This window comes from Streptomyces sp. 63XJN7_1_ISO-PGPR-S23-121, assembly GCF_056173025.1.
On record NZ_CM149653.1, the window covers coordinates 6,806,192 to 6,861,565 of the forward strand.

Sequence of the window (55,374 nt, forward strand, 5' to 3'; positions counted from 1 at the left end):
GTCGTTCCGGGTGGAGCCGGTGCCCTCGGCGGGCAGGGAGACCACGGTCGGCGAGTAGTAGTTGACACCGAGCAGGTCGATCGGGCGGGAGATCTCCGCCAGGTCGCCGTCCTTCACCAGCGCGTTCCAGTCGACGAGGTGCGCGGTGTCGGCGATCAGGTCCTCGGGGTAGGCGCCGTCGAGGAGGGGACCGGTGAAGATCCGGTTGCCGACGGCGTCGATGCGGCGGGCCGCCTCGGCGTCCCCGGGGGCGTCGGTGAGGGGGCGCACCTGGTGCAGGTTGAGGGTGATGGACGTCTGCGCGGTCGGCGGCAGGGCCTCGCGCAGGACGCCGACCGCCTTGCCGTGGGCCAGGTTGAGGTGGTGGGCGGCGCGCAGGGTGGCGGCCGGGTCGGTGCGGCCCGGGGCGTGCACGCCGGAGCCGTAGCCGAGGAAGGCGCTGCACCACGGCTCGTTGAGGGTGGTCCACACGCCGACGCGGTCGCCGAGGGCGCGGGCCATGATGGCGGCGTACTCGGCGAAGCGGTCGGCGGTGTCGCGCTGCGGCCAGCCGCCGGCGTCCTCCAGCTCCTGGGGCAGGTCCCAGTGGTAGAGGGTGGCGACGGGGGTGATGCCCGCCTCGAGGAGCTCGTCGGTGAGGCGGCGGTAGAAGTCCAGGCCGCGTTCGACGGCGGGACCGCGGCCGGTGGGCTGGACCCGGGACCAGGAGACGGAGAAGCGGTACGCCTTCAGGCCGAGGTCCTTCATCAGGGCCACGTCGTCGCGGTACCGGTGGTAGTGGTCGGCGGCGATGTCGCCGGTGTCGCCGTTGCGGACCTTGCCGGGGGTGTGGCTGAAGGTGTCCCAGATGGAGGGCGTGCGGCCGTCCTCGGCGGCGGCGCCCTCCACCTGGTAGGCGGCGGTGGCGGCGCCCCACACGAAGCCCGTCGGGAAGGAGGTGCCGGTGGCCGGCTGGGCGGGGGTCTCGGGTCGTACGGCGGTCATGGTGAGAACGCTCCCAAATGGCGTGAGGAGGTGCCGGGCGGTGGGGCCCGGCGGTGCGGGAAGGCGGGGTGGGGCGCGGGGTGGGCGCCCGGGGTCCGGCAGGGCCCGGGTGCGGGCCGGGACCTGCCGGGCGGCGCGGGGTCGGACGAGGGTCAGCCCTTGACGGCGCCCGCCATGATGCCTCCGACGATCTGCTTGCCGAAGACGACGAAGACCACGAGCAGCGGCAGGGTGCTGATCAGCGCTCCGGCCATGACGATGCTCTGGTCGGGGGTGTAGGAGGCGCTGAGCTGTCCGAGCGCGACCTGGATGGTGGGGTTCTCCTGGTTCAGCGCGAGGAAGGGCCAGAAGAAGTCGTTCCACGCCTGGACGAAGGTGAGCATGCCGAGCACCATCATCGCGGGCCGGGCCGCGGGCAGGACGACGTTCCACACGATGCGGAGGTTGTTCGCCCCGTCCACCTTGGCCGCCTCGATGAGTTCGTACGGCAGGGCCTCGATGAGGTACTGGCGCATGAAGAAGACACCGAAGGCGCCGACCAGCGTCGGGAAGATCACCGACTCCAGCTCTCCGCTCCAGCCGATGTCCGACATCATCATGAACAGCGGCACGACGCTGAGCTGCGGCGGGATGGTGAGGGTGGCGATGACCGCGGTCATCAGCACGTTCCGGCCGCGGAAGCGCATCTTGGCGAAGGCGTAGCCGGCCAGCGTGCAGAAGAACAGCGTGGCCGCGGTGATGGAGCCGGCCACGATGGCGCTGTTGACGATGGCCTTGCCGAGGTTGGCCTGTTCCCAGGCCGCTTCGAGGTTGCTGAACAGCCGGCCGCCGGGCAGGAACGGCGGCGGGGTGTCGAGGACCCGCTGCTGGTCGTGCGAGGCGGCCACCAGCGTCCAGTACAGGGGGAAGAGGGACCCCAGGCCGACGACGGCCAGCGCGAGGTAGGTGAAGGGGCCGCCCTTGAGCTGCTGGCCGGCACCGATCCGCAGGCGGCGGCCCTTGCCGCCGCCCGAGCCGGGGGCCTCGGCCACCGGGGCCGGGCCGGGGGCGGTCTTGTAGGGAGTACTTGTCGTGGTCATCGTTGTCGCTCCCGTCAGGCCGCGCTCTTGCGCACGAACCGGCTGACGATCCAGTTGATCAGGGCGATGAGCAGCAGCAGGACGAGCATGGCCCAGGCCACGGCGGCGGCCGGGCCGAGGTGCTGGAGCTTCCAGCCGTAGTTGAAGAGGTAGATGCTGAGCGTCTCGTACTGGTGCTCGCTGCCGCCGACGGCGCCGAGCGTGCCGCCCTGCAGCAGCAGCGGCTCACCGAAGAGCTGCATGGAGCCGATGGTCGAGATGACGATGGTGAACAGGATCGTCGGCCGCAGCGCGGGGATGGTCACCTTGCGGAACTGCTGCCAGCGCGAGGCGCCGTCGATCGACGCCGCCTCGTACAGGTCGGTCGGCACGGCCTGCATGGCCGCCAGGTAGATCAGGGCGTTGTAGCCGGTCCAGCGCCAGATCACGATGATCGAGATGGCGATCTTGGACGTCCAGTGTCCGTTGCCCCAGTCGATGTCCCCCGCGCCGAAGAAGCCCAGCACCCAGTTGAGGAGCCCGCCGTCGGCCCGGAACACCAGGGCGAAGACGAGGGCGGCGGTCGCGACCGAGGTGGCGTACGGGGTGAGGATGATCGTCCGCCAGAAGGTGCTGGCGCGCAGCTTGTAGTTGAGCAGGTGCGCCAGGCCCAGCGCGACCAGCAGCTGCGGGACGGTCGAGATGACGCCGATGATGAAGGTGTTGGAGACGGCCGTCCAGAACTCGGAGTCCTGGAGGATCCTGGAGAAGTTCTCGAAGCCGACCCACTCGGACTGGTCGAGGCTCGTCATCTCCACCCGGTGCAGGGCGATCCACCCGGTGTAGAGGAGCGGGTAGAGCCCGAAGGCACCGAAGATGAGGAAGAAGGGGGCGATGTACGCGTACGGCGACATCTTGTCGTCGAGGCGCCACAGTCGCGAACGCCACGGGCTGCGTTCTCGGGACGCGGCGCCGGAGCCGCCGGTGAGCGGAGTCTTGGCACCCCGTGCGGGGGTTGTCGTTGCCACGGAGGGAGTCCTTCCCTGGGAGGTCGGGCCGGGTAGGGGCGGGAGGTGGGGCGGTGGGCCGGTCGCCCGTCCCGCCGGTCCCTGCCCGCGCGGTGCGGCACGGTGCCGGGCGGCTCGCGCGGCTGCCCGCGGTGCGTGCGGCGGCCGGCGGCGCGGGCCCCGGTGCGGGGCGCCGTACGGCCGGTGGCGGGTGCCCGCTCCGGCGGCGGTCGCGGTGCCGGTCGCGGGGATCGGGATGGGGCCGGGTCGGTCGAGGTGGGGCCGGGGTCGGCGGGCTTGGGCGGCGCCGCGGGGTGCGAACCGTGTCCGCCCGTACCGCGCCGACGGTACGGGCGGACACGGGCGGCACCCCGCGACCGGGTGCGGACCGACGCCGCGCAGCAGACCCGCCGCGGACGGCCGGGTCTGCTGCGGACGTCACCCGCGCCCGCGGGCGGGGGCCGTCGTACCTCTACGGCCCCCGCCGTGCGCACGGTGCGGGCGGTGCGGGGCGGCTGGTTGGACCGCCCGCACCGGCGCGGGTCAGCCGATGGCCTTGTCGATCGTCTCGACCGCCGCGTCCCAGGCCTTGTCGGGCTTGGTGCCCCGCTGCTCCATGTTGTTGATCTGCGTGGAGATCGTGTCCTTGATGACGCCGTCCTTCGGGCCGAGCACCGCCACCGGGATGGACTTGGCCTCCTCGGCGTACAGCTGGCCGACGGGGGCGTTGTTGAAGTACGAGAGCTTCGCGTTCTTCACGTCGGCGAGCGCGTAGGCGCCCTGGTTGGACGGGAAGACACCGACGGCCTTGAACACGGCGGCCTGCTGCTCGGGCGCGGTCAGCCACTTGACCAGCTCGGTGGCCTCCTTGACGTGCTTGCCGCTCTTGGGCACGGTCAGGAAGGAGCCGCCCCAGTTGGCCGCGGTCGCGCCGGGCGCACGCGAGATGTCCCACTTGCCGGCGAAGTCGTTGCCGGAGTAGTTCTCGATCTGCAGGGACATCCAGGCCGGGCACACGACGGTGGCCACGGTGCCCTTGCGCAGCGCCGCCTTCCAGGGGTCCTGGAACTGCGGCAGGCCCTGGCTCAGCTTCTTCTCCGCGGCCTCGGCGGCGAGGTCCCAGCCCTTCTGCACCGACGGGCTGTCCTTGTATATCGCCTTGCCGTCGGCGTCGTAGTACTGGCTCTCGGCGGAGCTGACGACACCGTTGAACATGGCGCTGGCGGAGTCCATGAAGTAAGTGCCCTCGGGCGCCTTCTTCTTGTACTGCTCGCCGAGCTTGATGTAGTCCTCCCAGCCGCCCTGGACCGCCTTGGCGACCTCCTCGCGGTCGGTCGGCAGGCCCGCCTTCTCGAAGAGGTCCCTGCGGTAGCAGAGCGACATCGGGCCGATGTCGGTACCGGCGCCGATGACCTGGCCGTCCTTGCTGGTGGCCTGCTTGGCCTTCCAGTCGACCCACTGGCTGGTGTCGATGCTGCCCTTGAGGTCGGTGAACTTGTCCGCCTGGGTGTCCACGACCTCCTTGATGCGGGCCACCTCGACGCCGACGACGTCTCCCAGACCGGCGCCCGAGTTCAGCTGCTGAAGGAGCTTCGGGTAGTAGTCCTGCTCGTTGGCCGTGGTCTCCTCCTTCACCTCGATGTTCGGGTGAAGCTGCTGGTACTTCTCGAAGAGACCGGCCTCCTTGTAGCCGAACTGCCCGTAGTCGGCCACCTTGAGGACGATCTTCCCGTCGGATTCCGAGGAGTCCGAGTCGCTGTCGCTGCTGCAGGCGGTCAGCAGCAGCGCCGAGGCCGTCAGGACCGACGTGGTCAGGGCCGCTGCTCTGCGGCCACGGACGCCGCCGGTTCGGGTGATGCGCATTCCACTACTCCTTGTTCCAGTGGGAACGGGGACCTCAGGAATCAGACCGCCGGGTTCGACGGTCCGGACCTGCCCTCTCGGTTCGAGCAGCGGCCAGCCCAGAGCAACGCGGCAAGCGGTGCGAAGATGCTGGTCAACGGTGTGCCATGCGAGGTGGAGGGAAGGGCCGATGGTGCTTCGTTCCGTACGGAAGCCGGCCCCGGAACTCCGTGGGACCGCTCCCACGCGGCTTGCCCCGAAGACTCGTCGGTGGCGGGCCCAAGTGTCAAGACTTGAAAACGGCGTTGTTGCGCAAGCGTGTTCCGCGCGTCACGGGAATGTGTCGCACCGCCGGGGCGCCGTCACCCGCGACCCGTAGCTGAAAATCCGAGATCCCGCAGGTCACGGGCGAGTTGACGTTCGCCCGGGGGTGCGGAGGGGGCCGTGCGGGCGAAGGTCGCGCTTTCTGGGCGAGAATGAATCCGGTCCCGCACCGAACGCCGGAAGGTGAACGATGAGCCCTGCCGAACAGCCGCCCACCGCCGCGGACGTCCGGCGCCCGACCCTGAACGCGGTGGCCGCACGCGCCGGCGTCGGCCGCGGCACGGTCTCCCGGGTCATCAACGGCTCCCCGAAGGTCAGCGACCGCTCCCGCGCCGCTGTGGAGCGGGCGATCGCCGAACTCGGCTACGTCCCCAACCCGGCCGCCCGTTCCCTCGTCACCCGGCGCACCGACTCCGTGGCCCTGGTGGTCCCCGACGCGCAGACCCGGCTGTTCTCCGAGCCCTACTTCTCGGACATCATCCGGGGCGTGTCCGCCGGGCTCGCGGACGCGGGGATGCGCATGCTGCTGGTGATGGTGCACGACGAGAAGGAGTACGCGCGGCTCGCCCCGTACCTGTCCGGGCAGCGCGTGGACGGGGTGCTGATGGTGGCGGTGCACAGCGACGACACGCTGCCCGACCAGCTGGAGGCACTGGCCATTCCGACCGTGCTGGCCGGCCGGCGGGGCGACCGGGAGCCGTTGGGGCACGTCCGCGCGGACAACCGCGGCGGCGCCCGGGGCGCGGTCCGGCATCTGCTGACGAACGGCCGCCGGGCCGTCGGCACCATCACCGGGCCGCTCGACATGGAGGCGGCGCGCGAACGGCTCGACGGCTACCGCGAGGCGCTGCTGGACGCCGGTGCCGCCGTCGCCGAGGAGCTGGTCGCGAACGGCGACTTCACCGAGGAGGGCGGGCGCGCGGCCATGCGGGAGCTGCTGCGCCGCCGTCCCGACCTGGACGCGGTCTTCGCCGCCTCGGACGTGATGGCCTCCGGCGCCGTGCTGGAGCTGCGGGCCGCGGGCCGGCGGGTGCCGGGCGACGTGGCCGTCATCGGGTTCGACGACTCCATCGTGGCCCGGCACGTCGATCCGCCGCTGACCAGCGTCCGGCAGCCGCTGGAGGAGATGGGCCGCACCATGGCGCGGCTGCTGCTGGACGAGATCGCCGACCGGGGGTCCGGGCACCGCGGGGTGGTCCTGCCGACGCGGCTGGTGGTGCGGGAGTCGGCCTGAGCGGCCACCCGCGAACTCGGGTCCGGACGGCCGGCGGGACCGGCCGGACGGGCGCGGCCCGGCGGGGGCGGCCGAAGTCGGCCGGGTGGCGGGGGTTTCGCTGTGGGAGCGCTCCCATGCATAATGGGGCCCCCGACCCCGTGGGAGCGATTCCATGTCAGTACCGACGCCCGTCTCCTTTCCTCCCGCCTTCCTCTGGGGCGCCGCGACCTCGGCGTACCAGATCGAGGGCGCGGTGCGGGAGGACGGCCGCACCCCCTCGATCTGGGACACCTTCAGTCACACGCCGGGGAAGACGGCCGGTGGCGACACCGGTGACATCGCTGTCGACCACTACCACCGCTACCGCGACGACGTGGCGCTGATGGCGGAACTGGGTCTGGGCGCCTACCGCTTCTCCGTCTCCTGGCCCCGCGTGCAGCCGACCGGCCGCGGTCCGGCCGTCCAGCGCGGTCTGGACTTCTACCGCCGTCTGGTCGACGAGCTGCTGGCCGCCGGCATCAAGCCCGCCGTCACCCTCTACCACTGGGACCTGCCGCAGGAGCTGGAGGACGCGGGCGGCTGGCCGGCGCGGGACACGGCGTACCGGTTCGCCGAGTACGCGCAGATCGTCGGCGACGCGCTCGGCGATCGCGTGGAACAGTGGATCACCCTCAACGAGCCGTGGTGCGCGGCCTTCCTGGGCTACGCCTCCGGGGTGCACGCGCCCGGCCGGACCGACCCGGCGGCCGCGCTGCGCGCCGCCCACCACCTGAACCTGGCGCACGGCCTGGGCACGGTGGCCCTGCGTTCGGTGATGCCGGCCCGCAACTCGGTGGCGGTCAGCCTCAACACCTCGGTCGTCCGGCCGCTGTCCAAGCAGCCCGCGGACCTGGCGGCGGCGCGGAGGATCGACGACCTGTCCGGCGGGATCTTCCACGGCCCGATGCTGCACGGCGCCTACCCCGAGACCCTGCTCGAGGCGACGGCGCCGGTCACCGACTGGTCGCACGTCGAGGACGGCGACCTGGGGCTGATCCGCCAGCCGCTGGACGCGATCTGCCTCAACTACTACACGCCCACCGTGGTGTCGGCGGCCGACGCGGACTCGCGCGTCCCGCGGGCCGACGGGCACGGGGCGAGCGACCACTCGCCGTGGCCGGCCGCGGAGGACGTGGCGTTCCACCAGCCGCCGGGCGAGCAGACGGCGATGGGCTGGACCGTCGACCCCACGGGCCTGCACGAGCTGATCATGCGATACCACCAGGAGGCCCCCGGCCTGCCGCTGTACATCAGCGAGAACGGCGCCGCCTACGACGACAAGCCCGCCGCGGACGGCACCGTCCACGACCCCGAGCGGGTCGCCTACCTGGACGGCCACCTCAAGGCGGTCCGCCGGGCCATCGCGGACGGCGCGGACGTGCGCGGCTACTACCTGTGGTCCCTGCTGGACAACTTCGAGTGGGCCTACGGCTACGAGAAGCGGTTCGGCGCGGTCTACGTCGACTACGCCTCCCAGGAGCGCGTCCCCAAGGCGAGCGCCCTGTGGTACGGGCGGGCGGCCCGCACGGGGACGCTCCCGCCGCCGGACCCGTCCGAGTAGACCTGCCGGGGAGGGGGCGAGCGGGTCCGGGGCGCGGCGTCCACGGGGGGAGCCGCGCCCCGGGCCACCGGGGAGCCGGGCGGGGTCAGTTGTAGGCGGCGAAGGCCTTGGAGAAGGCCGACGGCTCCTGGAGGACGGAGCTGCACGTGGCGTCGGCCTGCGGCTTGGTGCCGCCCGCGCACTGCTTGTCGCGGGTCGCCGACCACATGGACAGCCCGGCCAGGTCCTTGGACCGGGCGAACCGGACCAGCTGGGCGGCGTCGTCGACCGTGAAGATCTCGGTGACGACGTCGTTGACGCCGATCATCGGAGTGACGGCGACCGTGCGCCAGGCCGCGCTGTCGGAGAGGCCGAGGACGCTCTTGATCTGCGCCTGGGTGGCGGTGGCGGCCTGCTCGGCGTAGGTGCCCATGTCGCCGCTGTACGCCGGGCCGTAGTCCATCGCCATGATGTTGACGGTGTCGATCCGCACGCCGTTCTGCCGGGCGTTCGCGAGGAGGTCGACGCCGGCCTGGGTCAGGCCCTCGGGCATGACGGGCAGGGTGAAGGAGACGTCCAGGTCCGGGTGCCGCTTCCGCAGGGCGGTGACGGCCTGGGCGCGGCGGGTGTTGGCGGCCGTGTCGGGCAGGGCGCCGCCCTCGACGTCGAAGTCGACCTTGGTGAGCCCGTAGGTGTCCACGACCTTGCCGTACGCCGCCGCCAGGGCGTCGGCCGAGGCGCACGTCGTCGCCAGCTCGGCTCCGGACGCGCCGCCGAAGGAGACGCGCACGTCGCCGCCCTTGGCGCGCAGGGCGCCTATCTGCCGTGCCACGGCGTCGCTCGCTAGGTCGGTGACGCCGCCCCACTTGGGGGTGCAGCCGCCGCCGTCGGTGACGAAGGCCAGGTGGTAGTTCTTCACACCGGTCGCCTCGGCGTTCGCGACGAGGTCGAAGGCCGGGTGGAGGGAGGTGTCGACGTAGGGCGCGAAGCCGGCGCCGCCCGTGGTGCCTTCGCCGGGGGCCCCGGAGGGGGCCGGGGTGGTGGCCGTGGCGGTCGGCGCCGGTGCCGGCTCGGCGGGGGCGGAGGCCGTGGGTGTCGGTGCCGGGGTAGGGGGCTGGGACGGGCGCCCGCTGGGTTCGGGGGTGGCGCCGTCGTCCGCCGAGCAGGCCGCGCCGTCGACGCGGCATCCGGTCGGGTCCTGGGTGCCGTCGACGACGAAGCCGACGGTGGCGGACTCGCCGGCCTTCAGGCCGTCCGTGTCCCACTTCGGCCCGGTCACGGTGACGTGCCGGCCGCTGACGCTGTGCTCGGCGTTCCACAGCGAGCCGAGTCCGGCGCCCGGGGGCAGGTCGAACTCCAGCGTCCAGTCCTTCTTCGCGGCCGGGCTGTTGTTGGTGACGACGTACTGCGCGGTGTAGCCCGTCGACCACTCGCTCGTCCTGGTGTAGGCGGCCCCGACTCCGGCGGCCTGGGCGGTGCCGGTGAGCAGCAGCGCGCCGCCGCCGGCCACGGTCGCGGCCACGAGCGCGCCGATCACCTTGTTCCTGCCGGAGACCCTGCGCCGGTGCGTGCTGCTCATCTCGTGCCTGCCTTCACTGTTCAGGGAGCCCTGCGGGGGAGGTGCGGGGCGGGGGTGCGGCAGCACGCTAGCGATACGGAACCGGTCAAACCGGTTGTTCCGGGCGGGGGTTGGTGATCTTAGGGTGCGCTTAAGGAAGGGATCGGGACCGGTTAAAGGGTGAGCCCCGGCGGGGCTGCCGGCGGCGCCGCACCGCTCCCCGGTGGCCGCGCCGCACGGGTGCCGTGCGCCCGTCGAGCTGGATCCAGACGCGCACCTCGGTCCCGCCGAGCACGGACGAGCCGATGCGGACGTCCCCGCCCGTCGACTCGGCGAGCCGGCGCACGATGTCCAGGCCGAGCCCGGTCGACCCGTCGGTGCCCGATCCCCGGCCGCGGGCCATCGCCGTCTCGGGGTCGGATATGCCGGGGCCCGCGTCCGACACGAGCACGATCACCGCGTCCTCGCCGTTGTGCAGGTCGACCGCGAAGGCGGTGCCCTCGGCGGTGTGCCGGAAGACGTTGCCGAGGAGGGCGTCGAGGGCCGCGGCCAGGTCCGCGCGGGCCACGGGTATGCGCACCGGCCGGTCGGCGCCGGCCACCCGCCACTTGCGTCCCTCGTCCTCGGCGAGCGCGGACCAGAAGCCCATCCGCTCGCGGACCACCTCGGCCGCGTCGCACCCGGCGCCGGGACCGGCCGCGGCGGTCTGCGGCTTGGCGTCCCGGGCGGTGCGGATGATGGTGTCGACCTCGCGCTCCAGCTGCTCGACCGCGGCCCGGGTCTGCTCGGCGGCCGGGCCGTCGCCGAGCGAGGCCGCGTTGAGCCGCAGCACGGTCAGCGGGGTGCGCAGGCGGTGGGACAGGTCGGCGGCCAGCTCCCGCTCGTTGGCGAGGAGCTGGACGACCTGGTCGGCCATGGAGTTGAACGCGACCGCCGCGAGCCGCAGTTCGGTCGGTCCTTCCTCGGGCACGCGGGCGCCCAGCTTGCCCTCCCCCAGCTCGTGCGCGCCCTCCAGCAGCTTCCGCGCCGGCCGCACCATGCGCACGCCCAGCCGGTCGGCGACCGCGACGGAGCCGACGATCAGCGCGGCGCCGACCGCGGCGAGCACCGTCCAGGCCGTGCCGACCCCGTTGGTGACCTCGGACTCGGGGACGTACACCTCGACGACGGCGATCTCGCCGGAGCTGAGCGCGACGGGCTGGAGCAGCGTCGAGCCGCCGGGCACCTCCGCGGTGGAGGCGCGCCCCATCTCGCGTACGGCGGCGATGTCCTCGTCGGCGGCGCGCCGCCGGCCGAGGTCGGTGCCGGCGCCCCTGCCTCCGGACGCCGGGAGGTGCACCGACATCCCGGCGTCCGAGCCCGCGGAGGCGACGACGCGCTCCAGCTGGTCCCGGTCGGTGGTGATGGACAGCGCGGGGGCGACGGCGGCGGCCTCCCGCTCGGCGTTCGAGAAGGCGCGGTCCCGGGCCATTTCCCGGACGACGAGTCCGAGCGGGACGGCGAAGGCGATCACGACCATGGCGGTGACCGCCAGCGACACCTTGACCAGGGCCCACCTCATCGTGGCGGCTCCGCCCCCGGAGGCCCGGTGACCGGGGGCTCCAGCTTCACGCCGACGCCGCGCAGGGTGTGCAGATAGCGGGGCTTGGCGGCGGTCTCGCCCAGCTTCCGGCGCAGCCAGGACAGATGGACGTCGATGGTCTGGTCGTCGCCGTAGGACTGCTGCCAGACCTCGGCGAGCAGCTCCTTGCGGGGGACGACCACTCCGGGGCGGCCGGCGAGGAAGGCGAGCAGGTCGAACTCGCGCCGGGTCAGGTCGAGGTGTGCGCCGTCCAGTTCGGCCTGGCGGCGCAGGGGGTCGACGGTCAGGCCGCCGACGCGCAGGACGGTGGGCGGCGGGGCCTCTCCGGCGCCGGTGCGGGCACGGCGCAGGACGGCCGCCATGCGGGCCGACAGGTGCTCGACCGAGAACGGCTTGGTGAGGTAGTCGTCCGCGCCCGCGTTCAGCAGCCGGACGACCTCCGCCTCGTCGTCCCGGGCGGTGGCGACGATGACGGGCACGTCGGTGATGCCGCGCAGCATCTTCAGCGCCTCGGAGCCGTCGAGGTCGGGCAGTCCGAGGTCGAGGATCACCACGTCGAACCGGTTGTGGGCGACCTCGCGCAGCGCCTCCAGCGCCGTGCCGACGCTGCGCACGAGGTGCGAGGCATCGGTCAGGTGCCGGATGAGCGCCGAGCGTACGAACTGGTCGTCCTCGACCACGAGCACACTTGCCATGGGCGGCACCGTACGCCATCCGGAGGAGCCCGGCGCGGGCCTGTGGACAACTCCGGGCGGGCTCCGGACCCGCCTGTGGACAACCCCGTCCGGGCGACACGTGTGTGACGCGTGAGGCAGTATGGCCGCGATGCGCAGAGGACTCGTACACGTACTGGCCTGGCTGCTCGCCACCGGCGCCGCGGTCACGCTGTCGTGGTGGGGCGTGCACACGGTGATGGCGGGCACGGCCTACGACGCGCCCCGCGCCCTGCCCGTCACGGCGGCCGACGCGGCCGTGCGGGACACGGCGGGTCCACGGGCGTCGGGGCCGTCGGTGTCGTCCACCAGGCGCCCCTCGCCGTCGGGCAGTCCGTCCGCCGGTCCGTCCGACGGCCCCTCGGTGACGCCGGGTCGGACACCCGGCGAGACCGGTCCGGCGCCGTCGCGGACCGCGCCGGCCACCACCCCCGCCGGCCCGGGCCCCTCCCCCACCGCCTCCGGACGGGTCCGGAGCTACGAGACCGACGGGGGGCGCGCGGTGTTCGACCTCGGGACGTCGTCGGCGTCGCTGGTGTCTGCGACGCCGGGTGCGGGCTGGTCGATGCAGGTGTGGAAGACGGAGTCGTGGATCCGGGTGGAGTTCACCTCGGGCGCGGACCGGGTGTCGGTGTTCTGCACCTGGCACGACGGCCCGCCGCGGGTGGAGATCGGCAGCTACTGAGCCGGCCGCCGGGTCACCGGAAGGCCGAGGCCGGCGGCGCGGGCGAAGCGACCGCGTCCGCGTCCGTCACGGGCCGGGCCCCTCCGGTGAAGTCGGCCAGCGCCTTGCCGTGTTCCACGCGCGCGGAGTGCGGGTCGGAGGCGGCGCGGCGGGTGAGTTCGACGAGGGGCAGCGGGTGGTCGCAGGCGGCGAGGACCGCGTTGCCGAAGCGTTTGCCGCGCAGCACGGCGGGGTCGGCGATCAGGGCGAGTTCGGGGAAGCGGGCGGCGGCGGTGGCGATCTGGCCGCGCAGGTGGGCGAGGGGCGGGCCGTCGGCGAGGTTGGCGACGTAGACCCCGCCGGGGGCGAGCGCGCGCCGTACCTCGTCGAGGAACTCGGTGGACGTCAGGTGTGCGGGAGTGCGGGCCCCGCCGAACACGTCCGCGATGATCAGGTCCGCCCAGCCGTCGGGCACCTTGGCGAGGCCGGCGCGGGCGTCGGTGGAGCGGACCCGGATCCGGGCGGCGGGGTCCAGCGGCAGTTCGCGCCGGACCAGTTGGACCAGGGCGGCGTCCCGCTCGACGACCTGCTGGGTGGAGCGGGGGCGGGTGGCGGCGACGTAGCGGGCGAGGGTGAGGGCGCCGCCGCCGAGGTGCACGGCGTGGACGGGCTTTCCGGGCGGGGCGGCCAGGTCGATGACGTGCCCGATGCGGCGCTGGTACTCGAACGACAGGTACGCCGGTTCGTCCAGGTCGACGTGCGACTGCGGGGCGCCGTCGAGCAGCAGGGTCCAGGCCCGCGCCCGCTCCCGGTCGGGTATCAGCTCGGCGCGTCCGCCGTCGACGTCCTCGACTACGGTCTCCGCGGCTGCGCGCCCGCGGCGGGCGTTCCTGGACTTTCCCATCGGACCATTATCGGACGCCGCCGCCGCGCCCACCGCCCCCGCGCCCGGCCGTCCGGACCGCGGCGGGCGGCGTCGCGGTGCTCAGCGGCAGTTGTCCACGACCTCGATCAGCCGGGCCGCCTCCCCCAGCGCGGCCCGCAGCACGGCGGGGTCGGTCGCGAGGTCCGCGTCGCCGGGCGGCAGCAGCCAGTCCGCGCCCTCCACCGGCGGTTCGGGGATCGGGGCGAGCTTCGTCCCCCGGCCGTCCGTCTCCGTGCAGGTGCTGCCCGGTACGTCCCAGGCGGCGGCCGTCCCCGGGGGCACCAGGAAGCCGAGGGTGTCGCAGCCGTGGTCGTGGAGCACGCTGCCCACCGCCTCACCGGCTCCCCGCCTGAGGATGTCGACGGCCTCCAGCCCCTGCCGCGTCGGCACGGTGACGACGTCGCAGCCGCCTTCGCCGTCCGGATCGCGGGCGTCTGCGCGGTCACTGATCGGGCTGGTCTCCATGCCGGCCTCCACCACGGAACTCCTCTTCTGACGAGCGGGTCGGGAGTCGGGGGCCTCCCGGTCCACAGGGTGAAACGCGGCGGAACGTCAACGGCTACGGCACAAGTCCGCCGCAAAGGATGGCACTTCATGGCAGATCCCGGATGAGATATCCGGTTTTGTGGCCAAACAGCGTGTGGCGACTCCGTCACAGACGGTACGTTCTAGCTCGCCGGAAACAGGGTGGCAAACGGGAGAATCCCCGTATTACCCACCTTAACCGGCGTGGTTCGACGGTTCGTACGAGAGGACCCGGCCATGGCGTCGTCAACGGTGACCTCCGCCCAGCCCGACCGGCCACCGCGGCCGAACCTCGCGTTCCGGCGCCTGCGCGGCCGGCGTTCGCCGGCCGAGTTCGCGGCGGCGGTCCGCCGCGCCGCGCACGAGATCGGCGAGCAGGTCAGTTGCGACGCGCGCTACATCGGCCGTGTGGAGGCGGGCGAGATCCGCTGCCCCAACTACGCATACGAGCGGGTGTTCCTGCACATGTTCCCCGGCCGCACGCTCACCGACCTGGGGTTCGCGCCCCGCTCGTCGGTAAGGGGCCGCCGGGCGCGCACGGACGAGGGGGCGCTCCCGGCGCACCTCGACCGGCCGTCGTGCGCCCCGACTGAGAAAGCCGGGGCGGGCGAGCCGTATGACACGCACAACCCGTTCGACACGCACGACGACAACAAGGAGAGCGACGTGCTGCGTCGCGCATTCATGACGAGCGGCGTCACCGTGGCCGCCGCCTCGCTGGGCCCCCTGGGCTTCGCCGCCGACGCCGTGGCGGCGCCGCGCGCCGCGCGCCGGGCCGGGACGAGCGACGCGGGAGCCCTCGAAGAGGCCGTCCGCCGGATCCGGCTGCTCGACGACCGGCACGGCGCCGACGGCCTCTACCAGCGCGCGGTGGCACCGCTGCGGGCCGCGTACGCGCTGCTGGACGCCGGCGCGACCCGGCAGGTGACGGCGGACCGGCTCTGTTCGGGCGCCGGGGAACTGGCCATCTCCGTGGGCTGGCTGGCCCATGACTCGGGGCGTTTCGACGACGCGCGCTCCCACTACGCCGAGGCCCTCGCCACCGCCCGGATGACCGACGACCCGGGCCTGGAGGCGCACGCCTTCTGCAACACGGCGTTCCTCGCCCGGGACGCCGGCCGGCCGCGCGAGGCGGTACGGGCGGCCCAGGCCGCGCAGCGCGCCGCCCGGCCGCTGGGGTCGCCGCGGCTGATGTCCCTGCTCGCGCTGCGCGAGGCGGGCGGCTGGGCGGGCCTCGCGGACCGCGTCGGCTGCGAGCAGGCGCTGATCCGTGCGCAGGCCCTATTCCAGCGGGGCCCCTCGGACGCCGACCCCGAGTGGATGAGCTTCTACGGGGAGGCCGAGCTGGAGGGGCTGGAGGCGCAGTGCTGGTCGACGCTCGGCGACTGGACGCGGGCGGCCGGGCACGCGCGGCGGGCGGCCGGACTCCAGGACCCGCACTTCGCGCGGAACCTCGCGCTGTACTCGGCGGAACTGGCCGACGACCTGGCGCGCGGCGGACGGCCCGACGAGGCGGCCGGGGCGGGGATGCGGGTGCTGGATCTGCTGGGCGAGGTCCAGTCGTCGCGGATCCGGACGATGCTGGCGGGGACGGCGCGGGTGCTGCTGCCGCATCGGCGGGCGTCGGGGGTGTCGGCGTTTCTGGAGCGGCATGCGTCGGTCCCGCGGACGGCCTGACCGCCCGGGGCGCCCGGCGTCGGGGGCGGTGGGCCGCGTGCCCCTGCGCCGGCGGGCTGCCCGGCGTCAAGGCGGCCCTGGGCCGGGTCGCGCGCCCGGCGCTGACGGGGTGCCTCCCCCACTCTCGGCTTCGCTCGAGCGGGGGGACCCCCACCGCCCACCCGTGCCGCCCCTGGGGGTACCTCCCAGGCCGTTCAGGCGCTGGGGGAGGCACGACTGCCCGCAGCTGGGCGGGAAGGCGAGCCGCGGCTGGGACGGTGGGTGGCGCCGGGGGGTCAGGGGTGGTCGGTGAGGTGGCCCTGGTCGTTCCAGGATTCGATGGCCGGTTCGCCGTAGGCCCAGCCCAGGATCGACAGGGATGTCGGGTTGAGACGTATGCGGGCCGCGAAGTCCAGCGGCAGGCCCAGCCACCGGGCGCCGACCGACCGCAGGATGTGTCCGTGGGCGAAGACCAGCACGTCGCGGTCCGCCTCCCGCGCCCACGCGACCACCTCGTCCGCGCGCGCGGTGACGTCCGCCGGGCTCTCGCCCTCCGGGACCCCGTCCCGCCAGATCAGCCAGCCGGGCCGGACCGCCTGGATCTCGTCCGGCTTCATGCCCTCGTACGCCCCGTAGTCCCATTCCATCAGCGTGTCCCAGGTGCGGGCGCGCTCGCCGAAGCCGGCGAGTCCGCAGGTCTCGTGGGCGCGTGACAGCGGGCTGGTGCGCACCTCGACGCCGGGCAGGCCGTCCAGCGGCCCCCGGTGCAGACGCTCGCCGAGCAGCTTGGCCCCGCGCCGGCCCTCCTCCAGCAGCGGCACGTCGGTCCTGCCGGTGTGCTTGCCGGACAGCGACCACTCGGTCTGTCCGTGCCGGGCCAGCAGGATGCGCGGTGCCATGGAGGGGCCTTTCCGGGAGCGGTGTCGGAGGGGACCCCTCCATCATCGCGCACCCCGTGCCCGGGCAACCCGGGGGGACGTCCCGGCGTCTTCCAGGGCCGGGGGCGCTCCACGGGGAGGGTCCCCGGACGCCGTAGAGTGGCACGCCCGGCGCCGTCGGGCACGCGCGAGAAGAAGGGGGAGGGCGATCGGATTGCCGCACACCGAGACACCGGGCACCGAGGCGACCTCGCAGACCCGGCTCCGCTGGTGGACCGAGCTTCCCGCTGATCGTCCTCGTGTACGCCTGCTACTCCGCGGGCCGCCTCCTCGTGCGCGGTGACGTCTCGGACGCCGTCGACCACGGGCTGGCGCTGCTGCGCATCGAGAAGGCGCTGTTCCTCAACGCGGAACACCCGCTCAACCGGCTCTTCACCCACGAACCGTGGATCGGCGTCCCGGCCGACTTCTGGTACGCGTCCCTGCACTACGTCGTCACCCCGGCCGTCCTGGTCTGGCTGTTCCGGTCCCGCGCCGTGCGCTACCGGGCCGCCCGTACCTGGCTGATGACGTCGACGTTCATCGGGCTGATCGGCTTCACGCTGCTGCCGACCTGCCCGCCCCGGCTGCTGGACGCGAGCCACGGGTTCGTCGACACGATGGCCCAGTACAGCTCGTACGGCTGGTGGGGCGGCGAGGCGAGCGCGCCGCGCGGACTGGGCGGGATGACCAACCAGTACGCGGCCATGCCGAGCCTGCACGTCGGCTGGGCGCTGTGGTGCGGCGTGATGCTGTGGCGCCACGGCGGCACGCGCGCGGCGAAGGTGGCCGGTGTCGTCTACCCGCTGGTGACGACGATCGTGGTGATGGGCACCGCGAACCACTACTTCCTCGACGCGGTGGCGGGCGCCGCCGTGATGGGCGCGGGGTTCCTGCTGGCGCCGTTCGTGATGCGGATCGCGGACCGGGTACGGACCCGGATCACCGCACGTTTCGCCCCCGCCCCGCAGGCTTTTGGCGACGCTGGTTCCCTGATTGTCAGTGGCGGATGCCAGACTTCCGCGGGTGAGCGATTTCCACGGCAGCGCGAGCAGCGGTTCGGAGCGGGAGCCGAGCCGGACCCCTCCCCCACGGACGCGGGGAACGAGACTCCGGCACCGGCTCGCTGAGCTGCGCGGTCCCGACGTCCCCGCGAAGGCGCTGGACGCGCGGGCCCTGGCCGCCCTCGCGGCCAACCCGGGGTGCAGACGGCGCGCGATCCTCGACGGCGCCGGCGTGGACAAGGGCTCGCTGGCGACTGCGCTCGGTTCGCCGTCGGTCTTCGGCCAGTCGCAGTTCGCGTTCACGCGGGGCAACGCCTTCGAGGCGCGGGTCAAGGCGGACGGCGGCGCCGAGCTGCTGCGGCTCGTGCACGAGAAGCTGGACCGGGGCGCCGAACCGCCCGCCGGGGCGCTGGTGCCCGACCTGTCGGCGAGCGGACCCGAGGGCCGCGCGGCGCGCACCTCGCTGGCGCTGCGGGAGGCCGCACAGGCGTCCGGCACCTGGACGCTCCTGGACCACCCGATGCTGGCCCTGGACGTCGCCGGCTCCCCCGCCTTCCTCGAGCCGGACGCGGTGGTGGTCCACCCGGACGGCACCTGGACGGTCGTCGAGATCAAGTCCTTCCCGATGCTGGACGGCTCCGCCGACCCGGCGAAGGTGGGCGCCGCCGCCCGGCAGGCCGCGGTGTACGTGCTGGCCCTGGAGCGGGTCGCCGCCCGGCTGGACCCGGCGCCGCGGGTACGCCACCGCGTCCTGCTCGTCTGCCCCAAGGACTTCTCCAACCTGCCGACCGCGTCCGCCGTCGACGTGCGCAAGCAGCGTGCGGTGACCGACCGGCAGCTCGCCCGCCTCACCCGCGTCGAGGAGATCGCCGACACGCTCCCCGAGGGCGTCTGCTTCTCCCCCGGGCTGCCGGCCGACGAGCTGACGGCCGCGGTCGAGGCGGTCCCGGCGACGTACGCGCCGGAATGCCTCTCCGCGTGCGAACTGGCCTTCCACTGCCGTGCCCGCTCCCGCGGGGCCGGCGCGGTGACCTCGCTGGGCCGCCCGGTGCGGGCCGAGCTCGGCGGGCTGTCCACGGTGGACGACGTGCTGGCGGCGGCCCGCGGTGAGGCCGGCGACCCGGCCGACCCGGCGGTGGCCGCGCTGCGCCGGGCCGCGGAGCTGCGAGCCGAGGCGCTGGCGTCGGTGGGCGGCGAGGTGGCCGCGTGTCTCTGATCACCACGCTCGCCCGGCTCGAGGCGGTGCGCAGCGGCCGCGCGCAGCCCGCCGCCACCGTCCGGCACCGGCACCTGTCCGACCGGCCGCTCGTGTTCGTGCCGCTGATCACCGCCGGTGAGGCGGGCGCCCCGCTCGGCGCGCTGGTCGGCACCGACCGGGACGCGCCGCACCTGCTGGTCGTCCCGCAGCCCCGCGACCGCGACCTGCGCTTCGCGTTCCTGGCCGAGCTGGCCGGGATCGTCCTGCCGCACGTCGAGTCGTACGCCGACGGCGTCGAGGCCGCCGAGCGCACCGAGACGGACCCGGAGACCGGCAAGCGGATCAAGGTCGAGGTCGACCTGTGCGCGGACGCGGCGCAGCTGATCGTGCCGAGCCGCGCGGGCATCGACTTCGTACGGCTGCTCGGCCGGTCCATGCGCTTCCGGCGGACGGCGGAGCAGGACCCGGAGACGCCACATCCCGCGCCGCCGAGGGTGCCGCTGCTCGGCCGGTGGCTGACCCACTTCGGCGAGCGGGCTCGGGTGCCCGGCTCCTCCCTCCTCCTCGCCATGACCGACCTGCTGGGCCGGCACTGGGCGACCGGGCAGTCGACCCTGGAGGACCAGCACCTGGGGGCGCTGCTGGCGTGGATCGCCCCGCCGGACGGGGGGCCGAGCGGCGCCGAGGCGGCGCGCCACGCCGAACTCGCCCGCGACGCCGACGGCCAGCTGCGGTGCCCGCCCGCGGGCCCGGCGACCGACCCGGCCTTCGACAACAAGCTGCTCGCGCCCGCCATCGAGCGCTACGACCGTGCCCGTACCGCGCTGGCCGCCGCCGAGGACGGCCTGGAGGCCGACGAGCGGCTGGGCGCGCTCACCGCCGCCGAGCGGGAGATCCGCGCCCTGGTGGAGAGCCGTACGCGGCCCACCTGGGACGCGGTGTGGCAGGGCCTGGACCTGCTGCGGGAGCTGCCCGCCGGGGCGCACGTCGAGGACCGGTGGACGCGCGACCGCTGGTCGTTCACCTCCCACCGCGACCGCATCCTCGCCGGTGAGCCCCCGCAGCCGCGCCGGGACGACGCGGTGACGGCGGCGAACAAGCTCGCGACGCGCGAGCGGGAGCAGGCCCGGCTGGAGGCGCAGGAGGCGCTGGACGATCCGCTGGTGATGGCCGCGCGGCGGCTGTCCGGGGAGGCGTTCGCGGGCGAGGTCGTGGACGTGGTCATGGCGTACAGCGAGAGCAAGCGGCCCAGTCCGCGGCCGCTGGTCACGGTCCGCACGGACGACCGGCCGCACCTGGGCGAGCGGGTGAAGGTGTACCGCTCGCTGGGCGGCAAGCCGCAGGCGGCGGAGTACGTCGGCCCGGCCGGGGACGAGGAGGGCGTGCTGGTGCTGCGCATCGTCGACAAGATGGGCCGCGGCAAGGAGCCCGAGGCCGGGTCGGTGCCGGAGAAGGGCGACCTGGTCTGCTTCACGCTGTTCGAGCACGAACAGCGGGGCGGGGCGAAGCTGCCCGACCCGGACCGGACACCGTGGACGCACGGCGGGCCGCCCGGCGAGTCCGCCGCCGTGCCCGAACCCGCCGACGCCCCGACCGCGGAGGACGTCCTGTGACCGCCGAGGCCACCACCGCACCCGTCGCGGCCGCCTTCGATCCGGGTGCCGAGGCCGCGCGCGCCACCGCGGCGATCCTGCACGACACCCTGCACGGCACGGAGCGTGGCGTCGTCGTGGACTCCCCGCCCGGCGCCGGCAAGTCCACGCTCGTGGTGCGGGCGGCGCTGGAGCTGGCCGAGGCCGGACGCCCGCTGATGGTGGTCGCGCAGACCAACGCCCAGGTGGACGACCTGGTCCTGCGGCTCGCCGAGAAGAACCCGGACCTCCCGGTGGGCCGCCTGCACAGCAGCGACGCCGATCCGTACGACAAGGCCCTGGACGACTTGGCGAACGTCCGCAAGTCGGCGAAGGCCGCGGACCTCGCCGGGCAGGCCGTGGTCCTGTCGACCGCCGCGAAGTGGGCGCACGTCACGGTGGACGAGCCGTGGCGGCACGCGATCGTCGACGAGGCGTACCAGATGCGCTCCGACTCGCTGCTGGCCGTGGCCGGTCTGTTCGAGCGGGCGCTGTTCGTGGGCGACCCGGGTCAGCTGGACCCGTTCGCGACGGTGGGCAGCGAGCAGTGGGCGGGGCTGTCGTACGACCCGTCGGCCTCCGCGGTGACGACCCTCCTCGCCCACAACCCGGGCCTGCCGCAGCACCGGCTGCCGGTGTCGTGGCGGCTCCCGGCGTCGGCGGCGCCGCTGGTGTCGGCGGCGTTCTACCCGTACACGCCGTTCCGCAGCGGTACGGGTCACGGCGACCGGAGCCTGGCCTTCGCGGTGCCGTCGGACGGCTCGGGGCCCGACCGGGTGATCGACGAGGCCGCCGCCTCGGGCTGGGGCCTGCTGGAGCTGCCGACCCGGCACACCCCGCGCACGGACCCGGAGGCCGTGCGGGCGGTGGCGGCGGTGGTGCGCCGGCTGCTCGACCGCGGGGGCGCGGCGTCCTCCGAGCGCTCCCCGGACCCGGCCCCGCTGACCGCCGGCCGCATCGCGGTGGGTACCGCGCACCGGGACCAGGCGGCGGCGGTCCGGGCGGCGCTGGCCGACCTGGGGGTGCGGGACGTGACGGTGGACACGGCGAACCGGCTCCAGGGCCGGGAGTACGACGTGACGGTCGTCCTGCACCCGCTCTCCGGCCGCCCCGACGCGACCGCCTTCCACCTGGAGACGGGCCGCCTGTGCGTCCTGGCCTCCCGGCACCGGCACGCGTGCATCGTGGTGTGCCGCGAGGGGGTGGACGCCCTGCTGGACGAGTACCCGTCGACGGAGCCGGTCCAGCTCGGAACGCTGGTGAAATTCCCCGACGGGTGGGAGGCCAACCACGCGGTCCTCGCCCACCTCGCCGAACACCGTGTGCAGTGGCGGCCCTGACCGACCCACCCCGCCGGACGGAGTCCGGCACGCCGCCGGAGGCGGCCGATGAACACAGCCCCGACGGGTGGGAGGCCAACCACGCGGTCCTCGCCCACCTCGCCGAGCACCGCGTCCCCCACCGGCCCTGACCACCCCGCCCCGCCGGACGGAGTCCGGCACGCCGCCGGAGGCGGCCGATGAACACAGCCCCGACGGGTGGGAGGCCAACCACGCGGTCCTCGCCCACCTCGCCGAACACCGTGTGCAGTGGCGGCCCTGACCACCCCGCCCCGCCGGACGGAGTCCGGCACGCCGCCGGAGGCGGCCGATGAACACAGCCCCGACGGGTGGGAGGCCAACCACGCGGTCCTCGCCCACCTCGCCGAGCACCGCGTCCCCCACCGGCCCTGACCACCCCACCCGCCGGACGGAGTCCGGCACGCCGCCGGAGGCGGCCGATGAACACAGCCCCGACGGGCGGGAGGCCAACCACGCGGTCCTCGCCCACCTCGCCGAACACCGCGTCCCCCACCGGCCCTGACCACCCCACCCGCCGGACGGAGTCCGGCACGCCGCCGGAGGCGGCCGATGAACACAGCCCCGACGGGTGGGAGGCCAACCACGCGGTCCTCGCCCACCTCGCCGAGCACCGCGTCCCCCACCGGCCCTGACCGCCCCGCCCGCCCGCCGGAGTCCCTGAGCACCGGGGCGCGGCGGGCGCCCTCGGCGGGGTCGAGGCCCACTTGCACGGGCGCGGGACAATGGACGGTGGCCCATTCCACCGAGGGTGCCCCCGTACGCGGGGAGGGTCGTTCGTGACGTACGAGAAGGAGAAGACATGGCGGAGCCCACGCCGGGTCGGAACCAACCGCGGCTGCGCCCCGCGCCCCTGCTCTTCGAGCCCGCGGCGGCGGCCGCCGATCCGGAGCACTTCTTCGACCTCGAGTCGATCGACGACCCCCGGGCGCTGCTGGAGCGTGCGACGGAGCTGACGCAGGCGTTCCGGGCGGCGGCGGACCGGGCGGTGGAGTTCCAGGCGATGGCGGCGGCGCAGCTGGCGGACCCGCGGAAGTTCGACCGGCTGACGGCCGCCGACATCGCCGACCGGGCCGAGTGGACCGAGGACTACGCCAAGAAGATGGTGGAGTTCGGCCGGGACCTGCTGCGCGGCGCCGAGGGCGCCGGAGCGGGGCACGTCGACCCCGTCTGACCGCACCGCAGACACCCGTCCGCCTGTTCGACCAGGCCGGACGCATATGCCAGACGGGCAAGATACCCGTTCCCTCCGTGCTCTGTCCCGGTTTCCCGCAACCCAGCGAAGCCGCACCATCACGCCCGGTAGACGTAGGGGCATGAGCAGCACTCGGAATGTCTCGGACGTCACCACGGACGGCGCCGCCTGGCTGGCCTCGGCGGGTGCCTACCCACGCAGCACCCTGTCCCTGTGGGAGGAGCGGCCGGACGCTCCGATGGTTCTGCCCTGCGGTTCGGCCTTCGACGTGGTGAGCGTCCCCGCGGTCTTCGGGCGCCGGATGCTGGACCGGATGTGGGAGGAGGGCCCGGGGTCGGGACCCGTGGCCGAGTTCCGGGGCCGGACCCTGCTCTTCGCCGCCCCGGGCACCGCCCAGCGGCTGCCCTCGCTGCTGGAGTGGGAGGAGTGGAGCGCGCGCGGCCGGCAGGACGGCCGTACCGTCGCCGTGCCGTCGCTGCTGTGCCACGGCGCCGGCGACGCGGTGACCGTCCCGGCGCTCACCGGCGCGTCCCCCCGTTCCGGTTCCCGCTGGCTGGTGGCTCCCGACACCCGCAGGCCGTGGCTGCCGGGGCCGGAGATCCTGCTCTGGGCGGCCGTCCGGGCCGCCCGGGCCGCGGTGCGGATTTCGATTTTTCCTCCCGCCGACCCTGATGCTAAGGTCTACGACGTCAGCAGGCGCCGCTAGCTCAGTTGGTTAGAGCAGCTGACTCTTAATCAGCGGGTCCGGGGTTCGAGTCCCTGGCGGCGCACCGACACCGGAAGGCCCCTCGTGAAAGCGAGGGGCCTTCCGCTTTTCGTGCCCGCGCGCGCCCCGTCGTGCCCGCGCGCCCCCGGACTAGCCGGGCGTGATCTTCACCGTCCAGGCTCCCGACACCGTGCGGCCCTCGACCTCGACCCGTACGCCGCCGCCCGGCACCGTGAAGCTCTCGCCGAGACCCACCGGGGCGTCCGCGAGGGGCGGGTAGACCGAGTCCTCCCAGCAGGCCTCCGTGTGCGGATGGGCGTCGATCACCTCGACCGGCCCGCCCCCGGACTCCGCCCCGCCGCGCACCCGGTACACGAGTACGCCCGCGCGGCAGGCGGCGGCGTCGTTGCCCAGCGGACCCCGTGCCTCGAAGGCGAGCGCGCTGTCGGCCCCGGTGCGGACCACGGCCAGCTTGGTGCCCCGCCCGAGGCCGAACGCCGGGGCCCCGGCGGCCCCCGTCACCTCCACACCGGGGCCCGCGCCGAGCGGCTCCAGGGTCAGGCGGGTCGGTCCGCTGCCGCGCACGCACGCCACCTGCCGGGGCCGCAGCCAGCCCAGCTTCCACTTGTGCCAGCCGAACAGGTCGGGGGCCAATCCGAACTGGCTGCCCATCAGGTCCCAGTCGCCGACGTACGTGTCCCAGTCGCCCTTGCCGTCGGCGGGCCGGTGGTACAGGTCGGGCAGGTCGAAGACGTGCCCGGTCTCGTGGGCCAGCACCAGCCGGTCCGGCGGATGGTTCTCGAACACCGTGACGACCCGCCGGACATCGGTCCCGTCGGCCCGCATCGGGGAGTCCAGGTTGACGACCTTCGTGGCGTCGGAGTCGACGCCGGGAGCATCCGGGTCGGCGACGAAGTACAAGACGTCGTACCGGGAGAAGTCCACGTGCGGGTCGGCGGCGGCGAGCGCGTCGCGCAGGTAGGCCGCCCGGTGCCCCGGGCTCCAGTCGCGCCGTATGTCGTACGCCGTCGACGGCTTCGGCATGGGGACCCAGTCCCGCAGGGGGTGCGGGCGGAGCGTGAACGCGCCGTAGGAGGCGCGCCGGAAGAAGCGCGTGGTGGCCGGGAAGTGGTCGGCGGCCAGTTCGGCCGGTGCGGTCAGCGGCTGGGAGTCCGGGAAGGACAGGAACACCATCACCGCGTCCAGGGCTCGGGCCGGGCGGGGGTAGGCGGCGTTCCAGCTGTCCAGGCCCTCGGAGTGGTGGGCCGCGGTGCGCCGGAGCGCGCAGGGCTCCGGGGAGAAGGGCTCGGCGACCGACGGGGCACTGATCAGGGAGGTCGCGGCGAGCGCCGACATGGTGGTGCACACCGCGGTCGTGCTGCGCAGCCTGGGCCGGGCCGTCCCCGTCGCGCGGCGGCCCGCGCCGAGGCCCTTGAGGGCCTCGCGGGGAAGTCGCCTCAGGGGAAGCTGGCGCGGCACAGGGACCTCCGGGTGCGGTTCACGGGACACCGCATCCAGCTTGTGCATGTTTGTCGTACTGCGCCCTGTTCGCCTGCACCGGACGGGTGAGCCGCTGGAGATTCCGCCGGGACGTGCCGGAGCCGACACCCCCGGCCCACTCACGCAATGTCACGACTGGTCGGAGGCGTAACGGAGCTGTTCAGACGTGGGCGGAAACGATCAGCCGGAGGACCGACTCGGTCCGGACTGCGGATCGACGGCTGGAAGGGCCCGGAGCCAGCCTCTATGATCGGCACACTTTCCTGCACGGACACAGGCGGACCGAGATCGAGGCTGCGGGAGCAAGCGGTGAGCGGAACCTCCGAAGGGCCGACGCCCGCGGCAGACCTCGACCGGTCGGCCGTCACGGACAGTGACATCGACCTGGCGGCACGTACCGAACCCCCGCCCTACCGCTCGGTGTTCACGGCCGCGCCGCTCGCGATGGCCGTCGTGGACCCCGAGGGCCTGGTCGTCAGCGCCAACGACACGCTGGGCACCCTGCTCGGCACCGACCCCGGGGCGCTGGCCGGGCGCCCGGCGGCCGACCTGGTCGACCTCGCCTCCGACGCGGGCACCTGGCACGCCTACCGCGAGGTGCTGTGCGGCCGGCAGGCCCGGCTGCGCTGCACCCGCCGTCTGAAGGGGGCCGACGGCCACTCCCTGTGGGCCCAGGTCACCGTGGCCCCGCTGGCCGGGGACACGCCCGGCCTGCTGCTCTCCGTCTCCGACATCAGCGCCCGGCGCGAGCTCCAGGCCCGGCTGCGCCACCTCCAGATGCACGACCCGGTGACCCGGCTGCCCAACCGCGCCCTGTTCTTCGAACGGCTGACGGCCGCGCTGGAGGCGGAGTCGTACGAGAACGGCGGCACCGGCCGGGTCGGCCTGTGCTACCTCGACCTGGACGGTTTCAAGGCCGTCAACGACACCCTCGGCCACCGCGTCGGCGACCGGCTGCTGGCCGCCGTGGCCGAGCGGCTCACGCGCTGCGCGGAGGAGGCGGCGGGCGCGCGGGCCGGGGTGCCGCTGGTGGCCCGGCTCGGCGGCGACGAGTTCGCGGTGCTGGTGGAGGACTCCACGGGCACCGACCAGCTCGCCGATCTGGCCGAGTCCGTCCTGGCCGCCCTCCAGGAGCCGTTCGAGCTGTCCGGCCGCCGGCTGTCGGTCACCGCGTCGGTCGGCGTGGTGGAGCGGCACACCGCCGGGACGACGCCCACCGCCCTGATGCAGGCGGCCGACACGACCCTGTACTGGGCCAAGGCCGACGGCCGGGCCCGCTGGACGCTGTTCGACCCCGAGCGCAACGCCAGCCGCATGACCCGCCAGGCCCTCGCCGCCACGCTGCGCCCGGCCATCGACCGGGGCGAGTTCGCCCTCGAGTACCAGCCGCTGGTGAGCATGGACGACGGCCGGGTGCGGGGCGTCGAGGCGCTCATCCGCTGGAACCACCCGCAGTTCGGCGTGCTGACGCCGAATCGGTTCATCGCGCTGGCCGAGGAGGACGGCTCGATCGTCCCGCTCGGCCGCTGGATCCTGCGCACCGCCTGCCGGCAGGCCCGGCGCTGGCAGCTCGACCACCCGGACGAGCCCCCCATCTTCGTCAGCGTCAACGTGGCGGTCCGCCAGGTCTGGGACTCCGACCTGGTGGCGGACGTGGCGGCGACCCTGGAGGACACCGGCCTCGCCCCGCACCTGCTTCAGCTCGAACTGACGGAGTCCGCCGTGATGGGCTCGGCGGGCCGGCCGCTCCAGGTGCTGAAGGCGCTGAGCGGCATGGGCGTCCGCATCGCCATCGACGACTTCGGCACCGGGTACTCGAACCTGGCCTACCTCAGCCGGCTGCCGGTGTCGGTGCTGAAGCTGGACGGCGCCTTCGTCCGCGGCTTCCAGTACACCGGGGTCGCCGGCACCGGCGAGGCGTCCGACGCCGCGGCCAGCCCGGCCGACGAGGTCATCGTCGAGGCGATGGTCCAGCTCGCCCACCGGCTCGGCCTGACCGTCACCGCCGAGTGCGTGGAGACGTCCGACCAGGCGAGCCGGCTGCGCCGCATCGGCTGCGACACCGGCCAGGGCTGGCTGTACTCCCGGCCGGTGGCGCCGGACCGCATCTCCGCGCTGCTGGGGTCCTCCGGGACGCCCGGGGTTCAGGCCGGCGCGGGCAAACCGTAGGCGTCGGCGATCAGTTCGTAGGAGCGCAGGCGCACGTCGCCGCCGTGGGCGTTGGCGGTGAGCATCAGCTCGTCGGCGCCGGTGCGCTTCTGCAGGTCGTCCAGGCCGGCCCGGACCTCGTCGGCGGTGCCGTGGATGACGTTGGCGTTCCAGGACGCCACGAACTCCCGTTCCATCGGGCTGAAGTCGTACGCCTCCGCCTCCTCCGGCGTCGGCACCAGCCCGGGGCGGCCGGTGCGCAGCCGGACCATGTTCAGCGCGGCGGCCAGCACCTGCCGGCGGGCCTCCTTCTCGTCGTCGGTGGCGAGCGCGGCGACGCCGATGAGGGCGTAGGGCGCGTCCAGCACGGCCGACGGGCGGAAGGACTCGCGGTACAGGTCCAGCGCCGGGACGGTGTTCTGCGCGGAGAAGTGGTGCGCGAAGGCGAAGGGCAGTCCCAGGGTGCCGGCCAGCCGGGCGCTGAAGCCGGACGAGCCCAGCAGCCACACCGGCGGGCGGTGCGGGGACTGGACGCCACCGGGGGACGTCGCCTGGACGGGGCCCGGCACGGCGTGGATCCGGCGGTACGGGTGCCCGTCGGGGAAGTCGTCGTCCAGGAACCGGATCAGCTCGGCGAGCTGCTGCGGGAAGTCGTCGGCGCCCTCGTTGAGCCGGTCGGTGCGGCGCAGGGCGGCGGCCGTCGCCCCGTCGGTGCCGGGTGCCCGGCCGAGACCGAGGTCGACGCGTCCCGGCGCCATGGCCTCCAGCGTGCCGAACTGCTCGGCGATCACCAGCGGCGCGTGGTTCGGCAGCATGACACCGCCCGAGCCGAGCCGGATGCGGCCGGTGTGGGCGGCGAGGTGCGCGAGGATCACGGCGGGCGAGGAGGAGGCCACGCCCGGCATCGAGTGGTGCTCGGCGACCCAGTACCGGTGGTAGCCCCGGCTCTCCGCGAGGCGGGCGATGTCCACGCTGGTCCGCAGGGCGTCGGTGGCGGTGCGGCCCGCGCCGACGGTCACCAGGTCCAGTACGGACAGGGGGACGGGTGCGGTGCCGTGGGCGGTGCCCCGGATCTCCTCTGCGGCGTCTGCGGCCATGCTGGGGTGCCTCCTGTGGGATGTGACGTGCGCGCGGGTCGCTGCGCGGCTTAACAGGAGGGAGCCTCCGGTTATTCCCCGGCGGGGCCCTGGAGCGCGTCGCGGGGGCCGCCGAAGGCCGACCGGCGGTGCACGAGCAGCTCGCGCACCGCCGGGCCGGGGGGCGTTCGCCCGGATCAGCGCCAGTACCCCCGGCGTGTGCACGTCCTCGAGGGTGCGGGCGGTGAGGCGGTCGCCGTGCCGGCCCGTCCGCCCGCGGTGGGGCGGGAGGCGATCCGCGCGCTGTGGGAGAAGGTGCTGGCCGCCGCTCCCCGGTTCGAGCCGGAACCGCCGCTGCCCACGCTGATCAGCGGCGACCTCGCGCTCACCTCGACGCCGCCGAAGGACGGGACCGGGGCCCGGGCGCAGGTCGTGCGGCGCCAGGGCGACGGGAGCCGGCTGCGCGTGCTCGACCAGCCCGAGTTCGTCGCGCCCGCCCCCCTGACGACCGCCGGCGGCGTCACCCGAGGCGCGACCAGCCGAAGACGGCGTAGCCCTCCCCCTCGCGGGGCGCCCGGGTCCACGAGCGGGTGGTGAATCGGTGCAGGACGCCGTCGGTGAGGGCGAAGCGGGGCAGGGACAGGGCGAACTCGTTCTCCAGGGCGGCCAGCAGGCGCCGTTCGCCGTCCTCCCCCGCCGCCCCCTCGAACAGCCGGTCCGGATCGAGGGGCCCGGGGACGTCGCCGCCGCGTTCGCTCTCCGTGCCCCGCAGCGTGAACGCGTACAGCTCCCGGCCCCGTTCCGCCACCGACAGGTGGACGGCCCGCTCCGAGTGCGTCCGCGCGGGCTGGACCCAGAGCACCACGCTCCGCCCCCCGGCCGAGGCCGCCGCGGCGGGTGAGAGGAAGAACTGGTTGCCCGGCGTGTACGAGGGGGCCTCCTCGAAGCCGAACGCCCAGCCGGACCCCGTCCGTCCGACGGAGAGCACCGCCCGGTCCTCCCAGGGTTCCCTGCCCCGCGCCCCCGTGGCGGCCTCCCCGAAGACGCGCTCCCGCGGGTCCACCGGCTGCGGGCTCAGCCCCGCGCAGCCCGGCTCGCCGATCAGGCCGGGCAGAGCGGCCGGCTCGACGCCTTCCACCCACAGGCACCGGTAGCCGGTCCGTATCCGGTCGCGTGCGTCGTCCACCAGCCAGCGCAGTCCCGGCGGGTCCAGGGCGGGCGCCGGTTCCGGTACCGGGCCGCCGCGGCCCGCGCGGGGCGTGGACAGCAGTTCCCGCCAGCGTTCCGGCGTGACGACGCGGCCCAGTACGGAGTCGGCCGTCAGACCCACCGGCGCGACGAGGTCCGGGCCCGGCGGCGACCAGGACGGCACGGCCGCCCGGATCGTCCGCCACGCCGCGTCCGCGTCGCCCCAGCGGGCCGCCTCCCGTGCCTCGGCCACCGCCCGGCCGAACGCCCCGCCGGGCTCGTACCGGTGGACGCCCCGGGCGATCCGGTCGACGAGGTCGTCCGCGGCCGCCCGCATCCGGTCGTCGGTCTCGCAGCCGAGGGCGAGGGTCCCCAGGGACTCCCGGTACCGGTTGTCCTCGACGTGCGCGGCCGCCGTCACCGGCAGCAGTTCGCCGGTGTAGCGGGGGTCGGTCACCAGGCCGGCGAAGGCGAAGCGCAGGTTGACCGCCGGGCGGGTCGTGAGCTGCCGCAGCAGCGCCGCGGCTCCCGGGCGGCCGAACGCGCGCGCCTCGGTGAGCAGTTCGGCGGCCGTCTCCGGGTGTCCGCGCAGCGCCTCCTCCCTGGCCCGCTCGACGTTGGCGTCCTGGGCGCGGGTGGTGTCGTTCTCGAACCCGGTCACGGAGCCGGCCCGGTCCGCGTGGAACGCCCGGTACCGCGCCTCCATGTAGGCCCGGAACGACGGATACCGGTCCGGGAGGTCGCCGCTCCAGCCCTGGTACACGTACAGCGCCCATTCGCCGTCCGCGTCGGTGTCCCCGGGGTCGAGCAGGGCGTGCGACATGTCGGACTCGGTCTCCAGCCGCAGCGCCCGCCGCCACATGCCGGCCAGCAGTCTCTCCCGGTCGTCCGACCTCTCGTCCAGGGTCTCCTCGTAGATCTCCGTGAGTCCGTACGGGTCCCCGAACCAGTCGATGTCCTCGACGCCGCCCAGCCGGTACACCGACGCGGTGGCGTCCACCCACCAGCCGTCGGCGGCGGCCAGGAACGCCCGGTACGAGGGCGGCAGCCGGGTGCCGAGCCGCCGCTCGGCCGCCGCCACGGCGCCCTCCGTGGCGGGCGGTCCCCCGAGCCGGTCCCTCCGGGTCCCGTGCTCGTCCGGGACCCATTCCTCCTGCCAACGCCCCAGGAACCGGGCCCAGTCGAAGTCACCGTCCGTCGTCATGCCGGGCATCCTGTCACCCGGCACCGACAACGGGGCGTCAGGCCAGCCAGCGGCCGTCGCGCATCAGCTCACGGCCGGTCAGTTCGGGTTCCTCGCGCCAGGCCTGGATGCGGCGCGGGACGACGCGGAACCACCGGTACGGCAGGGCCGACGCGCGCGGGTCGAAGCCGGTGCACCCGGCGAACCGGTCGGCGCGCCCCGGCGGCAGCGCGTCGAGGTCCAGGACCTCGACCTCGCCGTCGATCACGGAGACGTCCCGGGTGGGGCCGAGGGCCAGCCGGGCGACCCCGGTGGCGGCCAGGTTCCGCCCGGTGGGACTGTCGGCCGGCGTCGCCATCAGCAGCGCCTCGCCGTCCCAGTCGAAGGACAGCGGTACGAGGTACGGGGCGCCGTCGGGAGAGGCGCTGGCCACCCAGACGTCGACGTCGTGGGTGAGCCGGTGCTCGGTGTCCTCGCGTCGCCGGGCGCGGGAGCGGGGTTCGGCGCTCATGGTCACTCCTGTCGGTCGCGGTTCGGGGCCGCCCGGTCGCGGCGGGGCGGATCGCCGTGACCAGAGCCTCTCGGGGCCGGGGCACGGACCGCCTCCGTGCCCGCCACGGAAAGCGCCACGGATAATGAGCCGGTGACCAGTCCAGGGATTTCGGCGCGGGAAGCGGAAGTGCTCGCGCTGCTCGGGGAACACCTCAGCAACGCGGAGATGGCGGCCCGGCTGGTCCTCTCCGTACGCACCGTCGAGTCGCACGTCTCCTCGCTGCTGCGCAAGTTGGGGCTGCCGGACCGGCGGGCGCTCGCCCGGCACGCGGCCGCGGCGGCCCGCGCCGAGCGGTCCCGGAGCGCGCCCGCCCTGCCGGCGCCGCTGACGGCGTTCATCGGCCGGGCGCGGGAGCGCGCGGAACTCGCCGGGGCGGTGGCGGCGCACCGGCTGGTCACCGTGACCGGTCCGGGCGGGGTGGGCAAGACGCGGCTCGCGCTGGCGGTGGCGGCGGACCTGGCCGGTGACTTCGCGGACGGGGTGTGGTTCGCCGACCTCGTCCCGGTCAGCGAGCCGGACCGGGTGGGCGCGGCGGTCGCGGCGGCCGTGGGCGTGGGCGAGCAGCCCGGGCGCGGGGTCGACGACGCGGTGCTGGCCGCGCTCGCGGACCACCGGGCCCTGCTGGTGCTGGACAACTGCGAGCAGGTGCGCGACGGGGTGGCGCCGTTCCTGGAGCGGCTGCTCGCGGCCTGTCCTGGGCTGCGGGTGCTGGTGACGAGCCGGGCCCGGCTGATGGTGCCGTTCGAGCGTGTCCTGCCGGTCCCCCCGCTGTCGCGGGACGGAGGGGACGCGTCGGAGGCGGTGGCGCTGTTCACGGACCGGGCCGCCGCCGTGGGACAGCCGCCCGGTCCGGCGGTGGCCGACGGAGTCGTGGCCGTCTGCGAACGGCTGGGCGGCCTCGCGCTGGCGATCGAGCTGGCGGCGGCCCGCTGGTCCACGCTCGGCCTGGACGGTCTGACGGCCGGTCTGGCGGATCCGCTGCGGATCCTCACCGGCGGGTCCCGCGCCGACGACCGGCACCGGTCGCTGCGGGCGGTGCTGGACTGGTCCCACGGCCTGCTGGACCCGGCGGACCAGGCGCTGCTGCGCCGGGTGTCGGTGTTCGTCGCCCCGTTCACCGCGGAGGCGGCCACCGCGGTCGCGGGGAGCCCGGCCGAGGGGGCCACCGAGAGCGTCGGGGACACCGCCGAGGAGGCCACCGGGACCGCCGGATCCGCCACCGGCGGTCCCGGACGCGTCCCGCTCGACCCGGCCGCCGTCGTCGACGGGCTCGGCAGGCTCGCCGAGCAGAGTCTGCTCACCGTCACGCCGTCGGCGACCGGCACCCGGTACCAGGCGCTGGAAACCATCCGCCAGTACGGGACCGAACGGCTCGCCGCCGCCGGTGAGCCGGCCGGCGTCCGCGGCCGCCACCTCACCTGGTGCCTGGCCGCCGCGACCGCCCTGGAGGACACGTCGGGCCCGGACTGGCGGGCCCGGTTCGACGCGGCGGCGGACGACTTCCGGGCCGCCCTCGCCTGGGCCGCCGACCGTCCGGACCGGCGCGCGGACGCCCACCGTCTCGCCCTGTCGCTGGCCCGGCTCGCCCTCTCCCGCACCCTGCTCGGCGAGTCCCAGCAGCGGTACGAGCAGGCGGCCGCCCTCGCCGGCGACGACGCCGCCCGTGCCGCGGCGCTGCGGCAGGCCGCCGCGGTGGCCGGGTGCCGCCGGCTCGGCGACGACATGTACCGGCTGCACCGCGCCGCCGCCGAGGCCGCGCGCCGGGCCGGGGACCGTGCGGGCGCGTGCCGCGACCTGGCGGCGGCCGCCACCGTCGCGTACCGCTTCTCCACCCTGTTCGCCCGGCTCCCCACCGTGGCGGAGGCGACGGCCCTTCTCGCCGGGGCCCGGGAGCGGTCCGACGGCACCCCGGGCGCCGAGGCGGCCGTCGCGCTGGCCGAGGCGGCGGTGCTCTGCGACGCCTACGGCGCGCTCCAGGGGGCCGCGGAGAACACCGTCGCCGACACGGTCGAACGCGCCGAACGGGCCGTCGCGCTCGCCCGGCGCACGGGCGACGCGGTGGCGGAGTCCGCGGCCCTCGACGCGCTGTCCGGCGCCCGGAGCTGGGCCGGTGACGCCTTCGACGGCGCGGCGGCCGCCCGGCGCCGGGTGGACGTCCTCGCGGCCGCGGCGCCCACTCCCGCCCGTACGCACGAGTCGATGGACGCCCTCGCCATGGCCGCCGGCACCGCCCTCGGCGTGGGGGCGCTGCCGGACGCCCGGCGCTGGGGCAGGCAGCTCGCCGACCACCCGCTGCTGGCCGAGGCGGGGCACCACGCCACGGCCTGGCTGCTGGCCGCGGACGCGTTCGCCGGGCACGGCGACGAGGTGCTGGGCCGCAGTGTGCGGTTCCTCGACGCGTGGGAGCACAGCGGCCGCCGGCCGTCGCTGTCGCTGGGCGCCGGGGCCGCGTCGGTCGCCATGGTGCACGGCCTGCGCGGCGAGCACGACGACCGGGCGGCCTGGCTGGCGGTCGTGGACCGGGCGGACACGGCACCCGAGCAGCACCGCCTCGGCTACGGCGCGGTCCTGGACGCCATGGTCCTGCTCCACCACGGGGACGCCGACGCGGCACTGGAGCGGGTCGCGCCGGACCCCGGCGAGGTGTGGAAGTGGGTGTGCTGGATCTGGCTGCACTGGTACGTGGCCCTGCGGGCGGAGGCGGCGGTGCTCGCCGGGCACCCGGAGGCCCGGTCCCGCGTCGAGGCCGCGCGGAAGGCGGTCGACGGGAACCCGGTGGCCACCGCGCAGGTGGACCGCGCCCGGGCCCTGCTCGACGGTGACCTGCCGGCGCAGCTCGCGGCCGCGGCGGCCTTCGACGCGGCCGGCTGCCCCTACCAGGCGGCGCGCACCCTGCTGCTGGCCGGGGGCGAGCACACCGCCGCCGGCGAGGCCGCGCTCGCCGGCCTGGGGCTCGCGGCCCGGCCCCTCGGGTGACCGGGCCGGTCCGGACGACGGGGCCCAGGGCCTGTCGTCCGGGCCGGGTCGGCATGATCCGGACGACGGGGCCCTAGCTCACCGCCTGCTTCACCAGGGCCGCGATCCGCTCCTCCACCTCGGGCGTCACCTCGGTCAGGGCGAAGGCGGTCGGCCACATCGTGCCCTCGTCCAGCTTCGCCGGGTCGTTGAAGCCGAGCGTGGCGTAGCGGGCCTTGAACTTCGCCGCGCTCTGGAAGAAGCAGACGACCTTGCCGTCCAGCGCGTAGGCGGGCATCCCGTACCAGAGCTTCGGCGCGAGGTGGGGGGCGGCGGCCGTGACCACGGCGTGGACGCGCTCGGCCATGATCCGGTCGGAGTCCCCCATCTCGGCGATCTTCGCGAGCAGGTCCCGCTCGGCCTCCGCCGCCTTGTCGGCGCGCGATCCGCGGCGCGCCGCCTTCTTCTGCTCCTGGGCGTGCTCCTTCATCGCGGCCCGCTCGTCGGCCGAGAAACCCTCGTACGTGCTGGCGTCGGTGGCGCTCATCGTCACTCCCGTGGTCGCGGTTCACGATCGGCCGGTGTGCCGTACCCGGTCCGGCCGCTGTGATCACAGCTTCCCGCGGCCGGCGCGCCCGCGCCTCCGTACTGACCACGGAAAGCGCCACGGAACCCGGCGGCGGGCCCGGTGGCGCCCCCGGCTCAGACCTGGACCACCGGCTCCCGCGTGAACAGCGCTCCGAGCTCCGGCGCGTTCACCCTCCGGTCGGCCAGCCGCAGCCCCTCCCAGACGGTCACCTGGTTGGCCGTGAGGACCGGCTTGCCGAGCTCCTTCTCCAGGAGCGGGACGTGTGCCGCCGTGTGCAGGGACGTGTCCGGCAGGAGCACCGCCTCCGCGTCCGGGCGGTCGGCGGAGCGGGCCAGCGCCAGCACCTCGTCCTCCGTCCAGGTGCCGGTCTGCGCGGCCGTCATGTTCCCGGAGCCGACCACGGCGACGGCCTCCACGCCGGCGGTGCGCAGGAAGTCCGCGAACAGCCGGGCCACGTCGTCCGGGTACGTCGCGCCGATGCCGACCTTGCGCAGGCCGAGCTCCTTCGCCGCGTGCACGAAGGCGAAGGAGGTCGAGGAGGCCGGCAGGCCCGCCGTCCGGGCCAGGGAGCGCACCTGTTCCTGGGCGCCCTCCCAGCCGTACGCGAAGCTGCCGCGGGTGGAGGCCCACACCACGGCGTCGGCGCCGGCCAGGCGCAGCTCCGCCGTGTCCGCCTCGAGCCGCTGCGGCGAGCCCATCTCGCGCAGGGCGTCCCCGCCGTGGGGGTCCCCGCCGGGTTCGGTGTGCACCAGGTCCACTCGGATGTCGCTGCCCAGGAGCTGCTCGATGCGTGGGTAGTCGTCCTCGCCGGAGTGGCCCGGGTACAGGAATCCCAGTGCTGTCATGTCCACCCTTCCTGCTGCTGTTCCGTGCCAGGAACGTCCGGAGTCCCTGGCGGTACGGGTACCCAGTCGGCGCAGCGCCGCCCACATCGTCACCGGGTTGGCCGAGATCACCGGGGTCACCGCGCCCGGAGAGGTCCGTGGCGCGTCCCGGTCTCACCCTGGGGGACGAGCGGACAACGCGCCGGACGCAGGGACGTGTTGACGGAGGTGGCTTTCGAGGCGAGCGCGGTCGGCCCGCCGGCGCGGCGGACGACCGGTCGCCGTCGGGCAGCGGGTGCCGGATCCTCCGGTGGTGGCTCGTTCGTCGCACAGGCCGAAAAGAGGGCTTGTGTCCCGCTACCAGTGCATATGGAGTGATGCGTGTCCCCGACCGGAGGGAGGGTGTTCCGGACGCCTGGGTGGGGCGCCGGGGCCCGCTCGTCGGGCTGTCGGGCCGTGCCCGTGACGGCTCGCGTGACCAGCGGGACTTCGATGCAGCGCGCAGTCATCTCCGTCACGGCGGCGGGCCGGGGAGCGGCGGCCGGGGGCGCCGTGCCGCCATATCGGACCGAAAAAGATCGGCATAACCTCCGGGACCTTGGGTAGCTGCGCGCCCATGGCTCCACCACACAGAACCCCTCCATGGGGCATATCCGTCCGAAGGTCCGGGAGTTCGGGGCCCACTCGCCGATCGCTGCTCGCGGGGGCCGCGGCGCTCGGCGCACTGGGGGCCGCGGGCTGCTCACGGGTCGCCACCGCGTCGAACGTGAAGGGCGGCGACCTGCTCGACCGGCTGAGGGCCCAGGGCGTGGCCCGGCTCGGCATCGCGGGCGAGATCCCCTTCGGATACATCGACAGGAACGGGGAGCTGACCGGCGAGGCGCCGGAACTGGCGAAGGTCATCTTCAAGCGGCTCGGAGTGGACCGCGTGCAGCCGGTCCCGACGGAGTTCGGCTCCCTCATCCCGGGGCTGGCGTCGCAGCAGTTCGACGTCGTGGCGGCCGGCATGTACATCAACCCGGACCGCTGCGAGCAGGTCATCTTCTCCGACCCCGACTACCAGATGCTCGACTCCTTCATCGTGCGCAAGGGGAACCCCCTGGGCCTGCGCGACTACAAGGACGTGGTGGAGAAGAAGGCCAAGTTCGCCACCGGCACCGGGTACGCCGAGATCCAGTACGCGGTCGAGGCCGGGTACAAGGAGGGCGACATCCTGATCGTCCCCGACCAGGTGGCCGGCCTGAACGCCGTCGAGGCCGGGCGCGTGGACGTCTTCGCGGGCACGGCGCTGACCACCCGCGAGGTGGTGAAGAAGTCGTCGAAGGCCGAGGTGACCGAGGCGTTCAAGCCGGTCGTCGGCGGCAGGCCGCACGTCGACGGCGGCGGCTTCGCCTTCCGGCCGACCGAGACCAATCTGCGGGACGCCTTCAACGTCGAGCTCCAGAAGCTCAAGAAGAGCGGCGAACTGCTGCGCATCCTCAAGCCGTTCGGGTTCACCGAGGACGAGATGACCGATCTGACCGCGAAGGAGCTGTGCGGCGGATGACATCCGGACTGTGGGAACTCGTACTCCAGGGCGTCTGGGTCACCGTCCAGCTGCTCTTCTTCAGCGCCCTGCTGGCGACGGCCGTGTCCTTCGTGGCCGGCGTCGCGCGCACCCATCGGCTGTGGATCGTCCGCTTCCTCGCGGGCTTCTACACCGAGGTGTTCCGCGGCACCTCCGCGCTGGTGATGATCTTCTGGGTGTTCTTCGTGCTGCCGCCGGCCTTCGGCTGGCAGCTGGTGCCGATGTGGGCGGGCACGCTGGCGCTGGGCCTGACCTACGGGGCGTACGGCTCCGAGATCGTGCGCGGCGCGCTCGGCGCGGTCGACCCGGCGCAGAAGGAGGGCGGCATCGCCCTCAGCTTCACGCCCTGGCAGCGGATGCGGCTGATCCTGCTGCCGCAGGCGGTGCCGGAGATGATCCCGCCCTTCTCCAACCTGCTGGTCGAGCTGCTCAAGGGCACCGCCCTGGTGTCGATCATGGGCATGGGCGACCTGGCGTTCAGCGGCAACCTGGTGCGCCTGGCACTCCAGGAGAGCGCGGAGATCTACACGTACGTCCTGCTGATCTACTTCGTGATCGCGTTCCTGCTCACGCGGGTGATGCGCGGTCTGGAGAAGAGGCTGAAGGCGGGTGTCGGGAAGGCGGTCCCGAAGCGGAAGACCGTCACTCCTGAGCCGGCCGGGATCGGGGGTGTCCGATGAAGTGGGACTGGAACGCGGTCTCCGAGTTCATGCCGCACTTCTGGGACGGCCTGCTGGTCACCCTCCAGATCCTGGTGCTCGGCTCGCTGATCTCCTTCGCCCTGGGCCTGGTGTGGGCGCTGCTGATGCGGACGCCGTCCCGCTGGGTGACCTGGCCGGTCGGGGTCGTCACGGAGTTCGTGCGCAACACCCCGCTGCTGGTGCAGCTGTTCTTCCTGTTCTACGTGCTGCCCGAGTGGGGCGTGACCGCGTCGGCGCTGACCACCGGCGTGATCGGCATCGGCCTGCACTACTCGACGTACACGATGCAGGTCTACCGGGCCGGCATCGAGGCGGTGCCGGTCGGCCAGTGGGAGGCCGCCACGGCGCTGAACCTGCCGCTGGGCCGGACGTGGACCGCGGTGATCCTGCCGCAGGCCGTCCGCCGGGTGGTGCCCGCCCTCGGCAACTACGTGATCTCGATGCTGAAGGACACACCGCTGCTCATGGCGATCACGGTGCTGGAGATGCTCGGTGAGGCGCGGTTGTTCTCCCAGCAGAACTTCCAGTTCACCGAGCCCCTGACGGTGATCGGCGTGGCCTTCATCATCGTCTCCTACCTGGCCTCCCTTGCCCTGCGAGCCCTGGAGCGACGCCTTGCCCACTGACACCCTCCCCAATCCCGAGAAGAGCCCCGAGCGCAGCACCGGCGAGCTGATCCGCCTGGAGCAGGTCACCAAGCGGTTCGGGGACAACACCGTCCTCGACCACCTGGACTTCTCCGTCGACGCCGGCAAGCACGTCACCCTGATCGGCCCGTCCGGGTCGGGCAAGACGACGATCCTGCGGCTGCTGATGACGCTGCTCAAGCCCGACGAGGGCACGATCACCGTCGACGGGCAGCAGCTGTTCCCGGCGAACGAGAAGCAGCGCCGCGAGGTGCGCAAGCAGATCGGGATGGTGTTCCAGCAGTTCAACCTGTTCCCGAACATGAGCGTGCTGCGCAACATCACCGAGGCGCCGGTCACCGTGCTCGGCATGTCCCGGGACGAGGCGGCGGAGCGGGGCAAGGGCCTGCTCGACATGGTGGGCCTGGCCGACAAGTGCGACGCCCGCCCGTCCCAGCTCTCCGGCGGACAGCAGCAGCGGGTGGCGATCGCGCGGGCGCTGGCGATGCGGCCCAAGGTGCTGCTGCTGGACGAGGTGACCTCCGCGCTGGACCCCGAGCTGGTCGCGGGCGTCCTCGACCTGCTGCGGGACATCGCGCGCAGCACCGACATCACCATGCTCTGCGTGACCCACGAGATGAACTTCGCCCGGGACATATCGGACCAGGTCCTGATGTTCGACTCGGGGCGGGTCATCGAGGCCGGCGCGCCGGAGAAGATCTTCAGCGAGCCGGAGCACGACCGGACCCGGGAATTCCTCAGCGCGGTGCTGTGAGGCGGGCGCGCCCCGGCGTCCGAGGTCGGGACGCCGGGGCACGCCACCGGCATGTGCCGATCGCCGACGACGCGGCCGGGAGCGCCGGAATCCGGCCAACACCCCCTCGCTCGCGACTCATTGACGGCTATCGTGAAGGTGACCCGCTGTCCGGACCAGGGCCTACGAAGCGAGCGCAGGGGGAGACCACCGTGGCGCTGCAGCACAAGCCGACCGCGCCGCACCACTCGGTCCAGGACGCCCTGCGCGCCCTGGAGACGGTGACGCGGCACAGCACCGGAATCACCGACACCGAACTGGCCCGCCGGACCGGCCTCGGCCGGGAGCGGCTGACCCCGCTCCTGCTCATGCTGCGCCGCGAGGGCTACGTCGAGCGGACCGCCGACGGTGCGTACGTCACGGGCGCGGCCCTGGCCCGCCTGGGCTCCGCGCAGGGCCGCGAGGAGGCCCTGCGCGACAAGCTCCAGCACACCCTGGACCGGCTGCGCGACTCGGTGGGCGCCGCCGTCTACATCAGCCGGTACGTCGACGGCGAGGTCAGCGTCACCCAGTACGCCGACAGCCCGGCCGCGCCCCGGGTGAACGAGTGGGTGGACTTCCGCGTCTCGGCGCACGCCACCGCGGTCGGCAAGAGCCTGCTGACCCAGCTCGACCACGCGGGCCGCCGCGACCACCTCGCCCGGCACCGGATGGCCCGCCTGACCTCGCGCACGATCACCAGCGATCGCCTGCTGCTGTCCCGGCTGGACTCCCAGCCGCCCACGGTGCCCGTCCTCGACCTCCAGGAGTACGCGCTGGGCACGGTCTGCGCGGCCGTCCCGCTGACGGCGGGCTCCGCCGCGGGCTGCCTGGCCCTGTCCCTGCCCGTCGCGCACGCGCACCGGCTGCGGCAGGCCGCGGACGCCCTGAACCGGGGCGCGGCACCGGTCCTGCTGTCGATGGCGATCTAGGGGGTGTCCGGCCGCGTGGGCGGTGGTCGTGAGCACCCGCGCGGAACAGGTAGTATTTCCGTCGTCGCCGACCGCGGAAAGCGGAAGGCGGGAGTCATGCGCCGCTAGCTCAGTTGGTTAGAGCAGCTGACTCTTAATCAGCGGGTCCGGGGTTCGAGTCCCTGGCGGCGCACAGTAGAGGGCCTCTCGCACACGCGAGGGGCCCTCTTCCGTTCGTTCAGAAGGTCACGTCCGAGCAGGCGTAGAACGCGTTGCCCGTGTCGGCGACCGTCCACACCGACAGGATGACGTGGTGCCCGCTCAGCCCGGACGGCAGCGTGCCGCTGTGGGAGAGCGTGGCCGGCGGCTGCTTGCCGCCGTAGGGCACCGTGAAGAACGGCGTCAGGTTGAGGTCGGACCGGGACAGGCCGTGGTCCTGGTTCCAGCCCGGCTTGGTGACGTAGTACTTGAAGTCGGTCGTGGCGTGCCGGGCGGTGAACTGCCAGCGGAAGGTGTAGCTCTGTCCGCCGTTCACCTTGGTGGTCGGCCACGCCTGGCCGTTGGGCTGCCTGGGGGCGTTGAGCGGGGCGAAGGTGCCGTGCCCCGCGGAGCAGATCTGCCCGTCGGCCGGTCCGGCCGCCGGGAAGCCCTTGGGGCCCTCGACGCTCTGCGGCTCCCACTGGATGGAGCCGCAGCCGGTGACGGTGCCGTTCTGGCACACCTTCTGCCGGCTGACGGGGAGATCGGTGTAGCCGTGGCCGCTGGCGCCGCCGGAGGACAGCACGAGGGCTCCGGTCGTCGCGATGCCCACCGCCGCGGCGGACAACTTGATCCTTTTGCGCATACTGCTTCTCCTGTGACGTGGGGGAAGGGCAGCGAGCTTTTCTGGTCTAGACCAAGTCTCAGGTTATGACCGTCACTTGAACATGTCCATACCAATCGAAGAACCCGGTCCCGTCGCGGCCCCGCTCACGCCCCCGGCTCTCCCCGCCCGGCGCAGAACGCGACCGTCAGGTCCTTCACCAGCACCTTGCGCTCGTAGTCGTCGAGCTCCACCAGCCCGCGCATCGTCAGCCGGGTCACCGTGTCCTCCACCGAGTCCACGACCGAGGTGAGCACGCTCGCCCGCTGCGCCGCGTCCAGGGCGGCGATCCGGCGCCGGTGCATCGCGGCGGCCACCTCCGGGGCGTACTCCACCCGGACCGGCCGCACCGAGAACACCTCCAGACCGACCGGCGCCGCGTCCGCCGCCACCAGCCGGGTCAGCGTCTCACCCGCCACGTCCGCCGCGCCGCGGACCGTGCCCGCCGGCTCCACCGGGATCCGGGCCAGCGCCGCCTCGACGCACTCGCGCAAGTACGCCTCGTGGTCCTCGACGCCCAGCGTGGCCCGCACGGTGTCCCGCACCCGCCACACCACCAGCGTCACCGTCCGGAGCGCGACCCCGTTGCCGTCGGCCGCGGGCATCGGCTCGCTGCGCCAGTGCCGCAGCCGCACATCGACCCGGCGCCGCAGGAACAGCGGGTTCACCCACATCAGACCGGTGCGCCGGACGGTGCCGCGGTAGCGGCCGAACAGACCGAGCACCCAGGCCTGCCCGGTCCGCCCCCGGGCCAGCCCGCCGAAGCCGAACAGCCCGAGCGCCCCGGCGGCCGCGTACGCCGCCCACTGCGCGGGCCCGAGCCCGGCACCCGCCTGCGCCGGCACGCCCAGCGCCTGGACGGCGAGCGGCGGCACGATCCCGGCCCACCAGGAGGTGATCGCACAGCCCGCCACCCCGCAGGCCCCGGCGGCCACGCCCGCCGTGCCGGGCAGCACCCGGGCCGGACGCTCCGTCAGCTCCGGGTCGACCGCGGCCACCGGCCGGGGCCGCGCCGCGGTGGGGCGCCGCATCCGCGGCTGCTCCCCCGTGCCCTGCCTGCGGCCGACGACCGCGGCCCGCAGCGGGACCGGCGCCGGGGCGGGGTCGTCCCGGAACAGCAGGTGGACGGGGATCTCCGTGGTCGCCTCGTTGTGGATGATCCGCGCGGACCGGACCGCGCCCTCCCCGGGCCCGCCGGCGCCGGGAGCCGGAGCGGCGGAAGCCGGGGCGGAAGCCGGAGCCGGCTCCGACGGCGAGGGAGAGGCCGGGACCGGTGCCGGGACCGGTGCCGGGGTCGTCGAGGGTGTCGTCGAAGAGGTCGTACTCATGCGTGCTCCAGCCTCCGCGCCAGACGCGCCATGAACGGATGATCACGAACGGTGGCCCCCGGGGCCGGTCACGAGAAGAGCCGCCGCCAGGTCTCCGGGCCCGGGTAGCCGTCCGCCGCGCCGCCGCGCCAGCCCTGGGCGCGCTGGAAGGCCTCGACGTTCCGCCGGTCCGCCTCGCCCCAGCGCGGTCCCGGTCCGTTCGTGTAGTGCCTGCCGAAACCCTTCCTCACCAACTGCGCGCCGAGCCGGGTGACGTGCGGACTGTCCGCGCCCGGGCGGAACGTCGCCCGGCCCGGATAGCCGGACACCCCGTGCGGGGCGGGCGGCGCGCCGGCCGGGACGTCCCCGCCCCCGCCGGTGGCCGCCGGCCGACGGGCCCCCGGTCCGGGCAGCCCGGCGGTGGCCTCGCCCGTCCGGGCCGTGGGGGCCGCCGCGGTGGCCGGTGCCCCGTCCGCCGCGGGCGTCGTCTCGCTCGTCACTCCCTTGTAGCGGTAGGGGAGGTACTTGGCGGAGTTGCTCCAGTAGGCGTAGGGCGTGGACTGCTTGCGGGTGTTCGGCGGGGTCTGCTCATAGGCCGTGTAGGAGGTGTGCGCGGCGTCCGTCCAGCCGCCGAAGATCACCACGTGGGAGCCCTGCTGGGGGTCGGCCGTGTTGTGGAAGAGCAGGATGTCGCCGGGCTGGAGCTCCTCCTTGGTGATCCGGTCCGCGAAGGCGCCGAGGCTCCCGGTCCATTCGTTCGTGGGCAGCTTCCAGGCCATCGACACGTAGCCCGAGCAGTCCTGCCGGTAACCGTCGGACCAGTAGGCGGTCATGCTGTAGGGCACCTTCGCGGTGACCCAGGTCCTGGCCCGCTCGATGATGTCCGTACGGGTGATCGCGGGCAGCTGCGTACCTGCCGCGGGAGACGCCGGCCGGCCCGTCGGACCGTGCAGCGGGGCCCTGGGGCCCTGCGGGGTGTCGGGCTGCCCGTCCACGGGATCGCCCGGCCGGTGGACCGTGGGGGCGGCCGGGGCGGCCGCCGCCTGGCCCGCCCCGAGGGCGGCGGTCGCGGTGGCCGCGGTGGCCACCACCAGGACGCGATGGGCGGCCGGGTTGATGCCCCGGCCCGCCGGGGCCCGCGGCGGGACGGCGCACCGGGCCCGGCACCCGGGGCAGTCGCAGTCGCTCACGGGATCGATCTCTTCGAATACCGGAGTCTCCATGCGATTCCCCTCACACAGCAGTGAAAAAGTCCGCGTAGGTGTGCGCGGCGGCGCACCGTGATCAGCCTCTCAACTGTCTTGTTCGCGCGCATGTTGACGGTCCGAATGACGTACCCGGGAGGTGCGCGCGGGGGAGGCCCTCCCCTGACGTGGTCGGGAGCACCCGCCGGCGTCGGGTAAAGTTGTCCGAGTCAGCAGGCGCCGCTAGCTCAGTTGGTTAGAGCAGCTGACTCTTAATCAGCGGGTCCGGGGTTCGAGTCCCTGGCGGCGCACAGACGGTCGAAGGCCCTCCGTAGCACACGGAGGGCCTTCGGCGTATCCGGAGCCGGGGCCTCTTGCGATCATGCCGACCCCCGTAGAAGCCTGGTCCGGGTCGGGGGGCCGGTTGCCGCAGGGGGCATCATGCAACCGGGGGGCGCCGTTCCATGTCTATATAAGGTGTGGATGCCGTGGTGACAGCAACCCACCACTGAGACGTCCGTGACGGCAAGGGGGACCCGGCGGACGAAGCAAAGCGACGAAACACGCACTGACCCGCGTGTGGGGGGAAGACTCATGACGTCGACGCCGACGGGCGCCGGGCAGGACCACGACCCGTCCCAGACCACCCAGCTCAGGGTGCCCGCGCACCGGAACTGGAACACCGGCTCGTTCCGCCGGATCAAGAAGGCGCTGCCCAGATACGACTACGAGCACTACAGCCGGCTCGCGGGTCCCCTCACGCAGCCCGACCCGCACAAGCCGTACACGGTGCAGTACCGCTCGCTGCTCTCGCAGGAGCCGCACCGCATCCGGGTCGCCCTGATGCTGGCCGCGGCCCCGCTGCTGTCCGTGGTGCTGCTGGTCTGGCTGCTCCAGCCCGAGCACTGGACGGAGCGCGACTACCCGGCCTTCGACTGGCTGCCCGCCCTCGACATCGTCATGCTGGTCTCGATCGGCCTGATCGAGCTGTTCCGCTGCCTGAACGTGCTGTCGAACGCGCACGCCACACTGGTCGCCCGCGACCCGGTACCCGTGGTGCCCGAGACCGGCACCCGGGTCGCCTTCCTCACCTCCTTCGTGCCCGGCAAGGAACCGCTGGAGATGGTGACGAAGACCCTGGAGGCGGCCGTCAGGATCCGCCACCGCGGCCTGATGCACGTGTGGCTCCTCGACGAGGGCGACGACCCCGAGGTGAAGGCGGTCTGCGAGCGCCTCGGCGTGCACCACTTCTCCCGCAAGGGCGTCGCGAGGTGGAACCGGCCCAAGGGACCGCACCGCGCCAAAACCAAGCACGGCAACTACAACGCCTGGCTCGAGGCGCACGGCGACGGCTACGACTTCTTCGCCTCCGTCGACACCGACCACGTGCCGCTGCCGAACTACCTGGAGCGGATGCTCGGCTTCTTCCGCGACCCGGACGTCGGCTTCGTCATCGGCCCGCAGGTCTACGGCAACTACGACAACCCGATCACCAAGGCCGCCGAGTCCCAGCAGTTCCTCTTCCACGCGCTGATCCAGCGCGCGGGCAACCGCTACGGCGCGCCGATGTTCGTGGGCACCTCCAACGCGGTGCGCATCAGGGCGCTCAAGCAGATCGGCGGCCTGTACGACTCGATCACCGAGGACATGGCGACCGGCTTCGAGATCCACCGCCACCGGAACCCGGCCACCGGCCGCAAGTGGCGCTCGGTCTACACCCCGGACGTGCTCGCCGTCGGCGAGGGCCCGAACGCCTGGACGGACTTCTTCACCCAGCAGATGCGCTGGTCGCGAGGGACGTACGAGACGATCCTCAAGCAGTACTGGAAGGGCTGGTACTCGCTGCCGCCGAGCAAGCTCTTCAACTACACGATGATGATCATCTTCTACCCGATGTCGGCCCTGAACTGGATCCTCGCGGCGATGAGCTGCGCGCTGTTCCTGGGCCTGGGCGCCTCGGGTGTGGACATCGACCCCACGGTCTGGCTGATGCTCTACGGCAACGCCTCCGCGCTCCAGATCGGCCTGTACGTCTGGAACCGCCGGCACAACGTCTCGCCGCACGAGCCGGAGGGCTCCGGCGGTGTGGCCGGCATGGTGATGTCCGCGCTGTCGGCGCCGCTGTACGCGAAGGCGCTCGTCGACTCCGTGCTGCGGCGCAAGAGCAAGTTCGTGGTCACGCCCAAGGGCGACTCGGCGAGCCCCGACACCCTGTTCGGGACCTTCCGCTACCACTGGTACTTCATCGTCGTCTTCGGCGGCTCGATCACCGCCGGCCTGGTGCTCGGCCACTCCCACCCCGCCATGATCATCTGGGCGACGTTCGCGCTGCTGATCACCGCCTCGCCGATCCTCGCCTGGCGGTACTCCCTGCGGGAGGCGGGGAAGAAGCCCGCCGCGGCGGCTCCCGCGGAGCCGCGCACCCAGCCGGAGGACGCGGCGCCCGCGGGACCGTACCAGCCGTATCCGCTGCCGGCCCGGGACCTGCCCTACGGGGCGCACGGTGCTCACGTGCCGCACATGCCGCAGCAGAAGCCCGACTGGGCCGCCTCCCCCGACGGGGACGGCGACCAGACCATGCAGATCGCCCTTGGTGGACTTGGGGGACGTAAGGAATGAAGGACCGTGCCGGCCGCCGCCGGGCCCGTCGCTTCGCGATAGGCACGGCGGTGGTAGTAGCGCTGGCCGGGATGAACGGACCGTGGCTCTACCGCTTCGGAACCGAGAAATACCACCAGTACGAGATCAACAAGCCGGAGTACAAGGCCGCCAACGGCAAGTGGGAGATCGTCGAGTTTCCCGAGGAGTACCGGCAGAACACCATCCACGCGGCGCTGCTGCGCACCGGCAAGGTGCTGCTCGTCGCGGGGTCGGGCAACAACCAGGACAACTTCGACGACAAGAAGTTCGACACCCGGATCTGGGACCCGGTCAAGGGGACCGTCAAGAAGGTGCCGACGCCCGCCGACCTGTTCTGCACCGGCCACACCCAGCTCGCCAACGGCAATCTGCTGATCGCGGGCGGCACCAAGCGGTACGAGAAGCTCAAGGGCGACGTCACCAAGGCCGGCGGCCTGATGATCGTCCACAACGAGAACCCGGACAGGCCGATCACGCTGCCCGCGGGCACCAGGTTCACCGGCAAGGAGAACGGCAGGACGTTCGTCTCCAGGGACCCGGTACTGGTGCCGCGCGCCGAGAAGGTCTTCGACCCGGTGACCGGCGAGTTCGTGCGCAACGACCCGGGCCTCGGCCGGATCTACGTCGAGGCGCAGAAGAGCGGCGCCGAGTACGAGACGGGCACCGAGGACAACTACCGGATCCAGGGCCTGTCGGGTGCCGACGCGCGCAACACCTACGGCATCGCGCAGAAGCTCGCCCTCGACAAGAAGGACTTCCAGGGGATCCGGGACGCCTTCGAGTTCGACCCGGTCGCCGAGAAGTACATCAAGGTCGACCCGATGCACGAGGCCCGCTGGTACCCGACGCTCACCACGCTGAGCGACGGCAGGATCCTCAGCGTCTCCGGTCTCGACGACATCGGCCAGCTGGTCCCGGGCAAGAACGAGGTCTACGACCCGGAGACCAAGAAGTGGACCTACACCGACCAGGTCCGCCAGTTCCCGACGTACCCGGCGCTGTTCCTGATGCAGAACGGCAAGATCTTCTACTCGGGTTCGAACGCCGGGTACGGCCCCGACGACGTCGGGCGCGACCCGGGCGTCTGGGACGTCGACACCAACAAGTTCCGCAGGATCCCCGGCCTGAGCGACCCGGACATGCTGGAGACGTCGGGCACCGTGCTGCTGCCGCCGGCGCAGGACGAGAAGTACATGGTGATCGGCGGCGGCGGGGTCGGCGAGTCGAAGCTGGCCAGCGAGAAGACCCGGATCGTCGATCTGAAGGCCGACGACCCTAGGTTCGTGGACGGGCCGTCGCTGGAGAAGGGCACGCGCTACCCGCAGGCCTCGATCCTGCCCGACGACACGGTGCTGGTCTCCGGCGGCTCGGAGGACTACCGGGGCCGCGGCGACTCAAACATCCACCAGGCGCGGCTCTACCACCCGGACACCAACCGGTTCGAGAAGGTCGCCGACCCGCTGGTGGGGCGCAACTACCACTCGGGCTCGATCCTGCTGCCGGACGGCCGCCTGATGTTCTTCGGTTCCGACTCGCTCTACGCCGACAAGGCCAACACCAAGCCCGGCACGTTCGAGCAGCGCGTCGAGATCTACACGCCGCCGTACCTGTACCGGGACTCGCGGCCCGACCTGTCGGGCGGTCCGCAGACCATCGCGCGCGGCGCGTCGGGGACCTTCACCTCGCGGGCGGCCTCGACGGTCGAGAAGGTGCGGCTGATCCGGCCGAGCGCCTCGACGCACGTCACGGACGTCGACCAGCGGTCCATCGCGCTGGACTTCAAGGCGGACGGGGACAAGCTGACGGTGACCGTGCCGGAGGGCAGGAACCTGGTGCAGTCGGGCTGGTACATGCTGTTCGCCACGGACGGGGAGGGGACGCCCTCCAAGGCGCAGTGGGTGCGGGTGCCGTAGCGCCTCGGGGGGATTCACTCCCCCCGGGGCGTCACCCCCCGGCCAGCTTCAGGGCGTAGTCGGGCCACCAGGCGCCCGCCTTCGGGCCGCCCTTGCACTCGCCGTCCGACTCACCGGGGCGCTTGATCCACAGGTAGGCGTCGACCAGGGGGTCGGCCGTCCGGACGGTCGGTGTCTCGCCGAGGGCGCGGCCCGGTGGGTTGCACCACTGCTTGTCGGGGGCGCCCTTGGTGTAGGGGCCGTTGCCGTTGCGGCTGGTGTCGACGACGAAGTGCTTGCCGCCCACCTTGGCGGAGAGCCGCTTGCCGTAGGCGATGGACTCCTGGGTGGAGTAGAAGTTGGACACGTTGACGGCGAAGCCGTCGGCCTGGTCGACGCCGGCCCGCCGGAGCGGCTCGAAGATCTGGTCGGGGTGGCCCCAGCCGGCGTTGCCCGCGTCCAGGTAGACCTTGGTGTTCTTCAGCGCCGTGAGCTTGGCGACGGCGCCCTTGAGGAGGTCGTAGCGCTCCTCGTGGAACTCGTCCGGGGTGCAGCCGTCGACCAGGTGGAGCACCGCGTCCGGTTCCAGGACGACGGTGGCGGCCCGGTCGCCGATGCCCGCGGCCACGCCGTCGACGAACGAGCGGTAGGTGTCGCCGTCGGCGGCGCCGCCCTGCGAGTACTGGCCGCAGTCGCGGTGCGGGATGTTGTAGAGGACGAGCAGCGCGGTGCGCCCGGCCTCGTCGGCGGCCTCGGTGAAGCCGCGGGTCTGCTCCTCCGGGTTGTCCGGGCTGATCCACTCGCCGGTCGGCTGCTCGGCGATCCTGCGGATCCGGTCGGCCTGGTCCTGCTTGCCCGCCTTCTCCAGGGACACCACCTGCCGGGCCGCGGTGCCGTCGGGATTGACCCAGAAGGGGTCGGTCTCCCTGGGCTGCTGGGTGATGCCGGCCCCCGCGTCCTTGTCCCCGTCCCCGCCGCCGGACGAGCACCCCGCGATCAGCAGCGCCGCCCCCAGCACCGCCGCGGACGCCCGCCTCGCGGTCGTCCCTCCGGCCCCCCTGCTGCCGTACATCCAACCCCCCGGTGCACTGTTCGGAGGCTCAATCCTGACATACCCGGGTCATGGGCCGGTGCCCGTGAGATAGGCCGAGACGACGACGTTGGCCGTGTAGCCGCCGGTGGCGCGGTCGAAGGTGCCGCCGCAGGTGATCAGGCGCAGTTCGGCCCGTCCCGTGGTCCGCGGCGCGTAGGCCTGGCGGGCGTCGAAGCCGTCGCGGTCGAGGACCCGGACGTCGTCGACGGTGAACTCGGCGACCCCGCCGCCGTCGCGGACGACCCGGATCGTCGCGCCGGGTTCGATGCCGCTGAGCCGGTAGAAGACGGCGGGGCGGGTCTCGGTGTCGACGTGCCCGACCATCAGGGCGGCCCCGGCCTCCCCCGGTGTCACGCCGGCCGCGTACCAGCCGACGGTGTCGGCCCGGTCGAAGGAGGGCGGCTCGATCCCGCCCCTGCCGTCGAGGCCGCGCGCGAGCACCGGGGCGCTGATGCCGAGTCCGGGGACGTCGAGCCGTTCGGGCAGGGCGTCGCCGAGGGGCGCGTGGGCGGGCGGCAGCGGCAGGTCGGGGGGCCGGCCGGCGGCCGCCATGTCGCCGGTGGCCGGCCGGGACATGCCCGCGTGCACGTCGGTGGCGTCGCGGCCCCACAGCCACAGTCCGAGGAACAGCACCACCCAGGCGGTGCCGCTCACCAGGCGGCCGGGGCCGGCGGGGCGTATCGGGACCTCTCCCCGCCGTCGGTCCTGGTCGGACATGGTCAGTCCGCCCTGCGGCTCCGGCTGCGCACCCCGCGCAGCCCCACGGCGACGGCGGCGATCCCGGCGAGCACCAGACCGGTCACGGTGTGCGCGGTGCCGGGCGGGTCGACGCGCGCCCCGTCCCCGGCGTCCGCGGCGGCCGGCACCGCGGCACCGCCGCCACCCGCGTCGACGGGGGCGACGGGAGAGGCGTGGGTGTCCGGGCGGTCCGCCGGGCGGTGCGGCCCGACGGTGATGGTGCCCCTGCGGGCGTTCTCGCCGCACGTGACCCGCACGGTATAGACACCGACCGTCACCGTGGTGCGGACCCGGCCGGCGCCGACCAGGACGCCGTCCTCGGCGGCCACGGCGAGCCGTACGTCGGACTCGAACGCCGCGGACACGGCGACCGCCGTCCGCTCGGTGCAGCCGGGGACGCGGAGCGTGACGTCGGTGCCGGGCGCCGGTGAAGCCGGAGTCACCGAGATCCCGTCCCCGTCCGCCGCGTACGCCGCCGGGGCGACCGGTGCGCACAGCGCGACCAGCGCGGCTCCGGCACAGACAGTTACCTTCAGTGAGCCCATCATGTACCTCCAGTCATCTGGAGGCTGCCCCGCGACGGCCGCCCCCGCATCCGGGCGGGGGCGACGCTGCTCCGAACGGGCGACGCGGGGAACGGGCCGGTCTCAGACCCGGTCGACGAGGTCCGCGATCGAGTCGACGACCTTGGACGGCCGGTACGGGAAGTCCTCGACCTGCTCGGACCGGGTCAGGCCGGTGAGCACCAGGAAGGTCTGCATCCCGGCCTCTATGCCGGCCAGCACGTCGGTGTCCATGCGGTCGCCGATCATGGCGCTGGTCTCGGAGTGGGCGCCGATCGCGTTGAGCCCGGTGCGCATCATCAGCGGGTTGGGCTTGCCGGCGAAGTAGGGCTGCTTGCCGGTCGCCTTGGTGATCAGCGCGGCCACCGCCCCGGTCGCCGGGAGCGGGCCCTCGGCGGAGGGGCCGGTCTCGTCGGGGTTGGTGCAGATGAACCGGGCGCCGGCGTTGATCAGCCGTACCGCCTTCGTCATGGCCTCGAAGGAGTAGGTGCGGGTCTCGCCGAGGACCACGTAGTCGGGCTCGTGGTCGGTGAGGATGTAGCCGATGTCGTGCAGGGCGGTGGTCATGCCGGCCTCGCCGATGACGTACGCCGAGCCGCCCGGCCGCTGGTCGTCCAGGAACTTCGCGGTCGCCAGCGCCGAGGTCCAGATCGCCTCGACCGGGACCTCCAGGCCCATCCGGCGCAGCCGGGCGTGCAGGTCGCGCGGCGTGTAGATGGAGTTGTTGGTCAGGACGAGGAAGGGCTTGCCGGACTCGCGCAGCTTCCTGATGAAGGCGTCGGCGCCGGGGATGGGGACGCCCTCGTGGATGAGCACCCCGTCCATGTCGGTGAGCCATGACTCGATGGGCTTGCGGTCTGCCATGTGCGGGATCTCCTGCCGTACGCGGTCCAGCCTGCGCCCCACCCTAAACAGAGCGGGATCTTGGCGGAACGGCCGTCTCATGGACCGGCGGGGAGGAGCCGGCGGCCGAGGGTCCGGCGGCCACGCGTCAGCGGCGTCCGCGGGCGAGCAGGACGGCCGCGGTGCCGGTGGCGAGGAGCAGGGCGGCGGCCGCGAGGGCCGCGTCCAGGCGGCCCATGCCGGTGCCGGCGAGCTCGTCGGCGAACGGGAAGCCGGTGTTCCCGCCGTCGGGCGTGGAGGCGACGGAGGGTGCCACGGGCTCGGCGCTGCGGGTGACGGACGGCGCGTCGGCGGGCTCGTCGGGCGCGCCGCCGGTGCCGATGCGGAAGCGGTAGTCGTTCGACCGGCCGACCCAGTCGCCGTCGTCGCCGCGGCGCTGGACGACGGCGGCGTTGGCGGTGACCTCGCCGGGCGCGGTGTCCGAGGTGAGCGCGAGCCGCACCTTCACGGTGAGGGTGCTGCCCGGGCCGACGGTGAAGCCGGGGAAGGCGGCGTCGCCCTGGCCCTCGCCGAAGGCGCCGATCAGCTCGCCGCGGTCGGTCTCCTCGAAGGTGACGGGGCGGGGGTGGTCGCCGTCGAAGAACTCCAGGCGGGCCTGCGCCGGCCGGAGGGCCCGTCGCTCGTCGACCAGGACGACGACCGGGTGGACGGCCTCGCAGGTGCGGGACGTGGTGTTGGTGAGGTTCAGGTACCAGACGCCGTAGCCGCCGCCGGTCTCGTAGGCGCCCGGGCCGCCGTGGATACGGGTGGTGAGCGGGAAGGTGTGGTCGTCGGGCGCCGTACAGGCGGGCAGCGGGGCGACGGAGCCCGCGGACGCGGCGGCGACCGGGGCGGTGGGGGCCGGGGGTGCGGCCGCGACGGGGGCCGGGGGTGCGGCGGCGGCCAGGGTGGCGGGCGCCAGGGGTGCGGTGGCGCCCGGGCCGGAAGCGGCCAGGGCGGCTGGCGCTGGGGGCGCGGCGGCCAAGGCGATGCGGGCCAGGGGCGCGGCGGCGCCAGGCGCCAGGGGTGCGGGCACCAGGGCGGCAGGCGCCGGGGCTGCGGCGGTACCCGGGCCGGAAGCGGCCAGGGCGCCAGGCGCCAGGGGTGCGGTTGCCAGGGCGGCAGGCGCCGGGGCTGCGGGGGTGCTCGGGCCGGCCGCCGCCAGGGGTACGGCGGCGGCCACGGCAGCAGGCGCCGGGGGTACGGCGGCGGCAGGCGCCAGAAGTGCGGCGGTGCCCGGGCCGGACGCGGCCAAGGCGGCGGCCGGGGCCGACGGGGGCGCGGACGAAGTCGGGCCGGCGGGCGTCAGGGACGCGGCGGCGGCCGGGGCGGAGGCGGCCAGGAGGGCGGCTGCCGCCGCCAGGCAGGGGGTCGCGGGCGTGAACAGTCGCATAAACACATGAGCGTGGCGGACCGTCCCGCCCGCCGGGACCGCCGTTCGGGGTGTGCCCCTCGAACGGCCCCCGCGATGCCCTCGTCCGGCGTACGCCCCCGGCGGCCGTTCAGCCGCCGTCGCCCCGCCCGAACAGCGGCGCGAGCAGCAACTGGGCCGCGCCCTCCGCGACCACCCGCACCCCGCCGGGCGCGATCCGCACCGGCACGGCGCCGTCGTGCCCGCCCTCCCTCCGGGCCCGGGCGTCGAGGACGGCGCCGACCCCCTGGACGAAGGCGTCGGGCGCGGCGGCGACGGTACGGCCGCCGAGCAGGACCAGGTCGATGTCCAGCAGCCCGGCGAGGTTCGCGGCGCCCGCGCCCAGGACCCGGGCCGCCTCCGCGAGGTCGCCCCGGGCGACGGCACCGAGGCACAGGGCCTCTATGCAGCCGCGGGCGCCGCAGGTGCAGGGCGGTCCGTCGAGCTGGACGACCTGGTGGCCGAACTCGCCGGCCCCGGTCCGGGCCCCCCGGTGCACACCGCCGCCGAAGACGAGGCCGGCGCCGAGTCCCGTGCCGAGGTGCAGATAGGCGAAGGAGCCGCCCTCGCCGCCCCCCGCGCCCCCGACGGCCAGCCCCAGGGCCGCCGCGTTGGTGTCCTTGTCCACCACGACCGGCACACCGAGGCGCCGGGTCAGCGCGTCCCGCAGCGGGAAGCCGTCCCACTCCGGGAAGCCGGTGACCCGGTGCAGTACGCCCCGGACGTGGTCGAGGGGCCCCGGCAGGGCGACGCCGAGCCCGAGGAGCGTGGGCGCGTCGGTCAGCCGTCCGCCGGGCGCGCGCAGCACGTCGGCGGCCAGCTCCCCGGCCGCCCGCGCCACCCCCTCCAGCACGGCCGGCGCCCCCGCGCCCAGGTCCAGCGGGTACCGCCGCTCCCCCACGGCCGTCCCGTCGAGGTCGACCAGCACGGCCCGCAGCTCGTCCCGGTCCAGGTGCACGCCCACCGCGTGGCCCGCCTCCGGCACCAGTCGCAGGACCGTGCGCGGCTTGCCGCCCGTGGAGGCGCGGCGCCCGGCCTCGGCGGCGAGGCCCTCCGCCCGCAGCCGGGCGGTGATCTTGCTGACCGCCTGCGGGGTGAGCCCGGTGCGCTCGGCGAGCTCCAGCCGGCTGATGCCCTCCGTCCCGGCGGTGCGCAGCAGGTCGAGGACGAGGGCGGTGTTGTGGCTGCGCAGGGCGAGCAGGTTCGCGCCGCCCGCCGCGGGCCGCACGCCCCCGGCGGCACGCCCGCCACCGCCCGCGCCGCCGCGCGCGCCGTCGCCCGTTCCCTCGCCGTCAGCCCTGTTCACGCCCCCATTGTCCCCGCCGCTTGCACTTTGGCAACAGCGTTGCGAAAGTGGATGCCATGACTGGTACTCCTCCCGGCACCCCGCTGCGCGTCGGTCTCGTCGGCTACGGCCTCGCGGGCTCCGTCTTCCACGCCCCGCTCATCGCCGCCACCGAGGGCCTGGCCCTGGACACGGTGGTCACCTCGAACCCGGACCGGCAGCGGCAGGCCCGCGACGAGTTCCCGGACGTGCGGACCGTCGCCACGCCGGACGAGCTGTTCGGCCGGGCCGCCGAGCTGGACCTGATCGTCGTCGCGTCCCCGAACAAGACCCACGTGCCGCTCGCCACGCGTGCCCTCGAGGCCGGTCTGCCGGTAGTCGTGGACAAGCCGGTCGCGGGCACGGCGGCCGAGGCACGCGGGCTGGCCGAGCTCGCCGAGGAGCGCGGCCTGATGCTCTCCGTCTTCCAGAACCGCCGCTGGGACAACGACTTCCGCACCCTCCGCAAGCTCCTCGACGAGGGCACGCTGGGCGACGTGTGGCGCTTCGAGTCGCGCTTCGAGCGCTGGCGGCCCGAACCCAAGGGCGGCTGGCGCGAGTCGGGCGACCCGGCGGAGATCGGGGGTCTCCTCTACGACCTCGGCAGCCACGTCGTCGACCAGGCGCTCGTCCTGTTCGGCCCGGCCACGCAGGTGTACGCGGAGTCGGTGGTGCGACGCGCCGGCGCCGAGGCGGACGACGACACGTTCATCGCGATCACGCACGCGAACGGCGTCCGCTCGCACCTCTACGTCTCCTCCACCGCCGCCCAGCTCGGCCCCCGTTTCCGGGTGCTGGGCTCCCGGGCGGGCTACGTCAAGTACGGCCTGGACCCGCAGGAGGCCGCGCTGCGCGAGGGCAAGCGGCCGGGCCCCGGCTGGGGCGAGGAGGACGAGTCGCTGTGGGGCCGCGTGGGCTCCGGGGAGTCCCCCCTGACCGGCGGCGGGCGCGTGGAGGCGACCGTCCCGGGCGACTACCCGGCCTACTACGCGGCCGTCGCCGACGCGCTGCGCGGGCGGGGCCCCAACCCGGTGGACGTGCGGGAGGCGGCTGCCGCCCTGGACGTCCTGGAGGCGGCCCGCCGTTCGGCGCGCGACGGAGTGGCGGTGGCCCTGTGACGCGCGAGCAGCCCCCCGCCCCGACCGTGGCGGAGCTGGAGGAGCAGGAACGCCGCCTGGTCTTCCGCCGGTTCACCCACGACGACGCGTGGACGCTGGGCTCG

48 protein-coding genes, 3 tRNA genes and 2 pseudogenes (2 of these 53 only partly in view) are annotated in these 55,374 nt (G+C 74.1%); 28 read left to right on the forward strand and 25 right to left on the reverse strand.

Features of this window, described 5'->3' with window-relative positions:
• From AC0VYN_RS30460 to AC0VYN_RS30475, 4 genes are all read right to left on the reverse strand, one after another.
• On the reverse strand, window positions 1-984 hold the 5' portion of the coding sequence (locus AC0VYN_RS30460) for a GH1 family beta-glucosidase (RefSeq protein WP_475533559.1). It extends 474 nt beyond the left edge of the window; the window shows 984 of its 1,458 coding nt (coding positions 1-984); the start codon lies at window positions 982-984; the stop codon falls past the left edge of the window.
• A 152-nt stretch (window positions 985-1,136) separates the two neighbouring features.
• Window positions 1,137-2,063: a carbohydrate ABC transporter permease gene (locus AC0VYN_RS30465; RefSeq protein WP_385461996.1), complete on the reverse strand. Its 927-nt coding sequence runs from the start codon at window positions 2,061-2,063 to the stop codon at window positions 1,137-1,139.
• A gap of 14 nt (window positions 2,064-2,077) precedes the next feature.
• On the reverse strand, window positions 2,078-3,070 hold the full coding sequence (locus tag AC0VYN_RS30470) for a carbohydrate ABC transporter permease (protein WP_475533560.1): 993 nt from the start codon (window positions 3,068-3,070) through the stop codon (window positions 2,078-2,080).
• A gap of 522 nt (window positions 3,071-3,592) precedes the next feature.
• Window positions 3,593-4,912, reverse strand: coding sequence for an ABC transporter substrate-binding protein (locus tag AC0VYN_RS30475; protein ID WP_475533561.1), 1,320 nt, complete (start codon window positions 4,910-4,912; stop codon window positions 3,593-3,595).
• 493 nt (window positions 4,913-5,405) lie between these two features.
• Between AC0VYN_RS30475 and AC0VYN_RS30480 the strand changes: the two genes are divergently transcribed.
• Both AC0VYN_RS30480 and AC0VYN_RS30485 read left to right on the forward strand, forming a co-directional pair.
• Complete coding sequence (locus AC0VYN_RS30480; RefSeq protein WP_475533562.1) at window positions 5,406-6,449, forward strand: LacI family DNA-binding transcriptional regulator; 1,044 nt, start codon at window positions 5,406-5,408, stop codon at window positions 6,447-6,449.
• Between the two features lie 154 nt (window positions 6,450-6,603).
• Complete coding sequence (locus AC0VYN_RS30485) at window positions 6,604-8,031, forward strand: GH1 family beta-glucosidase (RefSeq protein ID WP_475533563.1); 1,428 nt, start codon at window positions 6,604-6,606, stop codon at window positions 8,029-8,031.
• Between the two features lie 85 nt (window positions 8,032-8,116).
• On the opposite strand, the gene AC0VYN_RS30490 is transcribed toward AC0VYN_RS30485, so the two are convergent.
• From AC0VYN_RS30490 to AC0VYN_RS30500, 3 genes are all read right to left on the reverse strand, one after another.
• Complete coding sequence (locus AC0VYN_RS30490; RefSeq protein WP_475533564.1) at window positions 8,117-9,589, reverse strand: glycoside hydrolase family 18 protein; 1,473 nt, start codon at window positions 9,587-9,589, stop codon at window positions 8,117-8,119.
• Between the two features lie 130 nt (window positions 9,590-9,719).
• Window positions 9,720-11,129: a sensor histidine kinase gene (locus tag AC0VYN_RS30495; protein WP_475533565.1), complete on the reverse strand. Its 1,410-nt coding sequence runs from the start codon at window positions 11,127-11,129 to the stop codon at window positions 9,720-9,722.
• Window positions 11,126-11,845 carry a response regulator transcription factor gene (locus tag AC0VYN_RS30500; protein ID WP_475533566.1) on the reverse strand — a complete coding sequence of 240 codons (720 nt, stop codon included), beginning with the start codon at window positions 11,843-11,845 and terminating at the stop codon, window positions 11,126-11,128. Before AC0VYN_RS30500 ends, AC0VYN_RS30495 begins: the two co-directional genes overlap by 4 nt.
• A 130-nt stretch (window positions 11,846-11,975) precedes the next feature.
• On the opposite strand from AC0VYN_RS30500, the gene AC0VYN_RS30505 reads away from it, so the two are divergent.
• Window positions 11,976-12,548, forward strand: coding sequence for a hypothetical protein (locus AC0VYN_RS30505; protein WP_475533567.1), 573 nt, complete (start codon window positions 11,976-11,978; stop codon window positions 12,546-12,548).
• A gap of 13 nt (window positions 12,549-12,561) precedes the next feature.
• Here the strand turns inward: AC0VYN_RS30505 and AC0VYN_RS30510 are convergent, their stop codons facing one another.
• Both AC0VYN_RS30510 and AC0VYN_RS30515 read right to left on the reverse strand, forming a co-directional pair.
• Entirely contained in the window at window positions 12,562-13,431 is an 870-nt protein-coding gene (locus tag AC0VYN_RS30510) for a spermidine synthase (protein WP_475533568.1), read from the reverse strand.
• A gap of 81 nt (window positions 13,432-13,512) precedes the next feature.
• Window positions 13,513-13,917, reverse strand: a complete 405-nt coding sequence (locus AC0VYN_RS30515; RefSeq protein ID WP_475533569.1) for a hypothetical protein — start codon at window positions 13,915-13,917, stop codon at window positions 13,513-13,515.
• A 297-nt stretch (window positions 13,918-14,214) separates the two neighbouring features.
• Here AC0VYN_RS30515 and AC0VYN_RS30520 point away from each other — a divergent pair, with 297 nt between their 5' ends.
• Entirely contained in the window at window positions 14,215-15,654 is a 1,440-nt protein-coding gene (locus AC0VYN_RS30520; RefSeq protein ID WP_475533570.1) for a hypothetical protein, read from the forward strand.
• Between the two features lie 275 nt (window positions 15,655-15,929).
• On the opposite strand, the gene AC0VYN_RS30525 is transcribed toward AC0VYN_RS30520, so the two are convergent.
• Window positions 15,930-16,532: a histidine phosphatase family protein gene (locus AC0VYN_RS30525; protein WP_475533571.1), complete on the reverse strand. Its 603-nt coding sequence runs from the start codon at window positions 16,530-16,532 to the stop codon at window positions 15,930-15,932.
• Window positions 16,533-16,725: 193 nt separating this feature from the next.
• On the opposite strand from AC0VYN_RS30525, the pseudogene AC0VYN_RS30530 reads away from it, so the two are divergent.
• The 10 genes and pseudogenes from AC0VYN_RS30530 (at window position 16,726) to AC0VYN_RS30575 (ending at window position 23,706) form a co-directional block, all read left to right on the forward strand.
• Window positions 16,726-17,680: pseudogene (locus AC0VYN_RS30530) on the forward strand (phosphatase PAP2 family protein).
• Window positions 17,577-18,770, forward strand: a complete 1,194-nt coding sequence (locus AC0VYN_RS30535; protein WP_475533572.1) for a hypothetical protein — start codon at window positions 17,577-17,579, stop codon at window positions 18,768-18,770. The pseudogene AC0VYN_RS30530 and the gene AC0VYN_RS30535 overlap by 104 nt, the downstream one beginning before the upstream one ends.
• Complete coding sequence (locus tag AC0VYN_RS30540; RefSeq protein ID WP_475533573.1) at window positions 18,761-20,365, forward strand: hypothetical protein; 1,605 nt, start codon at window positions 18,761-18,763, stop codon at window positions 20,363-20,365. The genes AC0VYN_RS30535 and AC0VYN_RS30540 overlap by 10 nt, the downstream gene beginning before the upstream one ends.
• The gene (locus tag AC0VYN_RS30545; RefSeq protein WP_475533574.1) at window positions 20,362-21,723 is read left to right on the forward strand and encodes an AAA domain-containing protein; all 1,362 of its coding nucleotides are present in this window, start codon (window positions 20,362-20,364) and stop codon (window positions 21,721-21,723) included. Before AC0VYN_RS30540 ends, AC0VYN_RS30545 begins: the two co-directional genes overlap by 4 nt.
• Window positions 21,711-21,854: a hypothetical protein gene (locus AC0VYN_RS30550; protein ID WP_475537067.1), complete on the forward strand. Its 144-nt coding sequence runs from the start codon at window positions 21,711-21,713 to the stop codon at window positions 21,852-21,854. Before AC0VYN_RS30545 ends, AC0VYN_RS30550 begins: the two co-directional genes overlap by 13 nt.
• Window positions 21,855-21,972: 118 nt before the next feature.
• A complete protein-coding gene (locus AC0VYN_RS30555; protein WP_475537068.1) occupies window positions 21,973-22,116 on the forward strand; it encodes a hypothetical protein in 144 nt (47 codons plus the stop codon).
• Between the two features lie 47 nt (window positions 22,117-22,163).
• Window positions 22,164-22,376, forward strand: coding sequence for a hypothetical protein (locus AC0VYN_RS30560; RefSeq protein WP_475533575.1), 213 nt, complete (start codon window positions 22,164-22,166; stop codon window positions 22,374-22,376).
• Window positions 22,377-22,543: 167 nt separating this feature from the next.
• Window positions 22,544-22,915 carry a hypothetical protein gene (locus tag AC0VYN_RS30565; protein WP_385467483.1) on the forward strand — a complete coding sequence of 124 codons (372 nt, stop codon included), beginning with the start codon at window positions 22,544-22,546 and terminating at the stop codon, window positions 22,913-22,915.
• Window positions 22,916-23,057: 142 nt separating this feature from the next.
• A complete protein-coding gene (locus AC0VYN_RS30570; protein ID WP_475533576.1) occupies window positions 23,058-23,642 on the forward strand; it encodes a bifunctional DNA primase/polymerase in 585 nt (194 codons plus the stop codon).
• Window positions 23,633-23,706 (forward strand) — tRNA-Lys (locus tag AC0VYN_RS30575). The genes AC0VYN_RS30570 and AC0VYN_RS30575 overlap by 10 nt, the downstream gene beginning before the upstream one ends.
• A gap of 86 nt (window positions 23,707-23,792) precedes the next feature.
• On the opposite strand, the gene AC0VYN_RS30580 is transcribed toward AC0VYN_RS30575, so the two are convergent.
• Window positions 23,793-25,169: a M6 family metalloprotease domain-containing protein gene (locus AC0VYN_RS30580; RefSeq protein ID WP_475533577.1), complete on the reverse strand. Its 1,377-nt coding sequence runs from the start codon at window positions 25,167-25,169 to the stop codon at window positions 23,793-23,795.
• A 282-nt stretch (window positions 25,170-25,451) separates the two neighbouring features.
• Between AC0VYN_RS30580 and AC0VYN_RS30585 the strand changes: the two genes are divergently transcribed.
• Entirely contained in the window at window positions 25,452-27,311 is a 1,860-nt protein-coding gene (locus AC0VYN_RS30585; protein ID WP_475533578.1) for a putative bifunctional diguanylate cyclase/phosphodiesterase, read from the forward strand.
• On the opposite strand, the gene AC0VYN_RS30590 is transcribed toward AC0VYN_RS30585, so the two are convergent.
• On the reverse strand, window positions 27,287-28,387 hold the full coding sequence (locus tag AC0VYN_RS30590; protein ID WP_385467471.1) for an LLM class flavin-dependent oxidoreductase: 1,101 nt from the start codon (window positions 28,385-28,387) through the stop codon (window positions 27,287-27,289). The genes AC0VYN_RS30585 and AC0VYN_RS30590 overlap by 25 nt on opposite strands.
• Window positions 28,388-28,585: 198 nt before the next feature.
• Between AC0VYN_RS30590 and AC0VYN_RS30595 the strand changes: the two are divergent.
• Window positions 28,586-28,861, forward strand: a pseudogene (locus tag AC0VYN_RS30595) (Cif family virulence factor); the annotation flags it as partial.
• A 25-nt stretch (window positions 28,862-28,886) separates the two neighbouring features.
• Here AC0VYN_RS30595 and AC0VYN_RS30600 read toward each other — a convergent pair.
• Together AC0VYN_RS30600 and AC0VYN_RS30605 are read right to left on the reverse strand one after the other, a co-directional pair.
• Complete coding sequence (locus tag AC0VYN_RS30600; RefSeq protein ID WP_475533579.1) at window positions 28,887-30,758, reverse strand: SMI1/KNR4 family protein; 1,872 nt, start codon at window positions 30,756-30,758, stop codon at window positions 28,887-28,889.
• 37 nt (window positions 30,759-30,795) lie between these two features.
• Entirely contained in the window at window positions 30,796-31,248 is a 453-nt protein-coding gene (locus tag AC0VYN_RS30605; protein ID WP_451688062.1) for a pyridoxamine 5'-phosphate oxidase family protein, read from the reverse strand.
• Window positions 31,249-31,380: 132 nt separating this feature from the next.
• Between AC0VYN_RS30605 and AC0VYN_RS30610 the strand changes: the two genes are divergently transcribed.
• Window positions 31,381-34,266 (forward strand): ATP-binding protein, encoded by a 2,886-nt coding sequence (locus tag AC0VYN_RS30610; RefSeq protein ID WP_475533580.1) that lies wholly within the window; start codon window positions 31,381-31,383, stop codon window positions 34,264-34,266.
• A 73-nt stretch (window positions 34,267-34,339) separates the two neighbouring features.
• On the opposite strand, the gene AC0VYN_RS30615 is transcribed toward AC0VYN_RS30610, so the two are convergent.
• Window positions 34,340-34,792 carry an iron chaperone gene (locus AC0VYN_RS30615; protein WP_475533581.1) on the reverse strand — a complete coding sequence of 151 codons (453 nt, stop codon included), beginning with the start codon at window positions 34,790-34,792 and terminating at the stop codon, window positions 34,340-34,342.
• A gap of 155 nt (window positions 34,793-34,947) precedes the next feature.
• A complete protein-coding gene (locus AC0VYN_RS30620) occupies window positions 34,948-35,679 on the reverse strand; it encodes a maleate cis-trans isomerase family protein (RefSeq protein ID WP_475533582.1) in 732 nt (243 codons plus the stop codon).
• A gap of 595 nt (window positions 35,680-36,274) precedes the next feature.
• Between AC0VYN_RS30620 and ehuB the strand changes: the two genes are divergently transcribed.
• The 6 genes from ehuB (at window position 36,275) to AC0VYN_RS30650 (ending at window position 40,449) form a co-directional block, all read left to right on the forward strand.
• Window positions 36,275-37,204, forward strand: a complete 930-nt coding sequence (ehuB, locus tag AC0VYN_RS30625) for an ectoine/hydroxyectoine ABC transporter substrate-binding protein EhuB (RefSeq protein WP_385464712.1) — start codon at window positions 36,275-36,277, stop codon at window positions 37,202-37,204.
• On the forward strand, window positions 37,201-37,905 hold the full coding sequence (gene ehuC / locus AC0VYN_RS30630; RefSeq protein ID WP_475533583.1) for an ectoine/hydroxyectoine ABC transporter permease subunit EhuC: 705 nt from the start codon (window positions 37,201-37,203) through the stop codon (window positions 37,903-37,905). The genes ehuB and ehuC overlap by 4 nt, the downstream gene beginning before the upstream one ends.
• Window positions 37,902-38,552, forward strand: a complete 651-nt coding sequence (gene ehuD / locus AC0VYN_RS30635; RefSeq protein WP_385464718.1) for an ectoine/hydroxyectoine ABC transporter permease subunit EhuD — start codon at window positions 37,902-37,904, stop codon at window positions 38,550-38,552. Before ehuC ends, ehuD begins: the two co-directional genes overlap by 4 nt.
• Window positions 38,542-39,327, forward strand: coding sequence for an ectoine/hydroxyectoine ABC transporter ATP-binding protein EhuA (ehuA, locus tag AC0VYN_RS30640; RefSeq protein ID WP_475533584.1), 786 nt, complete (start codon window positions 38,542-38,544; stop codon window positions 39,325-39,327). Before ehuD ends, ehuA begins: the two co-directional genes overlap by 11 nt.
• A gap of 191 nt (window positions 39,328-39,518) precedes the next feature.
• On the forward strand, window positions 39,519-40,277 hold the full coding sequence (locus AC0VYN_RS30645) for an IclR family transcriptional regulator (RefSeq protein WP_475533585.1): 759 nt from the start codon (window positions 39,519-39,521) through the stop codon (window positions 40,275-40,277).
• Window positions 40,278-40,375: 98 nt separating this feature from the next.
• A tRNA-Lys gene (locus AC0VYN_RS30650) sits at window positions 40,376-40,449 on the forward strand.
• Between the two features lie 45 nt (window positions 40,450-40,494).
• Here the strand turns inward: AC0VYN_RS30650 and AC0VYN_RS30655 are convergent.
• The 3 genes from AC0VYN_RS30655 to AC0VYN_RS30665 form a co-directional block, all read right to left on the reverse strand.
• Window positions 40,495-41,100: a lytic polysaccharide monooxygenase auxiliary activity family 9 protein gene (locus tag AC0VYN_RS30655; protein ID WP_386920033.1), complete on the reverse strand. Its 606-nt coding sequence runs from the start codon at window positions 41,098-41,100 to the stop codon at window positions 40,495-40,497.
• 125 nt (window positions 41,101-41,225) lie between these two features.
• The gene (locus AC0VYN_RS30660; protein WP_475533586.1) at window positions 41,226-42,446 is read right to left on the reverse strand and encodes an SPFH domain-containing protein; all 1,221 of its coding nucleotides are present in this window, start codon (window positions 42,444-42,446) and stop codon (window positions 41,226-41,228) included.
• Between the two features lie 68 nt (window positions 42,447-42,514).
• Window positions 42,515-43,648, reverse strand: coding sequence for a peptidoglycan-binding protein (locus AC0VYN_RS30665; RefSeq protein WP_475533587.1), 1,134 nt, complete (start codon window positions 43,646-43,648; stop codon window positions 42,515-42,517).
• A gap of 198 nt (window positions 43,649-43,846) precedes the next feature.
• Between AC0VYN_RS30665 and AC0VYN_RS30670 the strand changes: the two genes are divergently transcribed.
• The 3 genes from AC0VYN_RS30670 (at window position 43,847) to glxA (ending at window position 48,162) form a co-directional block, all read left to right on the forward strand.
• Window positions 43,847-43,920: transfer RNA gene (locus AC0VYN_RS30670), tRNA-Lys, on the forward strand.
• Between the two features lie 283 nt (window positions 43,921-44,203).
• Window positions 44,204-46,228, forward strand: coding sequence for a glycosyltransferase family 2 protein (locus tag AC0VYN_RS30675; RefSeq protein WP_475533588.1), 2,025 nt, complete (start codon window positions 44,204-44,206; stop codon window positions 46,226-46,228).
• Window positions 46,225-48,162, forward strand: coding sequence for a radical copper oxidase GlxA (gene glxA, locus AC0VYN_RS30680; protein ID WP_475533589.1), 1,938 nt, complete (start codon window positions 46,225-46,227; stop codon window positions 48,160-48,162). Before AC0VYN_RS30675 ends, glxA begins: the two co-directional genes overlap by 4 nt.
• 31 nt (window positions 48,163-48,193) lie before the next feature.
• On the opposite strand, the gene AC0VYN_RS30685 is transcribed toward glxA, so the two are convergent.
• The 6 genes from AC0VYN_RS30685 to AC0VYN_RS30710 all read right to left on the reverse strand — a co-directional run bounded on the left by AC0VYN_RS30685 (window position 48,194) and on the right by AC0VYN_RS30710 (window position 54,056).
• Window positions 48,194-49,213 carry a glycoside hydrolase family 6 protein gene (locus AC0VYN_RS30685; RefSeq protein WP_475533590.1) on the reverse strand — a complete coding sequence of 340 codons (1,020 nt, stop codon included), beginning with the start codon at window positions 49,211-49,213 and terminating at the stop codon, window positions 48,194-48,196.
• 48 nt (window positions 49,214-49,261) lie between these two features.
• Entirely contained in the window at window positions 49,262-49,951 is a 690-nt protein-coding gene (locus AC0VYN_RS30690) for a class F sortase (protein WP_475533591.1), read from the reverse strand.
• 2 nt (window positions 49,952-49,953) lie between these two features.
• Complete coding sequence (locus tag AC0VYN_RS30695) at window positions 49,954-50,517, reverse strand: hypothetical protein (RefSeq protein ID WP_475537018.1); 564 nt, start codon at window positions 50,515-50,517, stop codon at window positions 49,954-49,956.
• Between the two features lie 102 nt (window positions 50,518-50,619).
• Complete coding sequence (locus tag AC0VYN_RS30700) at window positions 50,620-51,399, reverse strand: HAD-IIA family hydrolase (RefSeq protein WP_385464748.1); 780 nt, start codon at window positions 51,397-51,399, stop codon at window positions 50,620-50,622.
• 127 nt (window positions 51,400-51,526) lie between these two features.
• Window positions 51,527-52,810 carry a hypothetical protein gene (locus AC0VYN_RS30705; RefSeq protein WP_475533592.1) on the reverse strand — a complete coding sequence of 428 codons (1,284 nt, stop codon included), beginning with the start codon at window positions 52,808-52,810 and terminating at the stop codon, window positions 51,527-51,529.
• Between the two features lie 109 nt (window positions 52,811-52,919).
• Entirely contained in the window at window positions 52,920-54,056 is a 1,137-nt protein-coding gene (locus tag AC0VYN_RS30710) for an ROK family transcriptional regulator (RefSeq protein WP_475537019.1), read from the reverse strand.
• Window positions 54,057-54,190: 134 nt separating this feature from the next.
• Between AC0VYN_RS30710 and AC0VYN_RS30715 the strand changes: the two genes are divergently transcribed.
• Together AC0VYN_RS30715 and AC0VYN_RS30720 are read left to right on the forward strand one after the other, a co-directional pair.
• A complete protein-coding gene (locus tag AC0VYN_RS30715) occupies window positions 54,191-55,270 on the forward strand; it encodes a Gfo/Idh/MocA family oxidoreductase (protein ID WP_475533593.1) in 1,080 nt (359 codons plus the stop codon).
• Window positions 55,267-55,374, forward strand: the 5' end (the start) of a protein-coding gene (locus AC0VYN_RS30720; protein WP_475533594.1) for a heme-degrading domain-containing protein. The gene runs 372 nt beyond the window's last position; 108 of the gene's 480 nt are visible here — the first part of the coding sequence; the start codon lies at window positions 55,267-55,269; the stop codon falls past the right edge of the window. The genes AC0VYN_RS30715 and AC0VYN_RS30720 overlap by 4 nt, the downstream gene beginning before the upstream one ends.

What these genes read in the sequence shown, in the direction of transcription:
- AC0VYN_RS30660 (WP_475533586.1), bottom strand. Translation starts at nt 42,446, where the DNA reads ATGAGTACGACCTCTTCGACGACACCCTCGACGACCCCGGCACCGGTC.
- AC0VYN_RS30655 (WP_386920033.1), bottom strand. Translation starts at nt 41,100, where the DNA reads ATGCGCAAAAGGATCAAGTTGTCCGCCGCGGCGGTGGGCATCGCGACG.
- ehuB (WP_385464712.1), top strand. Translation starts at nt 36,275, where the DNA reads ATGGCTCCACCACACAGAACCCCTCCATGGGGCATATCCGTCCGAAGG.
- AC0VYN_RS30475 (WP_475533561.1), bottom strand. Translation starts at nt 4,912, where the DNA reads ATGCGCATCACCCGAACCGGCGGCGTCCGTGGCCGCAGAGCAGCGGCC.
- AC0VYN_RS30500 (WP_475533566.1), bottom strand. Translation starts at nt 11,845, where the DNA reads ATGGCAAGTGTGCTCGTGGTCGAGGACGACCAGTTCGTACGCTCGGCG.
- AC0VYN_RS30675 (WP_475533588.1), top strand. Translation starts at nt 44,204, where the DNA reads ATGACGTCGACGCCGACGGGCGCCGGGCAGGACCACGACCCGTCCCAG.
- ehuD (WP_385464718.1), top strand. Translation starts at nt 37,902, where the DNA reads ATGAAGTGGGACTGGAACGCGGTCTCCGAGTTCATGCCGCACTTCTGG.
- AC0VYN_RS30570 (WP_475533576.1), top strand. Translation starts at nt 23,058, where the DNA reads ATGAGCAGCACTCGGAATGTCTCGGACGTCACCACGGACGGCGCCGCC.
- AC0VYN_RS30565 (WP_385467483.1), top strand. Translation starts at nt 22,544, where the DNA reads ATGGCGGAGCCCACGCCGGGTCGGAACCAACCGCGGCTGCGCCCCGCG.
- AC0VYN_RS30690 (WP_475533591.1), bottom strand. Translation starts at nt 49,951, where the DNA reads ATGTCCGACCAGGACCGACGGCGGGGAGAGGTCCCGATACGCCCCGCC.
- AC0VYN_RS30485 (WP_475533563.1), top strand. Translation starts at nt 6,604, where the DNA reads ATGTCAGTACCGACGCCCGTCTCCTTTCCTCCCGCCTTCCTCTGGGGC.
- AC0VYN_RS30620 (WP_475533582.1), bottom strand. Translation starts at nt 35,679, where the DNA reads ATGACAGCACTGGGATTCCTGTACCCGGGCCACTCCGGCGAGGACGAC.
- AC0VYN_RS30490 (WP_475533564.1), bottom strand. Translation starts at nt 9,589, where the DNA reads ATGAGCAGCACGCACCGGCGCAGGGTCTCCGGCAGGAACAAGGTGATC.
- AC0VYN_RS30505 (WP_475533567.1), top strand. Translation starts at nt 11,976, where the DNA reads ATGCGCAGAGGACTCGTACACGTACTGGCCTGGCTGCTCGCCACCGGC.
- AC0VYN_RS30715 (WP_475533593.1), top strand. Translation starts at nt 54,191, where the DNA reads ATGACTGGTACTCCTCCCGGCACCCCGCTGCGCGTCGGTCTCGTCGGC.
- AC0VYN_RS30580 (WP_475533577.1), bottom strand. Translation starts at nt 25,169, where the DNA reads ATGCACAAGCTGGATGCGGTGTCCCGTGAACCGCACCCGGAGGTCCCT.
- AC0VYN_RS30665 (WP_475533587.1), bottom strand. Translation starts at nt 43,648, where the DNA reads ATGGAGACTCCGGTATTCGAAGAGATCGATCCCGTGAGCGACTGCGAC.
- AC0VYN_RS30465 (WP_385461996.1), bottom strand. Translation starts at nt 2,063, where the DNA reads ATGACCACGACAAGTACTCCCTACAAGACCGCCCCCGGCCCGGCCCCG.
- AC0VYN_RS30495 (WP_475533565.1), bottom strand. Translation starts at nt 11,129, where the DNA reads ATGAGGTGGGCCCTGGTCAAGGTGTCGCTGGCGGTCACCGCCATGGTC.
- AC0VYN_RS30605 (WP_451688062.1), bottom strand. Translation starts at nt 31,248, where the DNA reads ATGAGCGCCGAACCCCGCTCCCGCGCCCGGCGACGCGAGGACACCGAG.
- AC0VYN_RS30515 (WP_475533569.1), bottom strand. Translation starts at nt 13,917, where the DNA reads ATGGAGACCAGCCCGATCAGTGACCGCGCAGACGCCCGCGATCCGGAC.
- AC0VYN_RS30480 (WP_475533562.1), top strand. Translation starts at nt 5,406, where the DNA reads ATGAGCCCTGCCGAACAGCCGCCCACCGCCGCGGACGTCCGGCGCCCG.
- ehuC (WP_475533583.1), top strand. Translation starts at nt 37,201, where the DNA reads ATGACATCCGGACTGTGGGAACTCGTACTCCAGGGCGTCTGGGTCACC.
- AC0VYN_RS30695 (WP_475537018.1), bottom strand. Translation starts at nt 50,517, where the DNA reads ATGGGCTCACTGAAGGTAACTGTCTGTGCCGGAGCCGCGCTGGTCGCG.
- AC0VYN_RS30705 (WP_475533592.1), bottom strand. Translation starts at nt 52,810, where the DNA reads ATGCGACTGTTCACGCCCGCGACCCCCTGCCTGGCGGCGGCAGCCGCC.
- AC0VYN_RS30520 (WP_475533570.1), top strand. Translation starts at nt 14,215, where the DNA reads ATGGCGTCGTCAACGGTGACCTCCGCCCAGCCCGACCGGCCACCGCGG.
- glxA (WP_475533589.1), top strand. Translation starts at nt 46,225, where the DNA reads ATGAAGGACCGTGCCGGCCGCCGCCGGGCCCGTCGCTTCGCGATAGGC.
- AC0VYN_RS30525 (WP_475533571.1), bottom strand. Translation starts at nt 16,532, where the DNA reads ATGGCACCGCGCATCCTGCTGGCCCGGCACGGACAGACCGAGTGGTCG.
- AC0VYN_RS30600 (WP_475533579.1), bottom strand. Translation starts at nt 30,758, where the DNA reads ATGACGACGGACGGTGACTTCGACTGGGCCCGGTTCCTGGGGCGTTGG.
- AC0VYN_RS30560 (WP_475533575.1), top strand. Translation starts at nt 22,164, where the DNA reads ATGAACACAGCCCCGACGGGCGGGAGGCCAACCACGCGGTCCTCGCCC.
- AC0VYN_RS30685 (WP_475533590.1), bottom strand. Translation starts at nt 49,213, where the DNA reads ATGTACGGCAGCAGGGGGGCCGGAGGGACGACCGCGAGGCGGGCGTCC.
- AC0VYN_RS30615 (WP_475533581.1), bottom strand. Translation starts at nt 34,792, where the DNA reads ATGAGCGCCACCGACGCCAGCACGTACGAGGGTTTCTCGGCCGACGAG.
- AC0VYN_RS30510 (WP_475533568.1), bottom strand. Translation starts at nt 13,431, where the DNA reads ATGGGAAAGTCCAGGAACGCCCGCCGCGGGCGCGCAGCCGCGGAGACC.
- AC0VYN_RS30700 (WP_385464748.1), bottom strand. Translation starts at nt 51,399, where the DNA reads ATGGCAGACCGCAAGCCCATCGAGTCATGGCTCACCGACATGGACGGG.
- AC0VYN_RS30590 (WP_385467471.1), bottom strand. Translation starts at nt 28,387, where the DNA reads ATGGCCGCAGACGCCGCAGAGGAGATCCGGGGCACCGCCCACGGCACC.